The organism is Amycolatopsis sp. TNS106 (assembly GCF_019330265.1).
Classification (GTDB): Bacteria; Actinomycetota; Actinomycetes; order Mycobacteriales; family Pseudonocardiaceae; genus Amycolatopsis; species Amycolatopsis lurida.
Genome location: NZ_CP024972.1, coordinates 6111345 through 6167197, shown reverse-complemented (window position 1 = coordinate 6167197; position 55853 = coordinate 6111345). Strand labels below are relative to the sequence as shown.

The 55853-nt window shown below is 69.0% G+C and carries 55 protein-coding genes (2 of these 55 cut by a window edge); 38 read left to right on the top strand and 17 right to left on the bottom strand.

Features of this window, described 5'->3' with window-relative positions; genetic code table 11:
- Positions 1–394, top strand: the 3' end of a protein-coding gene (locus CVV72_RS28150; protein ID WP_219146591.1) for a DUF3558 family protein. Its footprint begins 599 nt before the window's first position; only the last 394 of its 993 coding nucleotides appear in the window; the start codon falls outside the window, past its left edge; it ends in the stop codon at positions 392–394.
- Here the strand turns inward: CVV72_RS28150 and lhgO are convergent.
- Complete coding sequence (gene lhgO, locus CVV72_RS28145) at positions 391–1638, bottom strand: L-2-hydroxyglutarate oxidase (protein ID WP_370641821.1); 1248 nt, start codon at positions 1636–1638, stop codon at positions 391–393. The genes CVV72_RS28150 and lhgO overlap by 4 nt on opposite strands.
- Before the next feature lie 14 nt (positions 1639–1652).
- Here lhgO and CVV72_RS28140 point away from each other — a divergent pair, with 14 nt between their 5' ends.
- Both CVV72_RS28140 and CVV72_RS28135 read left to right on the top strand, forming a co-directional pair.
- On the top strand, positions 1653–2249 hold the full coding sequence (locus CVV72_RS28140; protein WP_219146587.1) for a TetR/AcrR family transcriptional regulator: 597 nt from the start codon (positions 1653–1655) through the stop codon (positions 2247–2249).
- Entirely contained in the window at positions 2246–2734 is a 489-nt protein-coding gene (locus CVV72_RS28135) for a nuclear transport factor 2 family protein (RefSeq protein ID WP_219146584.1), read from the top strand. The genes CVV72_RS28140 and CVV72_RS28135 overlap by 4 nt, the downstream gene beginning before the upstream one ends.
- A 62-nt stretch (positions 2735–2796) precedes the next feature.
- Here the strand turns inward: CVV72_RS28135 and CVV72_RS28130 are convergent, their stop codons facing one another.
- Both CVV72_RS28130 and CVV72_RS28125 read right to left on the bottom strand, forming a co-directional pair.
- Complete coding sequence (locus CVV72_RS28130) at positions 2797–4338, bottom strand: MFS transporter (protein WP_219146582.1); 1542 nt, start codon at positions 4336–4338, stop codon at positions 2797–2799.
- On the bottom strand, positions 4335–5426 hold the full coding sequence (locus CVV72_RS28125; protein ID WP_219146580.1) for a C45 family peptidase: 1092 nt from the start codon (positions 5424–5426) through the stop codon (positions 4335–4337). Before CVV72_RS28125 ends, CVV72_RS28130 begins: the two co-directional genes overlap by 4 nt.
- Positions 5427–5558: 132 nt before the next feature.
- Here CVV72_RS28125 and CVV72_RS28120 point away from each other — a divergent pair, with 132 nt between their 5' ends.
- Together CVV72_RS28120 and CVV72_RS28115 are read left to right on the top strand one after the other, a co-directional pair.
- Positions 5559–5777 (top strand): hypothetical protein, encoded by a 219-nt coding sequence (locus CVV72_RS28120; RefSeq protein ID WP_219146578.1) that lies wholly within the window; start codon positions 5559–5561, stop codon positions 5775–5777.
- On the top strand, positions 5774–6442 hold the full coding sequence (locus tag CVV72_RS28115; RefSeq protein ID WP_219146576.1) for a hypothetical protein: 669 nt from the start codon (positions 5774–5776) through the stop codon (positions 6440–6442). Before CVV72_RS28120 ends, CVV72_RS28115 begins: the two co-directional genes overlap by 4 nt.
- Here the strand turns inward: CVV72_RS28115 and CVV72_RS28110 are convergent.
- Complete coding sequence (locus tag CVV72_RS28110; protein ID WP_219146574.1) at positions 6439–9600, bottom strand: BTAD domain-containing putative transcriptional regulator; 3162 nt, start codon at positions 9598–9600, stop codon at positions 6439–6441. The genes CVV72_RS28115 and CVV72_RS28110 overlap by 4 nt on opposite strands.
- Positions 9601–9704: 104 nt before the next feature.
- Between CVV72_RS28110 and CVV72_RS28105 the strand changes: the two genes are divergently transcribed.
- The 8 genes from CVV72_RS28105 (at position 9705) to CVV72_RS28070 (ending at position 15865) form a co-directional block, all read left to right on the top strand.
- Positions 9705–10835, top strand: a complete 1131-nt coding sequence (locus CVV72_RS28105) for a DegT/DnrJ/EryC1/StrS aminotransferase family protein (RefSeq protein ID WP_219146572.1) — start codon at positions 9705–9707, stop codon at positions 10833–10835.
- A 7-nt stretch (positions 10836–10842) separates the two neighbouring features.
- Positions 10843–11772: an NAD-dependent epimerase/dehydratase family protein gene (locus tag CVV72_RS28100; RefSeq protein ID WP_219146570.1), complete on the top strand. Its 930-nt coding sequence runs from the start codon at positions 10843–10845 to the stop codon at positions 11770–11772.
- Positions 11773–11836: 64 nt separating this feature from the next.
- Positions 11837–13033: a glycosyltransferase family 4 protein gene (locus CVV72_RS28095; protein ID WP_219146568.1), complete on the top strand. Its 1197-nt coding sequence runs from the start codon at positions 11837–11839 to the stop codon at positions 13031–13033.
- Positions 13020–13646, top strand: a complete 627-nt coding sequence (locus CVV72_RS28090) for a DapH/DapD/GlmU-related protein (RefSeq protein WP_034309733.1) — start codon at positions 13020–13022, stop codon at positions 13644–13646. Before CVV72_RS28095 ends, CVV72_RS28090 begins: the two co-directional genes overlap by 14 nt.
- 114 nt (positions 13647–13760) lie before the next feature.
- Positions 13761–13898 carry a hypothetical protein gene (locus tag CVV72_RS28085; protein ID WP_255632289.1) on the top strand — a complete coding sequence of 46 codons (138 nt, stop codon included), beginning with the start codon at positions 13761–13763 and terminating at the stop codon, positions 13896–13898.
- Between the two features lie 81 nt (positions 13899–13979).
- Positions 13980–14555, top strand: coding sequence for a copper resistance CopC family protein (locus CVV72_RS28080; RefSeq protein ID WP_219146565.1), 576 nt, complete (start codon positions 13980–13982; stop codon positions 14553–14555).
- A 54-nt stretch (positions 14556–14609) separates the two neighbouring features.
- A complete protein-coding gene (locus tag CVV72_RS28075) occupies positions 14610–15119 on the top strand; it encodes a SigE family RNA polymerase sigma factor (protein WP_034309740.1) in 510 nt (169 codons plus the stop codon).
- Complete coding sequence (locus tag CVV72_RS28070; protein WP_219146563.1) at positions 15116–15865, top strand: hypothetical protein; 750 nt, start codon at positions 15116–15118, stop codon at positions 15863–15865. Before CVV72_RS28075 ends, CVV72_RS28070 begins: the two co-directional genes overlap by 4 nt.
- On the opposite strand, the gene CVV72_RS28065 is transcribed toward CVV72_RS28070, so the two are convergent.
- Both CVV72_RS28065 and CVV72_RS28060 read right to left on the bottom strand, forming a co-directional pair.
- Positions 15866–16825, bottom strand: a complete 960-nt coding sequence (locus CVV72_RS28065) for a Gfo/Idh/MocA family protein (protein WP_219146562.1) — start codon at positions 16823–16825, stop codon at positions 15866–15868.
- The gene (locus tag CVV72_RS28060) at positions 16822–17928 is read right to left on the bottom strand and encodes a DegT/DnrJ/EryC1/StrS aminotransferase family protein (RefSeq protein WP_219146560.1); all 1107 of its coding nucleotides are present in this window, start codon (positions 17926–17928) and stop codon (positions 16822–16824) included. The genes CVV72_RS28065 and CVV72_RS28060 overlap by 4 nt, the downstream gene beginning before the upstream one ends.
- 157 nt (positions 17929–18085) lie before the next feature.
- Here CVV72_RS28060 and CVV72_RS28055 point away from each other — a divergent pair, with 157 nt between their 5' ends.
- The 7 genes from CVV72_RS28055 (at position 18086) to CVV72_RS28025 (ending at position 24574) form a co-directional block, all read left to right on the top strand.
- Positions 18086–18817, top strand: coding sequence for a UDP-N-acetylglucosamine acyltransferase (locus CVV72_RS28055; RefSeq protein ID WP_219146558.1), 732 nt, complete (start codon positions 18086–18088; stop codon positions 18815–18817).
- A 10-nt stretch (positions 18818–18827) separates the two neighbouring features.
- On the top strand, positions 18828–19067 hold the full coding sequence (locus CVV72_RS28050) for an acyl carrier protein (RefSeq protein WP_034309750.1): 240 nt from the start codon (positions 18828–18830) through the stop codon (positions 19065–19067).
- Entirely contained in the window at positions 19067–19792 is a 726-nt protein-coding gene (locus CVV72_RS28045; RefSeq protein WP_219146556.1) for an SDR family NAD(P)-dependent oxidoreductase, read from the top strand. Before CVV72_RS28050 ends, CVV72_RS28045 begins: the two co-directional genes overlap by 1 nt.
- Before the next feature lie 70 nt (positions 19793–19862).
- Positions 19863–21272: an AMP-binding protein gene (locus tag CVV72_RS28040; protein WP_219146554.1), complete on the top strand. Its 1410-nt coding sequence runs from the start codon at positions 19863–19865 to the stop codon at positions 21270–21272.
- Complete coding sequence (locus tag CVV72_RS28035; protein WP_219146552.1) at positions 21269–22321, top strand: acyl-protein synthetase; 1053 nt, start codon at positions 21269–21271, stop codon at positions 22319–22321. Before CVV72_RS28040 ends, CVV72_RS28035 begins: the two co-directional genes overlap by 4 nt.
- Positions 22318–23568 (top strand): acyl-CoA reductase, encoded by a 1251-nt coding sequence (locus tag CVV72_RS28030; RefSeq protein ID WP_219146550.1) that lies wholly within the window; start codon positions 22318–22320, stop codon positions 23566–23568. The genes CVV72_RS28035 and CVV72_RS28030 overlap by 4 nt, the downstream gene beginning before the upstream one ends.
- A 34-nt stretch (positions 23569–23602) precedes the next feature.
- Entirely contained in the window at positions 23603–24574 is a 972-nt protein-coding gene (locus CVV72_RS28025; protein ID WP_219146548.1) for a lysylphosphatidylglycerol synthase transmembrane domain-containing protein, read from the top strand.
- 61 nt (positions 24575–24635) lie between these two features.
- On the opposite strand, the gene CVV72_RS28020 is transcribed toward CVV72_RS28025, so the two are convergent.
- Positions 24636–26579 (bottom strand): DUF6541 family protein, encoded by a 1944-nt coding sequence (locus CVV72_RS28020; protein WP_219146546.1) that lies wholly within the window; start codon positions 26577–26579, stop codon positions 24636–24638.
- A gap of 260 nt (positions 26580–26839) precedes the next feature.
- On the opposite strand from CVV72_RS28020, the gene CVV72_RS28015 reads away from it, so the two are divergent.
- Genes CVV72_RS28015 through CVV72_RS28005 form a run of 3 tightly spaced genes read left to right on the top strand, consistent with a single transcriptional unit; the run spans position 26840 to position 30680 of the window.
- Entirely contained in the window at positions 26840–28459 is a 1620-nt protein-coding gene (locus CVV72_RS28015; RefSeq protein WP_219146544.1) for a hypothetical protein, read from the top strand.
- Complete coding sequence (locus CVV72_RS28010; RefSeq protein WP_219146542.1) at positions 28456–29892, top strand: hypothetical protein; 1437 nt, start codon at positions 28456–28458, stop codon at positions 29890–29892. Before CVV72_RS28015 ends, CVV72_RS28010 begins: the two co-directional genes overlap by 4 nt.
- A gap of 53 nt (positions 29893–29945) precedes the next feature.
- Entirely contained in the window at positions 29946–30680 is a 735-nt protein-coding gene (locus CVV72_RS28005; protein WP_126732442.1) for a 1-acyl-sn-glycerol-3-phosphate acyltransferase, read from the top strand.
- Positions 30681–30771: 91 nt separating this feature from the next.
- On the opposite strand, the gene CVV72_RS28000 is transcribed toward CVV72_RS28005, so the two are convergent.
- Entirely contained in the window at positions 30772–31572 is an 801-nt protein-coding gene (locus CVV72_RS28000) for an HAD family hydrolase (protein ID WP_219154176.1), read from the bottom strand.
- An 82-nt stretch (positions 31573–31654) separates the two neighbouring features.
- Here CVV72_RS28000 and CVV72_RS27995 point away from each other — a divergent pair, with 82 nt between their 5' ends.
- On the top strand, positions 31655–32548 hold the full coding sequence (locus CVV72_RS27995) for an LLM class flavin-dependent oxidoreductase (protein ID WP_219146540.1): 894 nt from the start codon (positions 31655–31657) through the stop codon (positions 32546–32548).
- A 314-nt stretch (positions 32549–32862) separates the two neighbouring features.
- On the opposite strand, the gene CVV72_RS27990 is transcribed toward CVV72_RS27995, so the two are convergent.
- Positions 32863–34872, bottom strand: a complete 2010-nt coding sequence (locus tag CVV72_RS27990; protein WP_219146538.1) for a DUF6541 family protein — start codon at positions 34870–34872, stop codon at positions 32863–32865.
- A gap of 161 nt (positions 34873–35033) precedes the next feature.
- On the opposite strand from CVV72_RS27990, the gene glf reads away from it, so the two are divergent.
- The 5 genes from glf to CVV72_RS27965 all read left to right on the top strand — a co-directional run bounded on the left by glf (position 35034) and on the right by CVV72_RS27965 (position 39710).
- Positions 35034–36260: a UDP-galactopyranose mutase gene (gene glf, locus CVV72_RS27985; protein ID WP_219146536.1), complete on the top strand. Its 1227-nt coding sequence runs from the start codon at positions 35034–35036 to the stop codon at positions 36258–36260.
- The gene (locus CVV72_RS27980) at positions 36253–36768 is read left to right on the top strand and encodes a phosphatase PAP2 family protein (protein WP_219146533.1); all 516 of its coding nucleotides are present in this window, start codon (positions 36253–36255) and stop codon (positions 36766–36768) included. Before glf ends, CVV72_RS27980 begins: the two co-directional genes overlap by 8 nt.
- A complete protein-coding gene (locus CVV72_RS27975; RefSeq protein ID WP_219146531.1) occupies positions 36765–37724 on the top strand; it encodes a decaprenyl-phosphate phosphoribosyltransferase in 960 nt (319 codons plus the stop codon). The genes CVV72_RS27980 and CVV72_RS27975 overlap by 4 nt, the downstream gene beginning before the upstream one ends.
- 106 nt (positions 37725–37830) lie before the next feature.
- Positions 37831–38166 carry a hypothetical protein gene (locus CVV72_RS27970; protein WP_219146529.1) on the top strand — a complete coding sequence of 112 codons (336 nt, stop codon included), beginning with the start codon at positions 37831–37833 and terminating at the stop codon, positions 38164–38166.
- 38 nt (positions 38167–38204) lie between these two features.
- Positions 38205–39710, top strand: a complete 1506-nt coding sequence (locus tag CVV72_RS27965; protein WP_219146527.1) for a glycosyltransferase family 87 protein — start codon at positions 38205–38207, stop codon at positions 39708–39710.
- 226 nt (positions 39711–39936) lie between these two features.
- Here the strand turns inward: CVV72_RS27965 and CVV72_RS27960 are convergent, their stop codons facing one another.
- Together CVV72_RS27960 and CVV72_RS27955 are read right to left on the bottom strand one after the other, a co-directional pair.
- Positions 39937–40692, bottom strand: a complete 756-nt coding sequence (locus CVV72_RS27960; RefSeq protein ID WP_219146525.1) for a decaprenylphospho-beta-D-erythro-pentofuranosid-2-ulose 2-reductase — start codon at positions 40690–40692, stop codon at positions 39937–39939.
- Entirely contained in the window at positions 40689–42059 is a 1371-nt protein-coding gene (locus CVV72_RS27955; RefSeq protein ID WP_304511282.1) for an FAD-binding oxidoreductase, read from the bottom strand. The genes CVV72_RS27960 and CVV72_RS27955 overlap by 4 nt, the downstream gene beginning before the upstream one ends.
- A gap of 101 nt (positions 42060–42160) precedes the next feature.
- Between CVV72_RS27955 and CVV72_RS27950 the strand changes: the two genes are divergently transcribed.
- Both CVV72_RS27950 and CVV72_RS27945 read left to right on the top strand, forming a co-directional pair.
- Positions 42161–42643: a GtrA family protein gene (locus CVV72_RS27950; protein WP_219146523.1), complete on the top strand. Its 483-nt coding sequence runs from the start codon at positions 42161–42163 to the stop codon at positions 42641–42643.
- A 6-nt stretch (positions 42644–42649) separates the two neighbouring features.
- A complete protein-coding gene (locus CVV72_RS27945) occupies positions 42650–44575 on the top strand; it encodes a glycosyltransferase (protein ID WP_034309785.1) in 1926 nt (641 codons plus the stop codon).
- An 89-nt stretch (positions 44576–44664) separates the two neighbouring features.
- Here the strand turns inward: CVV72_RS27945 and CVV72_RS27940 are convergent, their stop codons facing one another.
- Positions 44665–44907, bottom strand: a complete 243-nt coding sequence (locus tag CVV72_RS27940; RefSeq protein ID WP_219146521.1) for a hypothetical protein — start codon at positions 44905–44907, stop codon at positions 44665–44667.
- 114 nt (positions 44908–45021) lie between these two features.
- Here CVV72_RS27940 and CVV72_RS27935 point away from each other — a divergent pair, with 114 nt between their 5' ends.
- From CVV72_RS27935 to CVV72_RS27920, 4 genes are all read left to right on the top strand, one after another.
- Positions 45022–45786: an ESX secretion-associated protein EspG gene (locus tag CVV72_RS27935; RefSeq protein WP_034309790.1), complete on the top strand. Its 765-nt coding sequence runs from the start codon at positions 45022–45024 to the stop codon at positions 45784–45786.
- A gap of 145 nt (positions 45787–45931) precedes the next feature.
- A complete protein-coding gene (locus tag CVV72_RS27930) occupies positions 45932–46408 on the top strand; it encodes a hypothetical protein (protein WP_255632288.1) in 477 nt (158 codons plus the stop codon).
- A 6-nt stretch (positions 46409–46414) separates the two neighbouring features.
- The gene (locus CVV72_RS27925; RefSeq protein ID WP_219146518.1) at positions 46415–46963 is read left to right on the top strand and encodes a DUF3558 family protein; all 549 of its coding nucleotides are present in this window, start codon (positions 46415–46417) and stop codon (positions 46961–46963) included.
- 12 nt (positions 46964–46975) lie between these two features.
- On the top strand, positions 46976–48442 hold the full coding sequence (locus tag CVV72_RS27920; RefSeq protein WP_219146516.1) for a hypothetical protein: 1467 nt from the start codon (positions 46976–46978) through the stop codon (positions 48440–48442).
- 54 nt (positions 48443–48496) lie between these two features.
- Here the strand turns inward: CVV72_RS27920 and CVV72_RS27915 are convergent, their stop codons facing one another.
- Genes CVV72_RS27915 through CVV72_RS27905 form a run of 3 tightly spaced genes read right to left on the bottom strand, consistent with a single transcriptional unit; the run spans position 48497 to position 51183 of the window.
- On the bottom strand, positions 48497–49405 hold the full coding sequence (locus CVV72_RS27915; protein WP_219146514.1) for a glycosyltransferase: 909 nt from the start codon (positions 49403–49405) through the stop codon (positions 48497–48499).
- Entirely contained in the window at positions 49402–50226 is an 825-nt protein-coding gene (locus CVV72_RS27910; protein ID WP_219146512.1) for an ABC transporter ATP-binding protein, read from the bottom strand. The genes CVV72_RS27915 and CVV72_RS27910 overlap by 4 nt, the downstream gene beginning before the upstream one ends.
- 3 nt (positions 50227–50229) lie before the next feature.
- Positions 50230–51183, bottom strand: a complete 954-nt coding sequence (locus tag CVV72_RS27905; RefSeq protein ID WP_219146510.1) for an ABC transporter permease — start codon at positions 51181–51183, stop codon at positions 50230–50232.
- Between the two features lie 105 nt (positions 51184–51288).
- On the opposite strand from CVV72_RS27905, the gene CVV72_RS27900 reads away from it, so the two are divergent.
- Positions 51289–52530, top strand: coding sequence for a polysaccharide pyruvyl transferase family protein (locus CVV72_RS27900; RefSeq protein WP_219146508.1), 1242 nt, complete (start codon positions 51289–51291; stop codon positions 52528–52530).
- Positions 52531–52583: 53 nt separating this feature from the next.
- Positions 52584–53744 carry an epoxide hydrolase family protein gene (locus CVV72_RS27895; RefSeq protein ID WP_219146506.1) on the top strand — a complete coding sequence of 387 codons (1161 nt, stop codon included), beginning with the start codon at positions 52584–52586 and terminating at the stop codon, positions 53742–53744.
- Between the two features lie 69 nt (positions 53745–53813).
- Here CVV72_RS27895 and CVV72_RS27890 read toward each other — a convergent pair whose 3' ends face one another.
- Positions 53814–54419, bottom strand: a complete 606-nt coding sequence (locus tag CVV72_RS27890) for a bacterial proteasome activator family protein (protein ID WP_034309807.1) — start codon at positions 54417–54419, stop codon at positions 53814–53816.
- Between the two features lie 134 nt (positions 54420–54553).
- Between CVV72_RS27890 and CVV72_RS27885 the strand changes: the two genes are divergently transcribed.
- Positions 54554–55753 carry a cysteine desulfurase-like protein gene (locus CVV72_RS27885; protein ID WP_125679092.1) on the top strand — a complete coding sequence of 400 codons (1200 nt, stop codon included), beginning with the start codon at positions 54554–54556 and terminating at the stop codon, positions 55751–55753.
- A 51-nt stretch (positions 55754–55804) separates the two neighbouring features.
- On the opposite strand, the gene CVV72_RS27880 is transcribed toward CVV72_RS27885, so the two are convergent.
- Positions 55805–55853: the final stretch of an NAD(P)H-quinone oxidoreductase gene (locus CVV72_RS27880; protein WP_219146504.1), read on the bottom strand. It continues 929 nt past the right edge of the window; the window shows 49 of its 978 coding nt (coding positions 930–978); the start codon falls outside the window, past its right edge — the gene reads right to left on this strand; its stop codon occupies positions 55805–55807.

The window sequence follows — 55853 nt, the reverse complement described above, 5'->3', positions numbered from 1 at the left end:
TCCGTGCTCGCTGCTCAAGCCGGAGCAGGTGACGCCGTTCAACCTCCAGGCCGCGCGGCCGATGAACGGTTCGTCGAGGGACCCGAAGAACGGCTGCCAGTGGGACGACAACGACGGCGACAAGGGCAAGAAGGCCCTCGACCTGTGGATCTACACGGCGACGAAACTCGAGGACGTCCCCGGTCTCGACGGCACGCCGGTCGAGCAGATGGTGGCGGGCAAGAAGTGGTTCGTCTATTCGAGCCCGGACAGCCCGATCTGCGTCGCGATGCTCCCGGTCACGGAGACCTCCTCGGTCAAGGTCGACACCGGTGACCTCAGCGACAACGCCAAGGCCTGCGAAATCCCGCAGGCCGTGATGCCGCTGGTGACCGGGAACATGCCCGCCTTCTAGGCCAGTTCGTCGGCGATGTGCTTCGCGATCTCCAGCGCGCTGGTCGCCGCCGGTGAGGGCGCGTTGAGGACGTGCACCTGGTCGCGTGCGGTCTCGATCAGGAAGTCGTCGACGAGCGCGCCGTCCGGGCGCAGCGCCTGCGCGCGGACGCCGGAGCCGTGCCGCACGATGTCGTCCTCGGTGACGGCGGGGACGAGCCGAGCGAGGCTTGCGGCGAAGCGGCGGCGCGAGAACGACCGGCGGACCTCGTCGAGCCCGGTCGGGTACGCGTACTTGCGCGCGAGCCGCCAGACGCCGGGGAAGCGGGCGACCTCGGCGAGATCCTTCGCCGAGATGTCGCGCCAGGTGTAGCCCTCGCGGCGAAGCGCGAGCACGGCGTTGGGGCCGGCGTGCACACTGCCGTCGAGCATGCGGGTCAGGTGCACGCCGAGGAACGGCAGCGACGCGTCCGGGACCGGGTAGATCAGGCCGCGCACCAGATGGCGGCGTTCCGGTTTCAGCTCGTAGTACTCGCCGCGGAACGGCACGATCCGCGCGCTCGGGGTCAGCCCGGCGAGCCGCGCGACGCGGTCGGCGTGCAGGCCCGCGCAGTTGACGAGGGCGTCCGCGTGGATCACGTCGTCACCGGTCGCCACCTCGACGCCGCCGGTGCGGCCCTGGCGGATCCCCAGTGCGGGCGTGCCGAGCCGCAAATCGGCGTCGGATTCGTCGAGCAGCCGCACCAGTGCGGTGCAGACGGCGGGGAAGTCGATGATGCCGGTGGACTCCACGCGCAGCGCGGCGACGCACGAGACCTCGGGCTCGTACTCGCGGGCCTCGCTCGGGGTGATCAGCTTCGCCGGGACGCCGTTCGCCTCGGCGCGTTCGGCGAGCACCTTCAGCGCCGGAAGCTCCGCTTCGGAGGTGGCGACGACGAGTTTGCCGCAGACCTCCACCGGCACCCCGTACTGCCGGGCGAAGTCCACGATGGACCGGTTGCCCGCGCTCGCCATCCTGGCCTTGAACGACCCGGGTTTGTAGTAGAGCCCCGCGTGGACGACGTTCGAGTTGTGCCCGGTCTGGTGGGCCGCCCAGTGGTCCTCCTTCTCGAGCACCGTGACGTCCAGACCACGTTTGGTCAGCTCCCAGGCGGTGGCGAGACCGACGATCCCGCCTCCGATGACTACGACTGTGCGCACGATCGACCAGGTTACCCGGAGTGCTACCTGACAGCTGTCAGGTTCGGTGGTACCGTACCTAACCAATGTCAGGTAAGCGCTTGAGCAGGGAAGAACGCCGGGAGCGGATCCTCGCCGCGGCGGCGCGGGTGTTCGCCGCGTCCGGCTACGACGCGGCCGGGATGCGCGAGGTCGCGACGGCCGCCGGTATCAGCACACCCGTGCTCTACGACCACTTCCCGTCCAAGGCCGCGCTGTACGCCGGGCTCCTGGAGTCCGAAGTGGACAGCCTGCTGGCAGGCTGGGCGGAGCTGCCGCCGTCGGACACCGCCGAGGGATTGCTGCGTGGCCGGGTGGCGGCGATCTTCGCCTGGATGGAGACGAACGAACGCGGCTGGCGGATGATCTTCGCCGAGACGCCGTCCGACGAGGCGGTCGCCGAGGTGCACCGGCGCGGGCAGGACAGGGCCACGGGGCAGCTGACCGAGGTGTTCGCCCGTGTCCCCGGTCTGGCGCTGACCGCGGACCTGCCGCGCGACCGCGCGAACGAGGCGCTCGCCGAAGCGGCGAAGAGCGCACTGAACGCCATCGCCACCTGGTGGTGGAGCAACCGCGACATCCCGCGGGAGCAGGTCGTCGCGCTCACAGCGGACCTGTTGTGGCGTGGGCTGGGGAACCTGATCCAGGAGGACATATGAGCATCGAAACCGCCGAGCGGTACCGCCGCGCTCTCGAAACCCGAGACGTCGAACTCGCGCTGAGCGCCTTCGCGCCGGACGCTGTCGTGCGGTCACCGTTGACGAGCCGCGTCCGGTTCACCGGGCACGCGGAACTCCGGCCGTTGCTGGAGGTCGCGTACTCGCATCTGCGCGACGTCCGGTTCCACACCGACACCGGCGACGAGGCGACGCGGGTCGTCGTCTACACCGCGCGTATCGGCGGCGAGGAGATCGAAGAGGCGGCGGTACTGAAACTCGGCGAAGACGGGCTCATCGCCGAAGTGACGCTGTTCGTCCGGCCCCTGCCGGGGCTCGTCGCGCTCATGGACGCCTTCGGCCCGGACATCGCGCGCCGCAACGGCCGCACGTTCGCGGCCCGGCTGCTCGCGGTGGCCGCGAAACCCTTGCTGGCCATGGTCCGGTCCGGCGACAAACGCGCCGTGCCGTTGGCCGGCCCGCGCTGACGATCGCGCGTGAAGGCCCCCTTCCCTCGGGTCAGCCGAGGCAAGGGGGCCTTCACGCGCGATCAGGACACAGCCACCGGGGCGGGCACCGGAGCAGGTTCCGCGTCGGGGTCTTCGAGGACCTTCGGCACCCCTCGCAAGGTGAACAGCACGCTGACCGCCAGCAACGCCATCAATCCCGCCGAGCACACCATCGTCACCTGTAACCCGTCGACGAACGCCGACTTCGCACTGGCCAGAACCAGCGCGCCTTGTTCCGGTGGGAGTTGCGCCGCGACCTGGACGGCGCCGCCCAGGGTGTCCGAAATCGCTTCGGGTGGCACACCCGGCGGGACGACGAGTTCGTTCCGGTACAGCGCACCGAGCGCACTGCCGAGGACGGCGATCCCGAGCGCCCCACCGAGCTCGGTCGCCGTCTCGGAGATCGCCGACGCCGCGCCCGCCCTGGCCTTCGGCACGACGCCGAGCACCGTGTCCGTCGCGACGGTGAGGATCAGCGCCAGGCCGACCCCGAAGACGATCATCGCGGCGAGCAGGTCCGTGTAGACGATCGTCACGGCGACGCCCGAGTACAACGCGAAGCCGACCGCCGACAGGGCACAGCCGAGCGCGATCGTGGCGGCGCGGCCGAAGGCCTTGATCCCCAGTGGGGCGAGCACACCGCCGAGGATCGCGCCGCCCATCCCGGGCAGCCCGGCGAGCCCGGCCTTCAGCGGCGACCAGCCCGCCACCAGCTGCAGGTACTGCGCGAACATCAGCGACACCGCGAGCTGCGCGAACATCGCCAGGATCGTGGTGCCGACGGTCGCCGAGAACGCCCGCTGGGCGAACAGCTTCAGGTCCATCAGCGGTTCGGCCAGCCGCGGCTGCCGCAGGACGAACGCCAGCAGGCAGCCGAGGCCGAGCACGGCGGCGACCCCGACGTCCCAGTGTCCCCAGCCCTTGTACGCGACTTCCTTGATCGTGTAGACGATCCCGACCATGCCGACGAGGGAGAGCAGCACGCTGGGCACGTCGATGCGATGGGCCACCGGGTTCTTCGATTCGGGCAGGATCAGCGCGCCCGCGATCACCATGACCACCACCACCGGCACGTTGACCAGGAACACCGATCCCCACCAGAAGTGGTCGAGCAGGACCCCGCCGACGAGCGGTCCCATGCCGAAACCGAGGATCGTCAGCCCGCTCGAAATCCCGATCACGGCCGCGCGTTCCTTGCCGGTGAACACGTTCCGCAGGATCGACAGCGTCGACGGCATCAGTGTCGCGGCGGCGATCCCGAGCAACGCGCGGGCGGCGATCAGGAGTTCCGCCGTCGGCGCGTACGCCGTGATCACCGAAGCGACACCGAACAGCGACGCCCCGATCAGCAGCAGCTTCTTCCGCCCGACCCGGTCGCCGATGTTCCCCATCGTGATCAGCAGCCCGGCGAGCGCGAAACCGTACGCGTCGGCGATCCACAGCAGTTCCGTCGTCGATGGGTGCATCTGCTCCGAAAGCGACGGCAGCACCAGGTGCAGCACGGTCAGGTCGATCGCGATCAGCAGCTGCGCCAGCACGCAGACCGCGACGGTGCCGATCTTGCGGCCCTTGCCGATGGTCACCGTGAAACGCCGAACGTGAGTTCCGGCGTGTGCCGCGCGGTACCGTTCTCGCCGTCACCCAGGTAGAACCGCGTGCTCAGCGTCCGGGACGACGGGTCGAGGACGCTGCGCCACAACGTCCGCCACGGCGCGCCGGGCTCGACGGCGAAGGACACCGCGTCGAGCGCGTCGCGCGGCCCGGCGTCCGCTTCCTTGGTGACGGTGCGAAGCCGCTCGTAGGTGCGCATGGTCTCCGGGGTGTCCTCGGGCAGCGCGTCGAGATCGGGATGACGGTGCAGCAGGTGGTTCGTGACGCACAACGGCCCGTCGGCCACCTCGACGAAGTACTCGACGTCGTGCGCTCCGCGTTCGTACACGAAGCCGCGGCCGGAGGCGTCGGCGACGATGTAGTGGCAGGGCGCGCCGTGCGCGTACTGCTTGGCGAGCATCAGCGCTTCCTTGGCCTCGTCGACGGTTTCGCAGGTGTCCAGCAGATACCGGCACACCTGCAGTACCGACAGGCCCGCCTGCGGACCGTGCTCCAGCGGCATGGCCGTCTCGACCTCGGCCATCAGCAGCGCGACGACGAGTCCCGCTTCGTTGACCCCCTCCGTTCCACCGTCCATTGTGGACATCGTGAGGGCCGTCGAGGCGATGCCGTCGTCGGGGATCGTCGTCAGGACGTAGGGCCGTGACGCCATCGGCACGGTCCCGTCGTCGACCGGCTCCTCACCGGCCAGCGCCGCACCCAGCTGAGTCCAGCTCATGGTGAAGAAGTCGTAGTTGCGGCCGAGTTCGGTCCCCGTCCAGAGCGCCGAACAACCCGATCCAGGGGGCAAGGCACTCGCGTCGTCGAAGGAGACCGCCGCGTCGGCGGCGAACCCGTGCGCCTCGGCGAACCCGGCCGTGCGCGCCGCGTACTGGGGCCAGTTCCGGGCGAACCAGCTACGCCGCGCCTTGGCCACGATCGGATCGAGCGACGGCGGCGACCAGGCCGAGCGCGCCTTCACCTCGGCGCCGAGGGCATGGCCGATTTCGGCCTGGGAGCCGCGCAGCGTCAGATGCCGCACGGCGAGGAAGTCTTCGGGAGAACCGGCTACGTAGGTCATGCCCCGGAGGGTGTCCGCCGCCGCTGACCGTTCACGCACCAAGGGCTGACGAACGTGCCGGTGGCTGTCATCGGAATGTCATGTGCCCCGGGCGAAAGTGGTCCCACCAGGCAACGACAAGCGAGGGAAACCATGCTCAGCAACAAGGTGTACATCATCGGCGGGGCCGTCCTCAGCGTCCTCTTCGTCGCGCTCGCGATGGTCGAGTTCTCCACCGGCTACCCCGACGACGGCCTGCAGGACCTGCTCTACGCCGCCGTGAGCGCCGGCGCCGGCGTGCTGCTGTACGTCCTCGACCGCCGTCAGCGTGAGCGCCGCGCGGCGGCCGAAGCGCAGCGTGACGCCCGATGAGGAACATCGACGGCGGCTTCCTCGCCGCGCCGGACCAGGCCGCCCTCCAACGCCGCGAGCAGGACGTGCGCAAAGGCAAGCTCGCGCTGATGCTGACCGTCGCCGGCGGGTTCGTCGCGCTGGTCGCCGGCTACAACGTCTTCGCGGACTTCTCACCGGTTTCGCTGGTGGTGACGATGCTCGGGCTGGCCGCCGCGGTCGGCGGCGGGGTACTCACCAGATACCTGGTGCGCGCCGTGCGGTTCCGCGTGCACAAGCCGAACGCGGGCCTGGTCGGCGGAGCGAAACTGACCGGGCTCCTGGTGGCCTTCTTCGGGATCGCCGCCCTGCTCGGTTCGATCGAGGCGCCCGGTGCGCTGCGTATCGTCCTGATCGCCGGCGGCGTCGGCACCATCGCCTACGTGAAGTCGCTGCACGACCAGCAGTGGGTGCTCTTCGAACTGGACGCGGTGGGCGTCCGGATCGAGCGGACGGTCGTGCCGTGGCGTGACGTCACCCGGCTCACCCTCGACCCGGTCGGTCCCGGGATGACCCGCCTGGGCGCGGTCCCGATCAACGCCGCACCGCTGTACGTCGCGGTCCAGGACACCGAACTCGACCAGCGGTTCCTCGCCGAGGCCGTCGGCCGCTTCGCGCCGCAGGGCACGCAGCTGACCCACGCCTAGGGCAGCTGAGCGGTGTCCCGCAGGCCGAGTCCGCGACGGTAGGCCCGGTCGAAGTCGTCACCGAGCCGTTCCCGCACGGTCGTCCTGAGCAGGGCGGCGTCCAGATCGACGGCGAACGGGGTGCCCCGGATGGTCACCGCCGCGCCGATCAGGACCGCCGCCCGCTCGGCGTCGCCCCGGATCAGCGCGACCCCGGCGAGACCCTCGACGGCGCAGGCCATGGTGATGCTGTCGTGCCAGCGGTCCGCCGACACCAGCGCCAGCCGGTGCAGTTCCTCGGCCCCGTCGACGTCCCCCTCGGCGGCAAGGACCCAGCCGAGGGAGATCTTCGCGCCGGCCCGCACCCCTTCGGCCGCGAACGAACCACCGGGACACTCCGCGAGAGCGCGTTCGCTCAGCGCGCGGGCCGCCGCCAGATCGCCCTCGTGCCGGGCGAGGAGCGACAGCCCCACGTACCCGGCCGCCCGGCTTTCGGGCATCCCGGCGCGGCGCGCGATCTCGATGGCGAGTTCGAAATCCGCACGCGCGCCCGCCGCGTCGCCGTGGAGCAGTTTGCTGCCGCCGCGTCGGCACAGCAGGTCGGCGTTGTCGTCGGACGCGCCGAGTTCCCGCATCAGCCGCAAGGCCTCGTTCATCGTTTCGAGCGCTTCGGCCTGCCGGTTCGTCCAGATCAGGATCTGCGACAGATGGTCGAGGGCCATGGAAAGGCCCCAGCGTTCCCCGAGCGAGCGGAACGCCTGCGCCCCCTCGCGCAGAAATTCCTCCGCCGTGCCGAGGTCGCCCTGCATCAGCGCGCGGAGGCCGTAACCGGTCGGCGCGAGGGCGAGGCTCCAGGCGTCGCTGTTCGCCAGCAGCACCCGGCTGCGTTCGATCAGCGCGTCGTCGTCACCTGGCGGTCCGGTCACGACACCCATCAACAGCAGTAGCGCCGGGTTCCGGGGCGCCTTGACGAGGCTCAGCATGAGGCCGTCCACGAGCGGCAGGTGCCGGTCGAGCGCCTCGTGGCCCCGCAGCCCCGCGGCGGCGGTGAGCACGCAGAGCTGGTACTCCTCTTCGAGCCCGTCCGGCGCCCGCTCCCCGAGCCGTTTGACCACTTCCAAGCACAGCGTCGAGCCCTCGAAGCGGCGGCCGCGCATCCACCAGTACGTCACCAGCGAAGCCGAAAGCCTCAGCGCGATCCGCACGTCGGAGTCGGCGGCCCAGCGCAACGCGGCCAGGAGATCGTCGTAGGCGGCATCGAGCCGATCGAGCCAGACCAGTTGCTCGCCGGTGCGCAGCAGCGGATCCGCTTTTTCGGCCAGTGCGAGGAAATGCTCGGCGTGCGCGCGCCGCAAGTGTTCGGTTTCGCCCGCTTCGGCGAGTTTTCCGGCGAAGAACGCGCGGATGGTTTCGAGCATCCGATACCGGTTCCCGGTGCGCTCGACGAGCGATCTGTCCACAAGGGACGGAAGCAGCTCCGCGATGTCCGGCACGGCGCAGACCGCTTCGGCGTCGGCCAGGGTCGTGCCGCCCGCGAAGACGGTCAGCCGCCTGGCGAGCAGGCGTTCGTCCTCGTCGAGCAGATCCCAGCTCCACTCGACGACGGCGCGCAGGGTGCGGTGACGGCTCTCGGCGACCCGGCTGCCCCGCGAAAGCAGGCCGAACCGGTCGTCGCCCTCGAGGTGCGCTTTCCCACCGAGAGGCCATGAACCCAGCCGGGCGGCGATCTCGCCGACCGGCAGGGTCCGCACCCGCGCGGCGGCGAGTTCGATGGCCAGCGGCAGCCCGTCGAGCGCGGCGCAGACCCGCTGGACGTCGCCCGCGGTGTCTTCGTCGACCGTGAAACCCGGATCGCCCGCTCGCGCGCGGTCGGCGAACAGGCGGACGGCGGCGAATTCCAGCGACCGCGCGGGCGGCGTGCCCGGCGGCGGCACGGCGAGCCGCGGCACAGGGGAGACCACCTCCCCGGTGATACCCAGCGGTTCGCGGCTGGTGGCGAGCACCCGCAGCGCGGGCGCCGCGCCGAGCAGCCGGGCGGCCAGTTTCGCGGCGCCCTCGACCAGGTGCTCGCAATTGTCGAGCACCAGCAGGACCGCGCGGTCGGCCAGCGCGTCGATCAGCCGCTCCAGCGGCGCGTTCTCCACCGGGGCGGTGACCGTTCCGAGCGGGACCGTTCGCAGGCCGAGCGCGGTCAGCACGGCGTGGGCGACATCCGCGTCCTCGGTGTACGGAGCGAGCTCGACGAAGACCGCGGGGAGGTCCACGGCGGCCGCCGTCTCGATGGCCAGCCGAGTCTTGCCTGCCCCGCCCGGTCCGGTCAGCGTCACCAGCCGCGAACTCTCCAGCCTGCCGAGCAGGTGCCGGAGATCGCCTTCACGGCCGATGAAGCTGGTGAGCTGCGCGGGCAACGCCGTGGTCTCGATGGGCGCTGTCTTGACCGGCGGCGTCTCACCGCGGAGCACGGCCAGATGCGCGGCGGCGAGATCGGGGCCGGGGTCGGCGCCGAGTTCGTCGGCCAGTACCCGGCGGGCTTCCTCGAACGCGGTGAGCGCGTCGGCCTGCCGTCCCGCGGCGTGCAACGCGCGAATCAGCAGCGCGCGGAGCCGTTCCCGCAAGGGCTGCTCGTCGACGACCTCGCGAAGCTGGGCGAGGACTCCTTCGTGTCTTCCCAGCTTCAACTCGGCCTCGGCGCGGTCTTCGATCGCCGACGTCTTCAGCTCGTTCAGCCTGGCGACCTGTGGATCCCGGAACGGCGCGTCGGTGATGTCCGCGAAGGCCGGGCCACGCCAGAGCGCGAGAGCGTCGCGAAGCAGTTCCGCCGCCTTCGCGGCATCTCCCGCCGTGAGAGCGCGTCGTCCCTCGGTGGCGAGCCGCTCGAACCGGTGCACGTCGACGTCGTCGGGATCCACGACGAGCCGATAGCCCGCCGGGCTGAACTCGACGGGCGCGAGTTCCTTCAGCGCGCCGCGTAGCCGCGAGACCTGGGATTGCAGCGCGTTCGCCACGCCTTCGGGTGGCTGCTCGCCATAGAGGCCGTCGATGAGCCGCTCCGCCGGGACGATCCGGCCCGCCTCCAGCGCGAGCAACGCGAGCAACGTCCGCACCCTGGGCCCGCCGATCGGGACGGCGGCGCCGTCGTCGCGGCGCACCTCCGTCGCCCCCAGCACGCCGAATCGCATGGGCTAAAGAGTAGGGCGTCGCTGACCTGGGCGGATCCAGCCCGCCCGAACTACGCCGATCGGCGTCTATACACTTCGCCGGGTCCCCACGCAATGGGAGAGGTATGTCTGAGCAGGAACCCGTGGTCCTCGGTCAGCCGACCGTCGGCGACGAAGAACTCGCCGCCGTGGCGGAGGTCTTCCGATCCGGCTGGCTGGCCGGTGCCGGCCCCTCGTGCCGTCGTTTCGAGGAACGCTTCGCGAAGACCGTCGGCACCGCGCACGCCTTGACCACCAGCAACTGTGGCTCGGCACTCTTCCTCGGGTTGCGTGTGCTCGGCGTGAAGCCGGGCGACGAGGTCATCGTCGGCGACTACACGTTCCCCGCCACCGGCCACGCCGTGCTCCAGGCCGGCGCGACCCCGGTGTTCGCGGACGTCCGACCCGACGTCTGGAGCGCCGACCCGGCGTCGATCGAAGCCCTGATCACCCCGCGCACGGTCGGCATCCTCGCCGTCGACGTCGCCGGGCAGCCCGGTGACTTCGACGAGTACCGCGCCATCGCCGACAAGCACGGCCTGTGGCTGTTCGAGGACGCCGCCTGCGCCGCGGGCGCGACGTACAAGAGCCGCCCGGCGGGCAGCCTCGCCGACCTGGCCGCGTTCTCCTTCCACGGCCGCAAGGGCATCACCGCGGGCGAGGGTGGCGCGCTGGTCTCGGACCGCGAAGACCTCATCGCGCACGCGCGCAAGCTGCACACCTACGGCATCGAGCCCGCCATCACCCGCGAGGGTTCCGGCGCGCTCCCGATCCCGGAGTTCCACGAGCTGGGTTACAACTTCCGGCTCTCGGACGTGCAGGCCGCGATCATGAACGTGCAGCTGGACCGGCTCCCGGACCTGCTCTCGGCCCGCCGTTCGGTGGCCAAGCGCTACCACGAGGCGTTCGAGAACCTGCCCGGTCTCGACGTACCGGTGGAACTGCCGGACCGCGAGCACCCGTGGCAGGCCTACATCCTCACCGTGGCCCCGGAGATCGACCGCGACGCGCTCGCGCTGCGGATCCGCGAACAGGGCGTGCAGTGCAACTTCGGCACCTACGCCTCGCACCTCCAGCCCATCTACGGCAAGAAGCAGACCTTGCCGGTATCGGCGGACCTCTTCGCCCGTCATCTCGCCGTCCCGATGCACGCCAACCTCACCGATGCCCAGGTCGACCGGGTCATCGGGACCGTCAGCGCCGCACTGCCGAGCTAGGAGAGAAATGCCCGACAAGAAGGTCTTCTTCACCGGGGGCGGCGGTTTCATCGCCGCGCACGTCATCCCGATGCTGATCGAGGGCGGTTACACCGTCCGCGTCTTCGACAACATGACCCGCGGCGACCGCGCCCGGATCAACGAGTTCGTCGCCACGGGCAAGGTCGAGCTGGTCGAGAAGGACGTCCGCTACGGCGGCGCCGTGCGCGAGGCCATGCGCGGCTGCACGCACGTCATCCACTTCGCCACCGTGTCGATCAACAAGTCGGTCGCGGACCCGCACGAGTCCATCGACATCAACATGGTCGGCAACCACAACGTCTTCGCCGCCGCGGCGGACGAGGGTGTCGAGCGGGTGGTGTTCGCCTCGACCGCGTCCGTCTACGGCGACCCGAAGCGGCTGCCGATGCACGAGGACGACGAGCTCAAGCCGCTCACGCCCTACTGCATCTCGAAGCGCGCGGGCGAGGACATGCTCGGCTTCTACGAGCGCACCAAGGGCCTGTCCTGGAACGCGTTGCGGTTCTTCAACGTGTACGGCCCCGGCCAGAAGATCGAGGCCTACTACACGTCGGTGATCAACCACTTCATCCAGCGCCTGCGCGCCGGCCAGCCGCCGGTCATCGACGGCCGCGGTGACCAGTCGATGGACTTCGTGCACGTCACGGACCTGGCTCGCGCCGTCGTCGCGGCGCTCGAGTCGGAGCAGGCGAACCTGCCGATCAACATCGGCACCGGGATCGACACCTCCATCGCGACGCTGGCGCGGATCCTCATCGACGCCGTCGGCGTCGACGTCGAGCCGCAGTTCAACGAGCGAGAGGTGCTGGTCTCGCGCCGCGCCGCGGACATCACCCGTGCCCGTGAGGTCCTCGGCTGGGAGCCGAAGATCACCGTGGAAGAGGGCATGCGCGAACTGGTGAAGGCTTCGGAGTGAGTTCCGTCGAGGCATTCTTTTCCGCGGAGACGGCATGGTGATGGCGCCGGGGGAGAGCCGCCCCATGCGTATCGCCGTGGTGAACAACTTCTTCCCGCCGAGGGTGGGCGGAAGCGCGCACATGGCGGCGTCCCTGGCCGAGCAGTACGCGGCGCGCGGGCACGAGGTGCTCGCGATCACCGCCGCCTACGCCGACGCCCCGGCCGACGAGACGAAGGACGGCTATCGCGTCGTCCGCCTGCCCGCGGTGAAGATGCCGCAACTGGGCCTGTCGATCGACTTCGACATGAGTTTCGCCTCGCTGAGGCCGGGGAACTGGCGGCGGCTGTGGAAGCTGCTGGACGAGTTCAAGCCGGACGCCGTCCACCTGCACGGGCAGTTCTTCGATCTGTCGTGGCTGGCCGGGCTGTACGCGCGGCGGCACAGGCTGCCGATGCTGCTGACCATCCACACGCTGCTGATCAGCGACAACAAGCTGTACGGCGGCGTGTTCCGGTTCCTGGACAGCGTGCTGGTGAACCCGATCCTGCGCTATCTCAAGCCGCGGTACGTCATCCTCGACAAACTCGGGGTCGACTACTGCGTCGAGCGCTACGGCACGAGCGACGCGAACTCGGACTACTTCCCGATCGCCGTCGACACCGGGAACTTCGAGAAGCCGCTGACTCTCGATGTGCGGGCGGAGCACGGGCTCGGTGACGGTCCGGTGATCGTCTCGCTCGGACACGTGATCCCCCTGCGCAACCGGCTCCCGCTCGTCGAGGCGCTGCCGTCCATTTTGGACAAACATCCCGGGGTGAAGGTGCTCGTCGTCGGGCGCGTCTACCACGACGTCTTCCTGAAGCGGGCGGAAGAACTCGGCGTCGCGGACGCCGTCATCGTCACCGGCGCCGTGCCGAAGGCCGACGTCCCCGCGTACTTCGCCGCCGCCGACATCGTCACGCACGACCTCAACGGCGGCTGCGGTACCGCGTCGCTGGAGGCGATGCTCTCGGGCACCGCGACCATCGCGTCGGTCAGCGAGGACAACTACCCGGGCATCGAACTGCGCAACGGGGAGAACATCCTGCTGGTGCGGCCGGACGACAGCGAGGCGGTGGCGAACACCGTCATCGACCTGCTCGACGACCCGGAGAAGCGGGCTTTGGTGGCACAGCGGGAAAGCGCGATGGTGCGGGCCAACTTCGGCCTCGACGTCGTCGCCGAGGAACACCTGCGTACCTTCGAGAAACTGGTGACCGAGGCCGATGTTCTTCGATGACGAGCGCAGCAACCGGCTGCGCCCGCAGATCCTGACCGAACTCGTCTCGCAGTACATGAACGACGCCGAGCGCGCTCGGTTCTACGGACTGCCGGAGTCGACCCGTGTTCGCGAACGGGTCAAGATCATCAGCCCGGAGAACCTGAAGATCGGCGAACACTGCTGGATCGGGGAAGGCGCCGCGCTCGACGCGAGCGGCGGGCTGGAGATCGGCGAGCACACCAGCATCGGGCTGAACACGCTGATCTTCACGCATTCCAGCTGGCTCGCGAACATGACGCTGCAGAACCACTCCGGCAGCGACCTGATCGAGCGCAAACCGGTGAAGATCGGCAAAGGCTGCTTCATCGGCGGCCTCGTGGTGATCATGGCGGGCGTCACGATCGGCGATTTCGCCACCGTGCAGCCGAATTCCGTGGTCGCCAAGGATGTCCCGCCGCGCACCCTGGTCGCGGGCAACCCGGCGCGCGTGTTCCAGAAGTACGACGACGAGTACATCCAGTCCGAAGTGGAGCGTGTCCGCGCCGAGAACGCGCGGCGGCGGGCGCTGGCCGAGGAACGCGGGGACACCCCCGGCTCCTGGGGTGCCCCGGCGGGCGACTTCACGGAGTGACCCGGGGCGGGTCGGCGAGCGTGTCGCGAAAGCCACTTTCGCGACGTCTGATGTCCCGAAAGTGGCTTTCGCGACACGGCTCCGCGAGTCCGCAAGCGCACGGTCGTCGATCACATGACCACCTACCGTTTGATCGACGGCGAGTACGAGAACTTCGGCGAGCACACCGGCAAGGTGAGCCTCGACTTCGACGGAACCCCGCTCACCCTCGACCTCGACGCGCTGACCACCCGGCACGCGCAGCGCCCCTGACCACTCACGAGCGGAACCACCGCACCGTGGCATCCGACTACTAGGCTCGGGCGGGGAGTTCCCCGCTGAGAAGGGTGTCAGATGAGGTTCAAGCGGTTCGGCGCGTCGTTGCTGGTCGCCGGGTTGGCCCTGGTGGGCGCCGCGGCCCCGGCGATGGCCCATTCGGAGTTGAAGAGCAGTGACCCGGCCAGGGGCGCTTCGCTGGCGACACCGCCGACGCAGATCAAGCTGACCTTCTCGGGGCCGGTCACCCTCGCCGACGACAACCCGATCCAGATCACCGGACCGGAGAACGCGTCGTGGACGGTCGGCCGGGCCGAGGTCGCCGGCACGGTCGTCACGGCGCCGGTCCAGGCCGTCGGGCCGGCGGGCGAGTACACCCTCCGGTACAAGGTGGCCTTCGACGATTCGCATGCCGCGAGCGGCTCGGTGAAGTTCACCCTCAGCGCCCCGGCGGCCGCACCGAGCCCGTCGAGCCCGTCGAGCCAGACCCCCGCCGGCAGCCAGGCCCCGCCGAGCAGTGCCTCCCCGGCGCCGCAGGTGAGCGAGACCACTCCGGAAAGCCTGGTGCCGACCTGGGTGTGGATTGTCCTCGCGGTCGCCGTGGCCGTGGCCGGGCTCGTCGTCGCGCTCCGGTTCACTCGCCGGAAGGACTGAGCGGTCGAGGCAACCTTTCCCGTGGTCAACCGTCGAACGGAGATGAGGACCAGGGTGGCTCGCGGCGATGACGAGTTCGTCGAGTTCGTGCGGAACTCGGCGAACCGTCTTCAGCATGCCGCCTACCTGCTCACCAGCGACCGTCACCAGGCCGAGGACGCCACCCAGACGGCGCTCGCGAAAACGTACGCGGCCTGGTCGCGCGTACGCCGTAAGGACGCGTACGCGTACGCGCGGCAGGTCCTCGTCAACCATGTGATCGACGGCTGGCGGCGCCCGATCCGCGAGAACGCCACGGAGGACATCCCCGAGCAGCCGAGCGGCCTGGACGTCGCCGGTGCCGTCGTCCAGCGGAAATGGCTGCTTGACGCGTTGCGTACGCTCACAGACCGGGAAAGGGCCGTCGTGGTGCTCAGGCACTTCTTCGATTTGAAGGAATCCGACGTGGCCGGCGAACTGGGTGTCTCGATCGGCACCGTGAAGAGCACCAATTCCCGCGCCCTGAGCAAGCTGCGGATCACCGCGGAGGACGGAACGGAACTGATCGGGGGGCTGGGACGATGACCGACCTCGAGACGCTGCGTTCGGCATTGCGGGAACCGCCTGCCGAGGGCTTCGCCGAACCCGACCTCGGCGCGATCATGACCAAGGGCAGGCGGATCCGCCGTCGCCGCCGTCTCGCGACCGGCGCGGGCGGGGTCGCCGCCACTCTGGTCACGGTGCTGGTCATCGTCGGCGCGGTCGCGCTCAAGGGCTCCTCCTCCGAACAGCAGCCGCTTCCGCCCGCCGCGAGCGCGCCCACGCCGCCGTCGGCGTCCGCCCCCGCGCCGGCCCCGGCCCCGGCGACCACCGAGGCACCGCCGGAGCAGCCTTTCGGTGAGGCGATTCCGCTCGGGATCAAGGGTGAAGGCGGCCGTGAGCTGGTGATCCACGCCTTCGCGATCGACGAGCCGCAGATGCCGGACGTCAGGTTCGGCCTGCAGGTCGCGTACCGGAACGGGGCCGGCGACTACGACGCGCTCCTGGCCGCCAACGAGTTCAAGGGATCCGACCGGTCGTTCGGTTTCCACGCCGTGGACGGTGGCGATCTGATCCGGGGCACGTTCGTGCCGGTGTTCGGCTACTTCTCGGGTCCGGCGGTGCGGATCACCAGTACCGTGCGCGGGAAACCGGTCGAGGCCAAGATCGTCCCGTGGAGCGAGGACCCGTCGGTCGTCATCTTCTGGTTCGAACCGGGCCAGGTGGAGTCGCCGTACGTGCTCACCCCTCTCGTCGCGTACGACGCGCGAGGCCAGCGCCTCACCAAATGATCAGGCCGCGGCCTGTGTCAGCACCTGGTCGACGACGGCATGCGACGGGAGGATCAGGTCCCGCTCGGTGTCGGCGTCGACCTTGCCTTCGAGCAGATCGGCGAACCGGTCCAGCTGCGTCGCGAGCGGCTCGCGCGCGGTGACCAGTTCCGGGATCTCGATGACGGTCTGCTGGCGGTAGCCGAGACCGTCTTCGGTGACCGAGTCGTGCGAGACGTGGCGGTAGATGGTGACGTCGCGGCGAAGCAGGTCGATCTCGATCATGCGGTCCAGTTCGGACACCCAGAGCGAGCGGACCTTGCGCTGGCCGAGGCGGGAGGCGGAAACCGTGGCGAGCCCGGACTCGAACGACAGCACCGTCTCGATCGTGTCCTCGGCGCCTTCGACCGAGCTGGGGTGGAAGTAGCCCGCGCCGGAGGCGACCCGCTGCGGGGTCGCGCCGCCGAAGAACTGGATCGCCAGGTCGACGTCGTGCACCAGCAGGTCCCACGCCACACCGGTCTTGATGCGCGGCGCGTACGGGCCGTGGCGACGGGCCATCAGGTGGATCGGCTCGTTGACCAGCGCCAGCGCGGTCATCACGGCCGGGTTGTAGCGCTCCAGGAGCCCGCACATCAGCGGGATGTCCTTCTTCGCCGACAGCGATACGATCTCCTGGGAGAACTCGAAGCTGTTGCACACCGGCTTCTCGACCAGCATCGGCTTGCCCTGGCCCAGGATCTCCTGTGCCAGCTCGTAATGCGCCTCGGTGGCCGAAGCGAGCACGACGGCGTCCACATCGGACAGAGAGCCGATTTCGGGCGCCCACTGGGTTTCGTAGCGGTCGGCGACCTTGCGCCCCGCCTCTTCACGCGGATCGATCACCCGGACGAGGTCCACGCGCTCGTTCGCGGCCAGCACCCGGGCGTGCAGCGAGCCCATGTTCCCGGTGCCGATGAGTGCGATCCTGTGGGCGGTCATGCGCCGAGTGCCTCGCGGACGGTTTCGATGATGGTGTCCAGATCGGACTCGGAAAGGTACGGGTGCACCGGCAGCGAAAGCGCCTGCGTGACGATGGACGACGCCACCGGGAAGTCCTCGGCACGCGCGTCGGGGATCTGCGGGTGGTTTCGGTAGCACTCGTAGTCGAAGACGATCTTCGGGTAGTAGATCCCGTTGCCGATGCCCTTTTCGGTGAGGGCGGCGGCGAGTTCGTCCCGGGAGAGGAAGGCGTGCGGGCCGACCAGCACCGTGTATTGGTGCCATACGTGTTCGCGGCCCGGCAGGACCCGCGGGACGTCGAGGCCCGGGGTGCCGGCGAGACCCTCGGTGAGGCGTTTCGCGTTGGCCTGGCGGGCCGCGGTGAGCTGGTCCAGCTTCTCCAGCTGAGGGATGCCGACGGCGGCGTGCAGGTCGGTCATCCGGTAGTTGTGCCCGGCGACCTCGTACTCGTAGCGGGAACGCATGCCCTGGTTGCGCAGCACACGCAGGCTGTCGGCCAGCTCGTCGTCGTCCGTGGTGATCATGCCGCCCTCGGCGGTGGTCACGTTCTTGGTGGCGTACAAGGAAAAGCAGCCGATGCCGAAGGAACCGGCCTGCTTGCCCTGGAACGACGCGCCGACGGCCTGCGCGGAGTCCTCGATGACCTGGAGCCCGTGCTCGGCGGCCAGCGGCGCGAGCTTGCCCATGTCCGCGGTCTGCCCGTAGAGGTGCACGGGCATGAGGACCTTGGTGCGGTCGGTGATCGCCGCGGCCACGGCGTCCGGGTCGAGCGCGAAGTCGTCGCGCCGGATGTCGGCGAAGCGGACGGTCGCGCCGGCTTCCAGGATCGCGTTCAGGGTCGCCACGAAGGTGAACGGCGAGGTGATGACCTCGTCGCCCGGCCGCAGGTCGAGCGCCTGGATGGCGGCGACCAGCGCGGTGGTGCCGTTGTTGACGGCGATCGCGTGTTTGGTGCCGGAAACGTTCGCGAACGCGTCCTCGAAGCGCTTGACCATCGGTCCCTGTGCGATGACACCGGATCGGAGCACCTCGACGACGAGGTCCTCCGCGTCACGGACGTCGACCACGGTAATGGGGATCATCTGCAAGTCTCTCTCGACGGGGCGTTCAGGTGCGTCCGGTACGGTGAGCTGCCGTTTCTGCGCCCGGCCGCCCGCGCTGGCGCGCGCCACACGTTACCGGGACCGCCGAAGCGCCCAGTACCCCAGGCTGCCTCCAGCCACGACGAACGGAACTCACGTGGTGAACCGCATCCACCCGACAGCAGTCATCGGCGAGGGTGTCGAGCTCGGTGAAGACAACGTCATCGGACCGTTCACGGTCATCGTGGGCCCCACGCGTATCGGGGACGGCAACTGGATCGGCCCGCACGTGACCATCGGGACCCCGGGCGAGGACCGCGGCCGCGAGCACCCCGCCGCCTGGGAGACCCCGCCGAACGGTGATCCCGATCACGACGGCCACGGAGTCGTCATCGGCGGCCGGAACCGGATCCGGGAGTACGTCAGCATCCACCAGGGCACCTGGCGCACCACCTCCATCGGCGACGGCGGCTACTTCCTCCGCGGCTCTCACATCGCCCACGACTGCATCGTCGAGGACGCCGTCACGGTCGCTTCGAACGTCATCACCGGCGGCCACTGCCACATCTGGTCCGGGGCGAACCTGGGCATGGGCGCGATCCTGCACCAGCGGGTCGTGGTCGGCCCCGGCGCGATGGTCGGGATGAGCTCCGCGGTCCGCAAGGAGGTGGGCGCGTTCACCATCGCCGTCGGCAACCCCGCGCGGGTGACCGGCGTCAACACCGTGGGACTGTCCCGACGTGGCCTGGACGAGGACACCATCGAGGCGATGGGGCCGTGGCTGAAGGGTAAGGCCGGTCTCCCTGAGGACGGGCTGGCCGATCGGCTGCCCGGCGACCTCTCTACCTTGGTGAAGGCGTGGGACGCCCGTCCACGCGAAGAGCACTAGGAGTACGGACATGGCGGAAGTCGCCGGCAAGCTGCGTGAGGTCTTCGTCGAGGCGCTGGACCTCGATGGCGATGTCGATGTCGAAAACCTGAAGTACCGCGACATCGAGGCCTGGGACTCGGTCGGTCACATGGCGCTGGTCGCGGCCATCGAGGACGAGTTCGACGTGGAGTTCGACACCGACCAGGTGATCGACATGTCCAGCTTCAAGGTCGCCGTCGACATGGTGACCGACCTCCAGTCCAAGTGATGCTGGAAGGCAGGATCGCCCTGGTCACCGGGGGCACCCGGGGTATCGGGCTGGCCACCGCGCGGGCGCTCGCCGAGGCCGGTGCCACCGTCGTCCTGACCGGTCGTGGCGAGGCGAAAGCCAAGGAAGCGGCCGCCGCGGCGGGGGCCGCGAGCGGGCTCGCCCTGGACGTCACCGACGCCAAGGCCGTGTCGACGCTGGTCCGCGGCGTGGCCAAGGAGCACGGCAAGCTCGACATCGTGGTCGCCAACGCCGGGATCATGGAGGACGCGCTCCTCGGCATGATCCGCGAGGAACTGGTCGACACCACGCTGAGCACGAACGTCGCCGGCACGCTGCACACCGTCCAGGCCGCGGCCAGGGCGATGATGCGCAAGAAAACCGGCGCCATCGTGGTGCTGGCATCGATCGTCGGCGAACACGGCAGCGCCGGTCAGACGGTGTACGCGGCGTCGAAGGCGGCGGTGGCGAACATCGCCCGTTCGGCCGCGAAGGAACTCGGCCGGTCCGGGATCCGGGTCAACGCGGTGGCGCCCGGCGTCATCGACACCGACCTGACCTCGGGCCTGACCGAGGAGGCCAAGGCCGAGAACATCGGCAAGACACCGCTCGGGCGGCTCGGGACCCCCGAAGACGTGGCGAACGCGATCCGGTTCCTCGTCAGTGACGACGCTTCCTTCATCACCGGGCAGGTGCTGGGCATCGACGGAGGCTTGGTCCTGTGATGAGGGCGCGACGTGCGGCCGCCCTGCCGGACCGATCGCGGTCGGAAATCGGTCGGAGGATTGAACGGTAATGACCCTTCTGGGTGTGGGTGCGCGACTGATCGACGTCACGAGCGGCAGGACGCTCGCAGGCGAGGAACTCGACACCGAGGTCACCCGCGTGGGTGCCGCGTTGTCGTCGCTGCCGCCGGGCGCGTTGTTCGCGCGGATGTCGGTGGACCTCGAAAGCGTCCTGAACTATCTCGGTGCGTTCGAGGCGGGCCGCGCGATCGCGCTGATCGACCCCGCGCTGGACGCCGACGTGCTGGCGGGGCTCATCGAGCGCTTCCGCCCGGCGGCCGTGCTGTCGGCACCGGACGCGCCCGCGCCCGAGGGTTATGGCGTCTCCGACCGGCACTGGGTCCGGGAGTCCGCCGAAGGAGTCGAGCCGCATCCTCGGCTGGCGGTCCTGCTGCCCACCAGCGGTTCCACCGGCAACCCGAAGCTGGTCCGGCTCTCGCGCGGCGCGATGCTCGCCAACGCCGACGCGATCGCCGAGGTGCTCGGCATCGACCGCGACGAGGTCGCGCCGACCAGCCTCCCGCTGCACTACAGCTACGGCCTGTCCGTGCTGAACTCGCATCTCGTCCGCGGCGCGACCGTGGTCATCGAGCCCTCCGGCGTGCTCGGGCGCGGGTTCTGGGACGCGGTCAACGAGCACAAGGTCACTTCGCTCGCGGGCGTGCCGTATCACTACGAGATGTTGCGGCGCCTCAAGTTCGACCCGGCGAAGTACCCGACCTTGCGTACGCTCACCCAGGCGGGCGGCAAGCTGCGCGACGACCTCGTCGCCCGGTTCAACGACAGGATCCGCGAGGTCGGCGGGCGGATGTTCGTGATGTACGGGCAGACCGAGGCCGCGCCGCGGATGACCACCGTTCCGGCGGAACGGCTCGCGGAGAAGCTCGGCTCGGCCGGGCCCGCGCTGCCCGGCGGCTCGTTCGCGATCCGGCGCGAGGACGGTTCCGAGACCACGCATCCGAAGATCGTCGGCGAGGTCGTCTACCGCGGGCCCAACGTGATGATGGGGTACGCGGAGGACGAGGCCGGGCTGGCCGCCGGCGACGAATACGGTGGCGTGCTGGCCACCGGCGACCTCGGATACCTCGACGAAGACGGCTTCCTCTACATCACCGGACGGCTCAAGCGGATCGGCAAGATCTTCGGCAACCGGGTCAGCCTGGATGATCTCGAGCAAGCCGTGCGTTCCGCCTCGGTGGGGATCGACGTCGTGGCGGCCGTCCCGGCCGGGGACAAGGTCGTCCTGTTCGCGGAGCTGCCGGAAGGCGACGGCGCCAAGGAGATCTGCAAGGACGCCGCGAAGGCGCTGTCCGAGCGGCTCCACCTGCACACCAGCGGGTTCGACGTCCGTCCCCTCGACACCGTGCCGCTGCTCGCCAGCGGCAAGATCGACTACCGGTCGCTGGAGGCCCAGGTATGAGCGTCTTCACGTTGTCCCAGGCCGAGCGCGAGAAGTCGTTGCTTCCGCAGCTGGCCGCCCTCACCGCGCACCACCGCGAGAACTCAGAAGGCTACGAGCGCATCCTCTCGTCGCTCGGCATCGCACGGGACGCGGAGTTCGCGTCCATCGCGGATCTGCCGTGGCTGCCGGTGCGGATGTTCAAGACGCACGACCTGCGCAGCATCCCCGAGTCCGAGATCTTCAAAACGCTGACCTCCTCGGGCACCACCGGCGCGGGCGCGTCCCGGATCTACCTGGACAAGGACGCCGCCGGTGCCCAGACCAAGCAGCTCGGCGCCACGTTGCAGGAGGTCCTCGGCAACGAGCGGCTGCCGATGCTGATGGTCGACACGATCGGCATCATCAAGAACCGCCGCTCGTTCTCCGCGCGCGGCGCGGGCGTGCTGGGCATGGCCAACTTCGGCCGCAAGCACACCTACGTGCTCGACGAGAACGACCAGCCGGACGTCGAAGCGGTCAAGACGTTCCTGGCGACGTACGGCGACAAGCCCTTCCTGATCTTCGGCTTCACCTTCATGGTGTGGCAGTACCTGTACGAAGTCGCGCGCGAGCACGAGCTGGACCTGTCCAACGGGATCCTGATCCACTCCGGCGGCTGGAAGAAGCTGATCGACCGCGCGGTGGACAACACCGAATTCCGCCGCCGGTTCAAAGAGGACACCGGACTCACCCGCATCCACAACTACTACGGGATGATCGAGCAGATCGGCACCGTGTTCCTCGAAGGCCCGTCGGGGAACTCGTTGTACTGCCCCGATTTCGCCGACGTCGTGATCCGGGACCCGGAAACCTGGGAAGAGCAGCCGGTCGGCGAGCCCGGCGTTATCGAGGTCGTCAGCACCCTGCCGCGCTCGTATCCGGGGCATGTCCTGCTCACCGAAGACCTCGGTGTCTACCACGGAATCGACGACGGCGACTGGCCGGGCAAGCACTTCTCGGTCATGGGCAGGCTGCCCAAGGCCGAGGCCCGCGGCTGCTCGGACACCTTCCAGGGAGCGGCGGCATGAGCCTGAACCAGCGTTTTCCGCTCGCGGACGCGATCGAGGTCGACAAGCTCGTCGAAGAGCTGCGTGCCGAGCCGGTCGGCGGACGGCTGCGCGTGGGCGACCCGCGCGTCGTCGAGTTCCTGACGAAGTTCGCGCGCAAGCTGCTCGCCCCCGCGACGGCGCGCCGGTTCCCGGAACTGGCTTCGCTCGGTTTCTTCCTGCGCAAGGGAGAAATCGCCAAGGCGCTGAAGTCACTGTCCACTTCGGAGACTCCCGGCGACGCGCTGCGCTTCCCGCGCGGGCTCGTCTTCCACGTGCCGCCTGCCAACGTCGACACGATCTTCGTGTACTCGTGGGCACTTTCGGCGCTGGCAGGCAACCACAACGTCGTCCGCGTGTCGTCACGTTCGGCCGGCGCGGCGGAAACGGTGCTGGAGGCGCTGAACGCCGCACTGTCCGAAGTGGACGCCGATACCGCCGCCACGATAACCGCGACGCAGCGCATGGTCACCTACGACCGCAGCGACGCGATCAGCGGCGCGTTGTCGGCCGCCGCGGATCTGCGGGTCATCTGGGGCGGCGACGCCTCGGTCGCCGCGCTGCGCAAGTACCCGCTCGCCCCGCACGCGCGTGACCTGACCTTCCCGGACCGGTCGTCGTTCGCGGTCGCGTCGGTGCGCGGCTGGCGGAACGCCTCCGAGGCCGAACGCCGCGGCGCGGCCGAGGGGTTCTACAACGACTCGTACTGGTTCGACCAGGCCGCCTGCTCGTCGCCGCGCGCGGTGTTCTGGGTCGGCGACGAAGACGGCGCCCGGGAAGCCGGGCAGGAGTTCCGGAAGCTGCTCGCCGAGGTGCTCGCGACGAAACAGCACGTCACCGAGCCCGCCATGGCCGTGCAGAAGCGGGTTTCCGCGTACGGCGCGGCCGTCGACGGGCTCGTCGACGGCATCGAGTTCCAGGGCAACGGCATCGCGACACTGGAACTGGCCGACCCCGCCGCCCTGCCGCGAGAGTGGCTCGGCGCGGGCACTTTCGGCAACGCGCGCGTCGACACGCTTTCCGACCTCGTCCCGATCGTGCTCCGCAAAGATCAGACCATCGGTCAATTCGGCTTCACCAAAGAAGAATTGACGGAATTCGTGACGGAATTGGCGGGCCGCGGCGTCGACCGGGTCGTTCCGTTCGGCTCGGCCCTGACGTTCTCCGCGATTTGGGACGGCTACGATCTGTTGACCGAGTTCAGCCGCTTGGTGACCGTGCAGGTCTGACCTGCGGGTACGAGGTAGCAGCAAAGGAGGTTCAGTGACGACGGTCGAAACGCCCGAAGAGGAGTCTTCGGTTGCGGTAAAACAACCGAAATCCACCAAGGCGAAGATCCTCGACGTCGTCCGCTGGGTCGCCATCCTGCTGGTCGTCGGTTTCGCGGCGAAGACCTTGGTCACCAATTGGGGTGAATTCTGGCGGACCTTGTCCGAGGTCGCGTGGGAATCCTCCACGTTGAGCCTGCTCGCGCTCATCGCCGCGATCATGGTGTCGACCTACGGCTGGCAGGTCATGGTCGACGACCTCGGCAAGCCGATCGGCTATGCCCGCGGCGCGCAGATCTGCCTCGTCGGCTCGCTCGGCAAGTACGTGCCGGGTTCGGTATGGGCGTACCTGCTGCAAATGGAGCTGGGGCGCAAGGCCGGGCTCGCCAGGGCGCGGATCTTCACCGGCTCCCTCATCCAGCTCGGCGTCGGCGTGGTGTCCGCGCTGGTCGTGTCGCTGCTCGCGGCCCCAGCGGTGTTCAGCAACAGCCCGCGGGCGCTGTGGCTGTTCGTGCTGATCCCGGTCGGCCTGGCGATGCTGCACCCGCGTGTGCTCACCTGGGGCACGTCGCTGGTGCTGAGGATCCTGCGCCGTCCGCCGCTGGACCACCGGCTGAGCTGGTCGGTCGTCGGGAAGGTCTTCGGCTCCTCGACCGCCGCCTGGGCGCTCCAGGGCGTGCACCTGTGGCTGCTGGCCAACTCCGTCGGCACGCCCGGGTTCAGCGGCTTCGTGCTGTGCGTCGGCGCGATGGCCGTCGCGATGACCGTCGGGACGTTCGCGTTCATCCTGCCCAGCGGGGTCGGCGTCCGCGAGGTCGCGCAGGTCGCCGTGCTGACCGCGTCGGGCCTCACCGTCGTCCAGGCGACGGCGTTCGCCATCGCCTCCCGGGTGATGTTCACCGTCGCGGACCTGATCACCGCCGGCGGCGCCGCCCTCTCGGCCCGCCTCGTGACCTCCCGCAATTAGTCACCTACTTGCGGTCTGTCAACTCGCGTTGGTCGCCCGGGTGACGGCCGCAAGTAGGTGACTAATTGCGGGGGTTCAGCCGGTAGATGACGGCGTCGGCGTTGCGATAGACCTCGGTCACGAAGTTCAGCCCGTCCAGATCGCGCAGCCCGGCCTGGCGCGGGGCGCCCGTCGGGTAGCCGTACTGCCCGAGGATCACCCACCGCACGTTCAGCCGCGCCACCGCCGCCCGCACCTGCGCGTTCGACGGGTACTCGCGGAAATGCCACTCCAGCAGCCGCGCGTCCGAAGGCGACAGCGTCTCGTCGAAATGCCCGGACGTCGTCCGGACGCCGGAGAGCGCGTAGGTCCACACCGTCCCGTCCAGCCGGTCGTTCAGCGCGCGCTCGCCGGGTTTCGCGAACTCGGCGAGCTTCTCCATCGCGACGACCTCGTCCGGGCTCACCGGCAGCTTGTGCGGATCGGCATCGGGTGTGTTCGCGTAGCCGGGCGCGATCTTGGCCGCGTTGGACGGCGCGTAGAAACCGTTGCTCAAGAAGGCGAACGCGCCGAACACCACCACCGCGACGGCGAACGCGGGCAGTTTCCGGTGCGCCACGTTGTCCCGCAGCCACGCCTGCGACTCGGCGAGGCCGTGCGCCGCGATGATCGACAGCGGGACCGCCGCCATCGACATGAACCGGTACGGGTCGTTCCACCAAGGCCGCGACAGCGCCAGCACGAGCGAGTGCTCCGACGACGTCACCGCGATGTAGGCGAGCCCGCTGAACAACGCGGACACGCCGATCCAGCGCAACGCGCCCGCGCGCGAGAAGAAGATGAAGCCCAGCAGCAACGCGACCGACAGCCAGATCTGGGGATGGGGCCCGTAGTGCTGGAAGCCCAGCAGCGCGCCGAGCGCCGTCGTCGCCCGCCATTCGACCGGCCAGCTGCGGTAGGGCACGTCGCCGTTCGCGAGCCCGATCGCGCCGAAGAGCTGGAGCCACGCCACGAAGATCGCGATGACACCGACGATCGCCAGCGCGCGCAGGTCCCGGCCGATCCGCCGCCACCGTTCGCCGGGCGCGATCCAGCGTTGCAGCAGCAGCGGGCCGGCGAACAGGATCGCGCCGAACAACGCCGAGGAGTGCACGCACAGCAGCCCGACGGCGGTCGCAAGCAGCACGAAGCCGGTGTCAGGCGCTGGCCGGTCTAGGTAGCGCTTCACCGCGACGGCGGCCAGCGGGGTCATCGCGAGGCCGAGCAGGAACGGAAGCAAAGGTCCCCTGCTCATCGATTCGTACAGGCCCATCACCGGCGCGATGGAGACGAGCGCGGCCGCGCCCGCGAACACCGCGCGCCCCCGGAACACGCGCACCATCGTGACCAGCGACAACGCCAGCAGCGCGGGCAGCAGGGCGGTGTTCACGTCCAGTGTCAGCGGGATGGTCGCCGGGCTGAGCAGGTACAGCACGGACGCGAGTAGGTGGTACGCGTTGGGGTAGAACACCGGCGCCGCGTCGCCGTACCAGTTGACCTCGCCCGTGCCGAACAGGCTGCCGTCCCCGGTTTCGGCGATCTGCCGGATCCCGTTGGCGTGATAGACGGCGTCGAAGCCCTGCGGGATGGCGTCCAGCCTGCCCATCCCGCGCACCACCGCGTACATCCCGACGGCGGCCGCGAGCAGCAGGCACGCCCCCACCGCGAGATGCCCGGACCGCCCCCACAGCGGTTCCTCGGGCGCGGGCGGCCATCGGCGCAGAGTGAGCCGCCGCAGGCCGTACGCGACTCCGGCGAACAAGGCCGTCGCCACCGCGTAAGTCACCGGGGTGAACGGGAGCCCGAGCGCGGCCGCCCACGGTCCCGCGAGGCCACCGATGGCGTAACTCAGCAACGGTGTCATTCCCGCCAGCACCCAGCCGCGCAGGCCGGCGGCGAATCCGGTGAGCAGACCGGGAAGGCCGAGGACGAGCAGCGCGACGCACAGGGTGACGACGTCGGCCGACAGGGAGGTCTGGGTGGGCACGGGCTACCTCGGGTGGGGAATCCGCACAGAACCCCCGAGGTGCGGAACGGAATGGGAAGCCAGATTAACCACCGGGGACCGTTACCCGAAGGAGTCACATCCTGACGGGCAAAACCGCCGACGGTTGCCTACTTTGTGCACACTCGCTGGCCCATTCGTGTCGATTGACTGCGCCGAAAGAAACAGACCGGCGCGGTGATCGATACTTGACCGTAGTCTTTCGTCAGGGGAGCGGCTCGGCCCGGGAGGGTGGGGATCAGGTGGTGATCGCGCTTGTCGTCGCCTGGCTCCTGGTCGCGGTCTTCGTCCTGGTGGCCTGGCCGAAAATCGGCGCGGACAAGACCTGGCGCGCCTTCGCGCTGATGCTCACCCTCGGTTTCTCGCTGGTGCACCAGCTGATGTTTTCGACCATCGCGGAGGACGCGTACATCACCTTCCGTTATGTCCAGAACATCGCCGACGGCAATGGCCCGGTGTTCAACCCCGGCGAGCGGATCGAGGGTTACGCGAATTTCCTCTGGATGATCTTGGTCGCGTTGCCGAAGGCCGCGTTCGGGGCCGACATCGAGACTTCCGCGGTCGTGCTCGGCGTTCTCGCCACGCTCGGCGCCGTCCTGCTCGCCCATGTGACGGTGAACCGGGTGGTCGCGCGGGCGGCAGGGGAGGCGCGCCCGGCCAGCGGCGTGGCCGCCGCGGTGCTGGTCGCGGGCGCCGGGGGCCTCGCCGCGTACGGCGGATCGGGCACCGAGACGCCGTTGTTCATGTTGCTCGTGTTCGGTGTCTTCGCCTCGCTCGCGGCCCGCCGGCCGGTGGTCGCCGGGGTGCTCGTCGCCTTCGCGATGATGACGCGCCCGGCGGGGCTCCTGCTCGCGGTCCTGGTCGGGATCTGGCTGGTCGTCGCGGCCTCGCGCGGCCGCTACACCTGGTGGTCGCCGGCGGGCTGGCTGCTCGGCGGGCTCGTCTTCGCGGCACCGTGGATCGCCTGGCGGGTGACCTACTACGACCATGTGCTGCCGCCGTCGGCCATCATCCCCTTCGACGTCGGCCTCCCCGCCAGGATCGACGGCGGGTGGCGGTATCTGTCGGGGTTCTCCCTGGTCCACCAGGGATTCCTGCTGCTCGGCCTGATCGCGGTGGTGGCCCTGCTGCTGCGCCGCACCGGCCGGACGCCGCACGAGGCCGAGGCCAGGTCGCTGACCTGGCTGATGCTGGCCACCGCCGTCGCGCTCACCGGTTTCGTGGTCTTCTTCGGCGGCGACGCCGGGCCCGCCTGGCGGCTGCTGGCGCCGATCCCGCCGCTGCTGTCGGTGGCGGCGGTGTCGGCGGTGCTGGTCTCCGGTGTGCTCGTTTCCACCGCGAAGCCGAGCCCGCGGCCGCGTCCGCCGGTCCAGCGGCTGATACCCGCCGCCGCGGTGGCGTTGTCCGGGCTCGCGGTGCTGGTGTCGGTGTTCAGCCCGGAGATGCTCGCCCGCGTGCGCGCCTGGCACGACCACGGCGCGCAGATGGAGGAGATCGGCCGCTGGCTCGACGGCTATCTGCCGTCCGGTTCGGTCGTGAGCACCTCCGCGCCCGGCGCGCTGTCGTATCACGCGGGGACGCAACTACAGATCGTCGGCGTCCGGGGCCAGACCGAGGAAGAAGGCGAGGTCGTCGTCTCCCGGCGGCATCCGACGATCGCCGTCATCACCGACAGCGGTTACTCGGCGAAGCAGACCTGCGTGATCGACCCGGCGTACGCGGCCAGGTATCGCGTCGCGACGTTCGCGCGCGAAGGAACCTCGTCATGGATCGCCGTGTTCCTGCGGGCGGATGTCGAGCGGTCGGTCACGGCGGCCCTCGGCCGCTCGCCGGATTTCCGCCACGTACCGTGCCCTTCGTGAGTGTCGTTTCCCCCAGCAGACCGGTAGCGCGCGAGACGACCTCGCCCCTGTTCGGCCTCGGTGTGTTCGCCGCCGCGCTCGCCGTCCTCCTGGTTCGTTTCCTCGTGCCGCGGCCGATCGCGATGTCCGACAACGGCGACGGTTTCCGCGTGCTGTGCGGCGCGGGCATCCCGTGGAAGGGCAAGCCGGAGGGATTCGTCCACCTCGCCTACACCGCCCCGGCAGGCGAATGCGACGCCACCTATCTCCTGACCCAGAGCTGGTTCGCACGGATCGCGCGGTCGATCGGCGGGCTGCTGGGCCTCGAATCGACGCTCAGCCTGGTCGTCCTCGGGATGATCACCAGTGTGCTGGCCGCCGCGGCGGTCGCGCTGATCGTCGTCGGATTGCCGTACCCGCGCCGCGTCCGTGGCTTCGCGGCCGTGGGGCTGCTGCTGGTCGTCGCGGACTCCGCCTTCTTCGGTTACTTCGCCTCGGTGCTCGGGGAGGGCGCCGCGTTCCTCGGTCTTCTGCTCGCCGTCGGCGGCTTGCTGGTCGCCGCACGGCCAGGCTGGTGGCGCTACGCGGGACTCGCCGTGCTGGTCTTCGGCGGCCTGATCGCGGTGAACGCCAAGGTCCAGACGCTGATGATCCTGCCGTTGCTCGCGCTCGCCGCGCTGCTCGTCCGTCCTGCGGGCGTCCGCGGCCTGAAGCGGTGGCTTCCCGCGGTGTTCGTCATCGGCGCGCTCGCCGGGGGGACGGCCTACGCACAGCAGACCGTCGAACCGGCGAAGCTGCCCGACGGCTCGCTCGCCGCCCGGCCGGGCGACGATTCGCGTGAGATCAACATGTTCAACACGATCTTCCTGACCATTGTGGACGGTCGGCACGACACCGGGGCCGACCTCGCCGCGCTGGGGCTGCCCGCCTCGTTCGGCCAGTACGCGGGCAACGGCTGGTGGCATCCGAAACCCGCGACGCAGGACCCCGAGTACCCGAAGTACCGCGAACAGATCAGCAGGCGCAACGTCGTCGAGTACTTCGCGACGCACCCCTGGCGCACCATCGAGATCCTGGACCGCGCGGCGGGCGATCTGCTCACCGCGCGGCCGCCCTACCTCGGCAGCTTCGACCGGTCGGCCGGTTTCGCCCCGGAGACCCAGGAATACCGCGTCCCGATCGTTTCGACCGTGACGAAACTGCTGGCGCCACTGGGTTTCTTCGCCCTGTTGCCGATATGGGCGCTGATCGCCTGGCGTGGCTGGAAGACCCGGCGCGCCGCGCTCGGTGTCGTGCTGGGCTTTCTGCTCGCCGTCGCCGCCGGGCAGTTCGCCCTGGCCGCATTGGGGGATGGCTTGGAGAACGTCAAGCACCAGGTGATCGCGCTGTACTGCACGGTGCTCGGCGTCGCACTGGCGCTGGTTACCTTCGCGCGGCAGGAACGCTCGGAGTGATGTGACCTACGCGACCGTAGGTTGGTTACCCTACGGTAGCGTAACCTGAACGAATGGCTGAGCTCGTTTACCCGCCCGTCATCATGGCGGCGAAGTTGATGTTCCGGGTGCTGGACAACCGCATCCGGGTGGAGGGGACCGAGCACATCCCGTCGACGGGCGGGGCGGTCATCGCCTGCAACCACGTGAGCTATCTCGACTTCATCTTCTGCGGGCTGGGCGCACAGCCCGCGAAACGCCTGGTCAGGTTCATGGCGAAGAAGGAGATCTTCAGCAACCGCATCGCCGGACCGCTCATGCGCGGCATGCACCACATCTCCGTCGACCGCGGCGCGGGTCTCGCGTCGTACCGCGAAGCCGTCGAGCGCCTGAAGGCCGGGGAGGTCGTCGGCGTGTTCCCCGAGGCCACGATCAGCCGGTCGTTCACCGTGAAGGACATCAAGTCCGGTGCGGTCCGGATGGCCGCCGAGGCGGGTGTCCCGGTCGTGCCGATGGCGCTCTGGGGCACGCAGCGGCTGTGGACCAAGGGCCGCCCGAAGGACCTCACGAAGCGCCACGTCCCGATTTCGATCCTCGTCGGCGAGCCGATGCACCCGAAGGCCGACGAGGATGCCGAAGTCCTCTCGAAGGACCTTCGCGTGCGGATGTCCGCGCTCGTGGACCGCGTCCAGGCCGGCTATCCGGAGAAGCCGTCCTCCGACGACGAGCGCTGGTGGCTGCCCGCGCACCTCGGCGGCACCGCGCCGACGCCGGAAGAGGCCGCGAAGCTCGACCGCGAAGGCCGCTAGCCCGGCTGGCTGCCCCGCTGCGCCGTGTCGCGAAAGCCACTTTCGCGACGCTGGATGTCTCGAAAGTGGCTTTCGCGACACGCGAGCCCCGCTAGAACCAGCGTTCGAGCACCTGCGCGACGCCGTCCTCGGAGTTCGGCGCGGTGACCTCGTCGGCGACGTCGAGGGCGTAGCGGTGCCCGTTGGCCATCGCCACGCCGTGCCCGGCCCAGCGGAGCATCTCGACGTCGTTCGGCATGTCCCCGAACGCGATCACCCGCTCGGCCGGGACACCCAGCCGAGCGGAGACTTCGGCCAGCCCGGTCGCCTTCGTGATGCCGTGCGCGGCGATCTCGATCAGGCCGGTGTTGGTCGAGTAGGTGATGTCGACCGAGCCGTCGAGCACCTCGCGTGCCGCCCGCGCCATCTCGTCGGAGTTCATTCCGCGCCTGCTGATCAGCAGTTTGATCGCCGGATGTCCGAGCACCTCGGCCCGCGGCGCCTCCGTGCCTTCGTGGTTGCCCCACGGATTGTGGTAGTCCGGCTCGATCACGAAGTTGCGCATCTCCGGGTCGAGCGCGGACTCGCCGACCCGCTCCGCGGCGAACCGGCAGCCGGGGAGCGCGTGATCAAGAGCACTCACCGTGTCGTGCAGCACCTGGGGTTCCAGCAGGCCGTGGACCGCCACGATCCGGTCCGTCCCGATCTCGTACAGCACCGCGCCGTTCGCGCAGACCGCGTATCCGGTCAGGCCGAGCGGGGTCGCGATCGGCGCGATCCAGCGCGGCGGACGGCCGCTGGCCAGCACGAACGGCACTCCGGCCGCGGCGACGCGCCGGACGACGCCGATCGTGCGTTCGGACAGGACCTCCAACGGGCCGAGCAGGGTGCCGTCGACATCGGAGGCGATCAAGAGAGGCTTTTCCACCGGCACATCATCCCCGAAGATCCGCCCATCGGGCGAAGTGTCGGCGGGCACCGCTACCTTGCCGGGTGTGCGCGTAGGCATCGTGATCCTTCCGGAAGATCGTTGGTGGGCGGCCGAGCCGAAATGGCGGGCCGCCGAGGAATACGGCTTCGACCACGCTTGGACGTACGACCACCTCGGCTGGCGGACTCTCGTCGACGGCCCGTGGTTCAGTGCGATGCCAACGTTGACGGCGGCCGCGATGGTGACGTCGCGGATCAGACTGGGCACCTTCGTCGCCTCACCGGTCGCGAGACACCCCGTGCCGTTCACCCGTGAGCTGACCACCCTCGACGACATCTCCGACGGCCGCTTCATCCTCGGCGTGGGCGCCGGGGTCACGAACACCAGCTACGACGCCGTCGTCCTCGACGGCCCCGAGCTGTCGGTCAAACAGCGCACGGACCGGTTCGCCGAATTCGTCGAAGCGCTCGACGGCCTGCTGATGACCGACGGCTTCGACTTCGAGGGCGAGTACTACCGGGCCAAGGGCGCGAGGAACCAGCCCGGCTGCGTGCAGCGGCCTCGGCTGCCGTTCCTGGTGGCCGCGAACGGCCCGCGCACGATGACGCTCGCCGCGCGGTTCGGCGCGGGCTGGGCCACGACCGGCGGCAAAGCGGACACCCAGGACGAGTGGTGGAAGGGCGTCGCGGAACTCGTGAAGACCTTCGACGAGCGCCTCGACGTCGTGGGCAGGGACAAGGCGAGCGTGCAGCGGTTCCTCAGTCTCGACTCGGCACCGGTCTTCTCGCTCTCCAGCGTGGACGCGTTCACCGACGCCGCCGGGCGGGCCGGGGAGCTCGGCTTCACCGACATCGTCACCCACTGGCCGCGGTCCGGCGATTACTACGTCGGCCGTGAGTCGACCCTCGAAGAAGTCGCGAGCGACGTACTCCCGGTACTCCAGGGAAGAAGCTCTTAGGCCGATCGGGTGACGTTGGCGGGCCGGGTAAACCGGTTTCGTCCCCTGTTCGTCTCACAGACAAGTACAGCGAGTGGGCGCGGCCGACGACGGCTGCCCCTCATGGGTCACCCCGGGGGTGAATGGGGGACTGAGGCTCGCGTGGTCGCGGCAGGGGCAGTCCGCGGCCACGCGAGCCTTGATCTTTCAGCCGTGATTCGCGTGTCCAGGCGCGTAACTCGCGTGCTTGAAGGCGTAACTCGCGAGTTACGCCTTCAAGCACGCGTCATACGGCTTCAAGCACGCGAGTTACGCCCCGGCGCACCGGCGGGTGGTCAGCGGGTCAGGGTGTAGATCGAGGCGCCCGCGTTGCCGAAGTCCTTCCGCAGGAAGCTCAGCCCGTCCAGATCCCGCAGCCCCGGCGCCGGCGGCTCGCCGATCTTGATCGGCGTGCTCCCGATCAGCACGTGCTTGATGTTCAGCCGCCGCACCGCGGCCCGTACCTCGGGGTCGGTGTCGTACTCCCGGAAGTGCAGCGCCAGGTACTTCGCGTCCGGCGGCGGCACGCCCGGGTCGTAGTGCCCGGCGACCGGGTGGATACCGGTGATGGCGTACAGCCAGGCCGTCCCGTCGAAGCGCTCGTTGAGCACCTTCTCGTCCGGTCCGACGTTCATCTTGGTCAGCTCGTTCATCGCGGCGAGCTCGTCGGCGCTGACCGGCGGCGTTACCTCGCCCTCGGGCCCGTTGTAGTACAGGAACGACACCGCGTGCGCGTTCGACTCGGTGTAGAAGCCCTTGGTCAGCACGGCCGACGCGGCCACGACGAACACGGCGGTCGCCAGGCCCAGCCGGGCGGGCAGCGCGGGGCGGCTCTTCACCCAGGAGCGCCCGCTCGCCCACTTCGCGAACCAGCGCTGCAGCTCCGCCATGCCGTGCCCGGCCAGCAGGCACAGCGGGATCGCGGCGAGCGCCATCAGGCGGTACCGGTCGTTCCACCACGGCCGCGACAGGGAGATCACCCACGGTTCGGCGCCGAACGAGGCGACCAGCACGAACAGCACCGAGAAACCGATCGCCGAAAGACCCACCCAGCGCATCCGGCCGAGCCGGAACAGGCCGAGCACGCCGATCACCAGCAGCACCGTCAGCCACACCTGCGGGGCGCTCAGCACCTGCCGGAACGTCACCAGCAGCCCGAGCGACTTCACGATCGGCAGGTCCGAACCCCACGCGTAATAAGGGTATGAACCCGAAGTGAATTTCAGGGCGCCGAGGATATGCGGCGCCGCGAGCAGTCCGCTGCCCATCATCACCGGCACCATCTTGACGACGTCGCCGCCGATCACCCGCCAGCCGCCACGGCCTTCCGGCACCCCGTCGAGCGGTTTGTGCCGCAGCGCGCGGTACCAGCGCTGCACCACCAGCGGGAACGCGAACAGCAGCGCACCGAACAGCGCCGACGAGTGCGCGGCCAGCAGGCCGACCGCGGTGAGCGCGAGCACGTAGCCGGTGTCGAGGCCGGGCCGCGCGAGGAAGCGGGCCAGCGCGACGACGGCCAGCGGCGTCAGCACGATCCCGAGCGCGAAGGGCAGCAGCCCGCTGGACACCGACTCGTACGCGCCGGTGGTGGCCGCCGCGGCGACCAGCGCCGTGCAGCCCGCGAACACCGCACGCCCGCCGAGCTGGCGGATCAGGGTGACCATCGACAGCGCGAAGATCCCGGCGACCGGCATGGTGATGGCGTTCAGCGTGACCGGGATCGTCGTACCCGAAATCGAGTACACCAGCGAGCCGACCAGGTGATACGCGTTCGGGTAGAACGAGCCGTCGGGGTACCAGTTGACGGTGCCCATGCCGGTCAGCGAGCCGTCGCCGGTCTCGGCGATGTAGCGGATGCCGTTCGCGTGGAACACGGTGTCCCACCGCTGGAACACCGCCGTCGTCCCGCCGCGGGCCGAGAGCACCACGAGGATCGAGATCCCGACCGCCAGCGCGACGCAGGCCGCGACGGCGTAGTGCGCGCGCGGGTGCCACTTCGTCGGCGGCTCCTCGGCGCCCGGCTTGAGCCGGCCGCGTGCCTGACCGAGCTTCCGCAGGCCGAAGCCGATCCCGGCGAGCACGACCGTGACGGCCGCCACGGTCAGCGGGTTGTACGACACGCCCGCGAGTGCCAGCCACGGTCCGGCCAGTCCGGTTACCGTGTAGGACAGCAGCGGGGCCAGGCCCGCCAGGGCCCAGCCACGCAGGCCCGCGGCCCGGCCGACGAGCCCGCCGGGGACCGCCAGGACGGCCAGGTAGGTGAGGGTCGCACCGAAGTAGGACCAGAAGGTGTCCGGAGTAGGCACTCGCTTTTTACTGCTTTCTGGCTCTTCCACTCGGGGTCCGGGGCGGAGCCCCGGCCGGGTCTGGGGCGGGCCCCAGACGGTGGAGCCTAAATGTGTCTGTCGAAGGTGAAAACCGGTGCTCGCTGCAGGGCGCGGAGTCGACGTGCGTACCCTCGACGCCCGTGAGCGCGCACACGAACCCCGACAAGATTACTGAAGCCGATTTCACCGGCTACGACCTCATCGTGGTCGGGTCCGGATTCTTCGGGCTGACCGTCGCCGAACGGGCCGCGGCCGAGCTCGGCAAGAAGGTCCTCGTGCTGGAACGGCGTCACCACATCGGTGGCAACGCCTACTCCGAGGCCGAGCCCGAGACCGGGATCGAGGTGCACCGTTACGGTGCGCACCTGTTCCACACCTCGAACAAGCGGGTGTGGGAGTACGTCAACCGCTTCACCGAGTTCACGAACTACCAGCACCGGGTGTTCGCCAAGGTCAAGGACCAGGTCTACTCCTTCCCGATGAACCTGGGCCTGATCAACCAGTTCTTCGGGAAGTCGCACACGCCCGACGAGGCCCGCGAGCTGATCGCCAAGCAGGCGTCGGAGTTCGAGACCGCGAACGCGCAGAACCTCGAAGAGAAGGCGATCTCGCTGGTCGGCCGCCCGCTGTACGAGGCGTTCATCCGCGGCTACACGGCCAAGCAGTGGGAGAACGACCCGAAGAACCTCGGCGCCGACATCATCACCCGGCTCCCGGTTCGCTACACCTTCGACAACCGGTACTTCAACGACACCTACGAGGGTCTGCCCGTCGACGGCTACACCGCGTGGCTCGAGAAGATGGCCGAGCACGAGAACATCGAGGTGCGGCTGAACGTCGACTACTTCGACGTCCGCGAGCACATCCCCGCCGGCACCCCGACCGTCTACACGGGTCCGCTGGACCGCTACTTCGACTACTCCGCGGGCCGCTTCACCTGGCGCACGGTGGACTTCGAGTCCGAGGTCGTCGAGACGGGTGACTTCCAGGGCACCTCGGTCGTCAACTACAACGACGAAGAAGTGCCCTACACCCGGATCATCGAGTTCCGGCACTTCCACCCGGAGCGCAAGCACTACCCGAACGACAAGTCGGTCGTCTTCCGCGAGTACTCCCGGTTCGCCGGCGAGGAAGACGAGCCGTACTACCCGATCAACACCCCGGAGAACCGCGAGAAGCTCGAGGCCTACCGCGAGCTGGCGAAGGCCGAGGCCAAGAACAAGAACGTGCTGTTCGGCGGCCGTCTCGGTACCTACAAGTACCTCGACATGCACATGGCCATCGGCTCGGCGCTGACCGCGTTCGACAACAAGATCGCGCCGCACCTGACCGATGGCGCGCCTCTGGACGGGTCTCTCGATGCTTGAGAAGGGCGCTCCCACCGGTGAGGTCGCTGTTCTCGCGAAGGCTCAGAGCGTCCTGAAGAGCGACGTCACGGTCAAGGCGGCTCGGGGTCTTTCGCACTTCGGCGAGCACAGCGCGGGATGGTTCGCGCTGGGGCTCGTCGGGGCGGCGGTCGACAAGAAGCGCCGCAAGGACTGGCTGGTCGCGGCGGCCGGTGTCGTCGGCGCGCACGCCGCGTCCATCGCGGTGAAACGCGTGGTCAGGCGGCCTCGCCCGGACCACCCGAGCGTCGAGATCCTGGTCTCCACGCCGAGCAAGCTGAGCTTCCCGTCCTCGCACGCGACGTCGACTACGGCGGCGGCGGTGCTCTACTCCGGATTGACCGGGCGTAACCTGGTCCCGGCCCTGGTACCGCCGATGCTGGCCTCCCGGCTCGTGCTCGGCGTCCACTACCCGACCGACGTTTTGGCCGGAGCGGCCCTAGGGGGCGTAGTCGGCGGCCTGATACGTAGGAAGCTGAAGCGACGATGAGTGAAACGACCGAGAAGGCCGATTCCAAACCTGACGACGTAGAACCCGTGGCCGAGGCCGCCGAACCGAAGAAGGTCGCCGGCGGTCTCGTCGGCGGCATCATCAAGACGGCACGCCCGCGCCAGTGGGTGAAGAACGTGCTGGTGTTCGCCGCACCGTTCTTCGCCTTTTCGAAGTCGACGGACCGGACCGGCCTGCTGATCGCCGCGCTGATCGCCTTCGCGGCGTTCTCGCTGGTGGCCTCCTCGGTCTATCTGATCAACGACGCGATCGACGTCGAGGCCGACCGGGCGCATCCGACCAAGCGGAACCGGCCCATCGCGGCCGGGATCGTGCCGGTACCGGTGGCGTTCGTCTCGGCGGCCGTGTTCTTCGCGGCGGGCCTCGGCATCTCGTTCCTCGCCAGCTGGCAGCTCGCGGTCGTGCTGGCGGTCTACGAGGCCGTCCAACTCGGCTACTGCTTCGGGCTCAAGCACCAGCCGGTGGTCGATCTGGCCATCGTCGGCTCGGGCTTCCTGATGCGGTCGATCGCCGGCGGTGTGGCCGCCGGTATCGCGCTTTCGCAGTGGTTCCTGCTGGTCACCGCGTTCGGCTCGCTGTTCATGGTGGCGGGCAAGCGCTACGCCGAGATCATGCTCTTCGAGCGCACGGGCGCGAAGATCCGGTCTTCGCTCAAGAAGTACTCGGCGAGCTACCTGCGGTTCGTCTGGGCGACGTCCGCGGCGATCCTGATCATGTCGTACTGCCTGTGGGCGTTCGAGATCCGCCAGGTCGAGCACAACTCGGTCTGGGCGGTCGTCTCGATGGTCCCGTTCGTGGTCGCCGTCCTGCGGTACGCCGTCGACGTCGACGGCGGCAACGCGGGCGAGCCGGAGGAGATCGCGCTCAAGGACCGCGTGCTCCAGGTGCTCGGCGCGAGCTGGGTCATCACGCTGTTCCTGTCGTTCTATCTCTGATCGACAGCTCGGACACAGCGCATCCACAGGATGCGCACGCATCCTCGGTGATGGGGGCGGGCACGCAGCCCGCCCCCAGTGTGTGTGAGCCTTGAGGAGCGAAATCATGAGCGACCCGCAGCGGCCGTCCGAAGACGAGGACAAGACGGTCGAGCAACCCTCGGTGGCGGACGAGACCCCGAAGACGCAGGCCCCGCCGGCGAAGGGCGGATTCCGCCGGTTCGCCGGGCACCGCGCGACGCAGCTGGTCGCGGTCGGCGCACTCGGGTTCATCGTCGGCGGCGGGATCATCGGCACCGCCGTCGGCCTCGCCTCCCGCGACGGTGATCGGCGGCCCGGGATCTCCCGCGAACACCGGGGTCCTGGCGGTCCTGGCCTGCACCGGGACTTCCGTGACGGCCACGGCGACCGCGGTGGGCGTGACGAGTCCCACGGCGGGTAGATAACGGAATCATCACGCCGCCGTGTACGGTGTTCGTGATGCGAAGCGCCTCCGCTGATCTGCCCCAGGCTCCCGGTGCGCTGCCGGGAGCCGCCGTCCTTACCCGCCCCTGGGTGCTCCCGGCCGGGGCGGCGGTCGCTTCGGCCCTGGTGTTCGTGCTGGTCAGCGGGCATTTGATCGACGACACGTACATCACGCTCTCGTACGCGAAGAACCTCGCCTTCCACGGCCACTGGGGCCTGATCGAAGAAGGCACCGCCAACACCGCGACGTCGCCGCTGAACGTCCTCGTGCTGGCGCTCGTCACGTTCATCGTGCGGGACCCCGTCTTCGCCGCGGGGATCGTCTTCGTCGCGAGCCAGGTGGCGCTCGTCCTCGGCCTGCGCCGGATCGGCGCCGCGACCGGTCTCCCCGGCTGGTTCGCCCCGCTGGCGCTGGGCATGCTGCTGGTGAATCCGCTGCTGCTGTCGTCGGTCGGGCTCGAAGTGGCCCTCGGCGCGACCGCCGTCGTCTGGTCGATGGTGTTCCTGCACGAACGCCGTCCCGCCGCCGCGGGCGCGATGATCGGCCTGATCGCGCTGATCCGGATCGACCTGCTGCTGATCGCGTTCGTCCTGTTTCTCGGGCGCCGCGAATTCTGGGCGGGCATCTGGCGGATGACGTTCGCCGCGCTCGCGGTGATGCTGCCGTGGTTCCTGTTCAGCTGGCTGGTGCTGGGTTCGGCGGTACCGGACACGCTGGTCATCAAGATCATGCAGCGCTCGTGGGGGCCGTTCAGTTTCACCAACGGCCCGTTGCTGTACCTGCGCAACTTCCCGGTGGCGGCGACTCTTTCCTTTCTGCCGCTCGTGATCGGCGCGCTCGCCGGTCTACTGTGGACATTCCACTTCCGGCGCGGCTCGGAGCGGGCGAAGCGGCTGTTGCCGTTCGCCACCCTCGCCATCGCCGGTGCGGCGCACTATCTGGCTTATTGCTGGCTGAACGTCCCGCCGTACCACTGGTATTACGCGCCCAGCATCATCGGCGCGACGGTCTTCCTCGCCGCCGGAGCCGGCGCTCTGCCCGGCCGGGCCCGGCTCGGCGCGGGGATCCTCGCGGGTGCGTTCGTCCTCGTGAGCGCCGCCGTCTACGCGGCTCCAGAACTGCCGCGCCGGTTCGCGCCCATCAGCAGCAACCACGCCGCGTCCGACGAGTACCGCGCGATCGGCGCGCAACTGGGCGAACTGACCAAGGGACGCAAGGTGGAGAGCGCGGGCGAGGTCGGCGCGCTCGCCTACTCCTGCGATTGCGACATCGTCGACCAGTTCTCCGACCGCGGCTCCGTCGACCCGGCGATCGTCGAGACGAAGAACCGCAGCAGCGATCTCGGCAAGGCCCTGCTGGAGGCGAACTTCCGGTTCTTCGACCACAGCGTCCCGCCCGCGACCCCGGATCTCGTGCTGGTCGCCAGCAGGAAGGCGCCACCGCCGAACGCGCTCGCGACCTGGACGATCAGCTCGCCTTGGATGGGCACGCAGAGCCTGTACCTGCTGCCTGCCCGCTGATCTCTCCGCGTGCCGTCCCTCCGGACACGTGTGTCGTCCATCCAGTCACGCGAGCCCACCGGATGGCCGGACGACGAACGTGATCAGCCGGACGACACGTGTGACCAGACGGACGACACGCGGCGAGGGGGTCAGAGCGGCCGGCGTCCGGTCGTATGCGGCCCACAGCAACCGTTCGCCCGGGTGCGTGCGACGCCGCCCCGAGCGGGTGGCCGAGATTCATCCCCTAGATCGGCAGCTTCCGGAAGATCGGCCGGGGCACGTGCCGGAGGGCCGACATGACCAGGCGGAACGGGGCGGGCGCCCACACCAGTTCCTTGCCCGCGCGCGAGGCGCCGACGGCGATCTCGGCGACCTGCTCGGCGGTCTGCGCCAGCGGGGCGTCCTTGAGGCCCTCGGTCATCTTGGTCTTCACGTGCCCGGGTCGGACGACGGTGATCTGCACGCCGAACTCGGACAGGGCCTCGCCGAGGCCCAGGTAGAAGCCGTCGAAACCGGCCTTCGTGGAGCCGTAGACGAAGTTCGACCGGCGGACCCGCTCACCGGCGACCGACGACAGCGCGATGACCTTGCCGTGCCCCTGCTTCTTGAGCTTGTTCGACAGCGCGACACCCACCGAAACCGCGGCCGTGTAGTTCACAGTCGCCGCCTCGACGGCCTTCGCGTGGTCCTGCCACAGCTCTTCCTGGTCGCCGAGCAGGCCGAACGCCACGACGGTGACGTCGATGTCGCCACCCTCGAATGCCCTGTCCAGCACGGCCGGGTGCGACTCCAGGTCCTTCGCGTCGAAGTCCACGGTGGAGACTTCGGCGCCCTTGTCCTTCAGACGCTGCGCGGCCCCGTCGAGCCGCGGCGACCGGCGTCCGGCCAGCACGACCCGGAGGGGCTTCTCGGCCAGGTACTTCTCCGCGATCGCGAGCGCGATGTCGGAGGTGCCGCCGAGCAGCAGCAGGGACTGGGGGTTGCCCACAGCGTCGATCACAGTTCCAACCTTCGGGACATGTCAGAGGCGAAAACGCCTTCGGGGTCAACGGACGCGCGGACCTTGCGCCACTCCTCGAGCCGCGGGTACATCCTCGCGAAGTTCTCCGCCGAGGTGCGCGAGTCCTTCGCCGTGTACAGACGGCCGCCGATCGCGAGCACGTCCTCGTCGAGCTCCTGGCAGAACCGGCTCAGCCCGTCCTTGATCGGGAAGTCGAGGCAGACCATCCAGCCGGGGTGCGGGAACGACAGCGGCGCCGCGTTGCCCTCGCCCATCTGCTTGAACACGTTGAGGAACGACACGTGCCCGGAGTCCGCGACCTTCTGGATGATCCGGCGCAGCGGCTCGTGCGCGTTCAGCGGCGTGCTGAACTGGTACTGCAGGAAACCCTTGGAGCCGTACGCGCGGTTCCACTCGCCGAACAGGTCGAGCGGGTGGTAGAACGCGGTCAGGCTCTGGATCTGGTCGCGCGCGTTCTTCGCGGTCTTGCGGTAGTACAGCTCGCCGATCGCCGAGAACGACAGCTTGTTCGCCAGCCCGTTGGGGAACACGTCCGGCAGGGTGGCCAGCGTGCCAGGGTTGAACTTGAGCGGATCGGTCCGCAGCTTGGGCGGCAGTTCGTCCAGCTTGGCGAGCGAGCCGCGTTGGAAGGCGGCGCGGCCGAGCTTCGCGCCCCTGGAGATCGAGTCGAACCAGCCGGACGAGTACGTGTAGTCGGCCTCGGAACCGTCGGTGACCAGCGCGAGGGTCTCGTCGAGGTTCGCCGTGCGCTGGATGTCGGCCTTGAAGTAGGCCGTCTCGGTCTTCGTCATCCGGATCTTGGCACGGACGATGATGCCCGTCAGGCCGATACCGGCCACGGTGGCCCAGAACAGCTCCGCGTCGGGGCCGTCCGGGGTGAGCGTGCGCACCTGCCCGTCGGCGGTGACGAGGTCCATCGACACCACGTGGTTGCCGAAGCTGCCCGCCGAGTGGTGGTTCTTGCCGTGGATGTCGTTGGCGATCGCGCCGCCGATGGTGACCTGGCGCGTACCCGGCAGCACCGGCACCCACAGGCCGTACGGCAGGCCCTCGCGCATCAGCTTGTCGAGGCTGACGCCCGCGTCGAGGTCGACGATGCCGGAATCCGGGTCGATCGAGTGGATGCGGTCCAGCGCGGTCATGTCGACGACCAGGCCGCCCGCGTTCTGCGCCGGGTCGCCGTAGGACCGGCCGAGACCGCGCGCGATGACCCCGCGTTCCCCGGCCTGGGTCACCGCGCGGGCGATGGTTTCCACATCGGGGGTGCTCAGGACGTCCGCGATGGTCGGCGACGTCCTCGCCCAGCCCATGAGCGACTGCCGCTGTGTCTTGGGTGCTCGGGTCACGCCGACCAGGGTAACCACGCCGAACAATGCCCGGAACGTGACCCTGAAGTGCTCGCTTCTACACTTTGCGCACCAGCCCCAGCAGTTTATGAGGTAGAGCAGTGGTGGCGACCGACCCGAAAGCCGGCGTGACGGCAGCAGTGCCGTCCTCTCCTGGGCTGCTCGGGCAGCTCATCCGCTTCGGCCTCATCGGCGGCTTCTGCGCCCTGGTCGATTTCGGCGTCTACCAGGGGCTTCGCGCCCTCGGAATGGACGCGACGCCGTGGGTGGACATCGCTCGCGCGCTCAGCTTCATCGTGGGCACCACGACCGCCTTCTTCCTGAACCGCAAGTTCACCTTCGCCGGTGGACGCCAGGAGGGCGCGCGTCAGATCGGTAGCTTCGTACTCCTGTACGCCGTGACGTTCCTCGTCGCAGTCGGCGTCAACCGCACGATGCTGCACGTCCTGCCGGAGTCGGCCTGGAAGGCCACTTTCGGTTGGGTCGTTTCGCAGGCAACCGCGACCATGATCAATTTCGTCATGCTCAAGTGGGTCGTCTTCCGTGAGCCCCGCGCCATCGCCACCAGCAAAGAGGAGAACTGAGGATTCATGCCCGGTAAAGCCGCCGTCACCGGAGAGGCCCCGAGCGCCATGGTGAGCACTGTCGACGACACCCGCTTCGCGGAACGCACCCCGCAGGGCCGTCTCACCGCGCAGCGCGGGCTCTACGCCGGCCCGGCCCCCATCGTCAGCAAAGACCTCTACGCCGAGCTCGAATGGGGCAGTGCCGTGCGCGAGCGTGCGGGCATCGCCATCGAGCCGGCGTCGAAGGTCTCCGGCAACACCTATTTCGGCCGCTTCCCCGCGAGCTACTGGCAGCGCTGGACCGACGTGACCGAGGTCCAGGTCGAGGCCGTCGTCACCGGTGACGGCCAGCTGTCCGTCGGCGCTTCGGACATCGAGGGCGACGCCCGCGTGGTCGCCGCCGAGATCGTCGCGGGCGCGAAGCAGCAGAAGGTGACGCTCACCGCGAAGCTCGACAAGTTCTACGACGGCGGCGCCCTCTGGCTCGACCTCGAAACCGAAGGCGGCCAGTCGCTGCGGGTCGAGAAGGTCCGCTGGACGGTCGAGGCGCCGGAGAAGATCCGCCCGACCGCGGTGACCATCTGCACGATGAACCGCGCCGACGACTGCCTGTCGAACCTGCAGGCGCTCGCCGCCGACGTCTCCTCGCTGGAGACGCTCGACGCGATCTACGTCGCCGACCAGGGCACCGACCTCGTCGAGTCGCGTGACGGCTTCGAGCAGGTCGCGAAGGACCTCGGCGACAAGCTGCACTACATCAAGCAGCCGAACCTCGGCGGCGCCGGCGGGTTCACCCGCGGCCTCTACGAGGTCGCCGGGCACACCGAGACCGAGCACGCGAACGTCCTGTTCATGGACGACGACGTGCTGCTGGAGCCGGATCTGGTGATCCGGATGACCGCGTTCTCCAACCGCACGGTCAACCCGGTCATCGTCGGCGGGCAGATGCTGAACCTCCTGCACCCGAACCAGCTGCACGTCGGCGCCGAATACGCCCGGCTGAACACGCTGGAGCCCGGCCAGCCCGTGCAGCACTCGCTCTCGACCGCCGACCTGCTCGGCGTCGACGAGGAGACCCTCAAGCCGAACCGCCAGGAACGCCGCCTCGACGCCGGGTACAACGGCTGGTGGTCGTGCCTGATCCCGTACGAGGTCGTCAAGGCCACGGGATACCCGCTGCCGTTCTTCTTCCAGTGGGACGACGCGGAGTACAGCTACCGCGCCCGGGGAGCAGGCTTCCCGACGGTCACCCTTCCGGGCGCCGGCGTCTGGCACGCCGACTTCCACTGGAAGGACTGGGACGAGTGGCACCGCTACTTCAACCTGCGTAACTCGATCATCACCGCCGCGCTGCACTCGCCGTTCAACCTGAACCTGCTCTCGCGCGTGCTCATCGCGCAGCTGGTCCGGTACCTGCTCGGCATGCAGTACGGCCTGTCCGCCACGCTGATCAAGGCCGTCGAGGACTTCCTCGAAGGGCCGGAGGTCCTGCGTGACGGTGGCGTCGCGGCGATGAAGGAGATCCGCCGGATCCGCGACGAGTACCCCGAGACCAAACGGCACAAGGCCACCGACGTCCCGGGTATCGCGTCGAACGACATCGGCATCATCAACAGCGCGCCGCGGCCCAGCATGCAGCGTCTGGTGCTGATCAAGCGGATCCTCGACCGGGTGCTCGGCCGCAGCCGTCACTCGCTCGGCGCGATCCCGATCGACGAGGCCCACTGGTGGCACGTCGCGACCTTCGACACCGCCGTCGTCACCGACGCTTCGCAGGAAGGCGTGCGGGTCCGCTCGTACGACCGCGCGAAGATGTTCGACCTGGCGCGCCGGGGCGCGAAGGTGATCCAGCGGCTTCGCAAGGAAGGCGCGGCGGTGCAGGAGCAGTACAAGCGCGCCATGCCCGAGCTGACCTCGCGGGACAACTGGAAGCGCCTCTACAAGCTGTAGGACCGCTCCGCCTGGCTTCGACGTCCCCAATGTCGCATCAGAGACACTCAGCGTCTCCGATGCGACATTGGGGACACTGCTGTCCGGGGCTAGTGCAGGCCGAACACCCTCGTCTTGCGGTTCAGGTCGTCGATGTAGGCGGCGGCGACATGGGAGAAGTTGATCGCCACCTCGGAGTCGTCCCTCGTCTGGATCGTCTGTACCGCTCCGGTGCGGACGAAATGCGAGAGATCCTTGGTCAGCCGTTCGGCTTCTTCCGCCGTGAGCGCGAAGAGCAGCGGCTCGCCGCCGGCGACGAGATGGAGGACGAGCGCGGGTTTCTGGTCTGCCATGAATCCATGGCACCAGCCTTGATCACGGCCGGGCAAGCGGGTTCGCTGCGGGCGTATCGGGTGTGTGGACTACGTTCATCCCGACGAACAAGACACCCGCGGGGGGAAATGGCGATGCCGCATTCGTTCTCGTTGTCGCTGGCGGCGGTGGACATCCTGCTCGAACACGGCCGGTTCGGTCCGGCGCCCGTCCCGTTCGAGGTCCCGCACATCGGCACGACGACCGACCAGCGCGCGATGGTTCGCGAGGCGGTCTTCCGCGACCTCGAAGGCCGCGGCATGATGCGCGGCGGCAGGCTCGACGCAGACGTCGAACTTGCGCTCGCCACGTTCGCCGCCCCGCAGCTCGCGGTCTGGACGGTCGCGCAGATGGACGGGGACAAGCAGCTGTTCGCGCGGGCGGCGACGAACGGGCAGTTCGCGGTCCTCGCGCGCCAGGACGAGAACCTGCTCGTGTTCGAGGAGACCAGGCCGACCGCGATCGTCGCGTCGATCGTCGACCTCCTGCCGCTCACCCCGGCGGGCCCCGGCCAGTCGGTCACCATCGCGAAGCCGGTGAGCGCGCCGAAACGCCCCCGGAACGACGACGCGTACGACCCCTTCGCCCAGGTCAGCGGTCCTCGGTCCCACGGGTCGAATCCCCAGCAGCGGCAGGTGGAGCGGATCTTCGAGAAGCCGATGAAGCGAGTGGGCCAGTTCAGCGTGTTCATCCGCGGCGGCCAGGTCTTCCCGCCGCTGGCGTGGTTCGACACCGAAGCGGGCCGGTTCATGATGACCTCGCGCCAGGCGACCGACGGGCAAAGCTGGCTGACCTACGCTCCCGCCGACAACGCGAGGATCGCGCAGCAGCTGTACGCCCAGCTCGAAGGCCAGTTCTGAACCGCCGGGAACCGGCGTGACGCCCGTTTCGTCACAGTTCCGGCGGGATCTCCGGTGATCGGAGAATCACCGTTGCGCTGAGTGCCCGGTTAGTAGACTTCCGGGCGGAACGCACGGGCGAGCAGACGATGCAGTGGGGCGGGCGATGGCTTTCGAAGCGGACGGCGGACAGGCGGCACCGGACTTCTCGATCGGCTCCGCCATGGGGGCGGCGGCCAAGTACGTGGAGGCGGGCGGCCTGAACCAGGCCGCGATCGCCAAGGTCAGCGCCGAAACCCAGAAGCTGGTGGCGGCCGCGAAGAGCGGCGGCTTCAAGATCACCGAGGAAGGCGTCAAGCCGCTGCGCGAGGCGCTCACGAACATGTCGGAAGAGCTCAGCGCGCTGAAGGTCAAGACCATGGCGCTGAACGACGCACCCCAGCTGGGTGGCCACCCGTACGCGAAGACGGTCGCCGCCCACGACCACAAGGGCGCCGCGCAGTCCGCCAATTCCGCGAACGCGATCATCGGGCAGTTCGAGCAGGTGGTCAAGGACGCCAACGAGGCGCTGGCCAGGGCCGCCGGACTGTACAAGGACGTCGAAGACCGCGCGGTCGACGCCACCAAGAAGATTCAGGCCTGAGGGACGATGAAGAAACTCTGCGTGCTGCCGCTCGCCGCGGCCGCCCTGGTACTGGCCGCGTGCTCCAGCGAAAAGCCGGGCAGCGCCAGTCCCGCGCCGTCGGCTCCTCCGGTGCAGTCGAGCGCTTCCAGCGCCGCCCCCACCACCGGCGGGGACACCGCGTCGATCGACCCGTGTTCGCTCGTCAGCGCGGCGGACTTGACGTCCTACGGCACGTTCAAGCCTCCGAAGTCCGAGGAGGCAGGCGGAGCCCGTCTCTGCACGCTGACCAAGGAAGCGGAGACTTCCTCGGAAACGCTCTCCGTGGGGGTCGGTGTCCGTGATGCACAGGGGCTCGACTCGGTGAGCGACTCCGGCAACGGCAAGACCACGGGGAACGTCAATGGGCGGAAGGCGGTACGCGCACCCAGGGCTCCGGGAGGATGCCTGATGGCGCTCGAACTGAACGCGTCGGCGAGGGTCGACGTCCTGATCGCCGCCGACGACACCGAGAAGGCGTGCGGGATCGCCGAGAAGGTCGCCGACATCGTCGAACCGAAGCTTCCGAAGGGCTAAGGGGGAACCAGGATGAACACGAAGACACCGAACCTGAGCGAGAAGCAGGTCTCCGACCTTTCTCCCGCGGCACGTGACGCGTACTTCCAGCAGAAGGCCGAAGAGGGTGTCGACCCCAGCGACGGCTGGCTGTTCGGCGCGGTCAATCGATTCATCGCCTCCGGGAAGGCCCACCAGCAGTCGCAGGAGGTCGGCGACAAGAACGTCGACCAGCTGACCAAGAACAAGGACGTCCAGTACGTCGAGGGCCTGGAGCCGTCGAACGCGGACTACCAGGGCTACGACCACGAGAAGCTCGAACAGTTCGTCAACACGGACCTGAACGTCGAGCAGGTCACCCAGGTCTCCACGGCGTACCACGACCTGTCCAAAGCCTTCGACACCTTCGCGAAGACCATGGACAAGGCGGTCACCTCGTCGCAGGGCACCTGGGAAGGCGACGCGGCGGGCAACGCGCAGGGGTACTTCAAGAGCCTCAGCAAATGGTCCGAGGCGAACTCCCAGAACGCGAAACTCGCGTCCGAGACGATCTACGACCAGGGCACCGCGGCTTCCACCGTGAAGAACACGATGCCCAAACCGATCCCCTTCAACTGGAAGGAAGAGGTCGGGGGGTGGATGACGTCGAACCCGTTCAACCTCGGCGAGAACATCGACAAGTCCATCCAGAAGCAGAAGGACAGCCAGGAAGCGCACACCCAAGCGGCCTCCGCCATGCACAGCTACGACAAGGCGCTGTACGACGCCGCGTCGAAGCAGCCGGCGTTCGCCGAGCCGCCGAAGTTCGGCGAAGGCGGTGGCGAGGGGACAGGCAAGCCCGGCATCTACAAACTCCCGCCCGGATCGAAAATGCCCTGGGACGAACAGCCTGGTGGCGGCAACACCTACATCCCGCCCGGCAGCCGCGGCGGGGGTAGCGGCGGTGGTGGAGGTGGCGGTGGCGGCTACGGCACGCCCACCCTCCGCGGCCCCGGCAGCAGCACGGGATCCGGCAGCATCCCGTCGGGGACGACGCCGTCCGGCTTCCAGAACACGCCGGCGCCGATCAGCACCCCCGGCCCCAACAACAACACCGCGATGCCGATGGGCCCCATGCCGATGGCGCCGCCCATGATGGGCGGCGGCATGGGCGATTCGGACTACAACAGCCGCACCGGCCGTGGCGGCGGCGGAAGCGGGTTCGGTCCCGGCAGCGGTGCCGGGGGCTCCACGCCCGGATCGGGCTCCGCGTCCGGCGCGGCCCGTCCCGGCGGTATCGGTGCCGCCGAAGCGGCGGCAGGCCGCGGTATGGGCGGTCTCGGCGGTGGCGCCGCCGGTCGCGGCGGGCCGGGTATGGGCGGCGGTATGGGTGGCCGCGGTCAGCAGGCGGACGGGGACGAGGACACCGAGCACCAGCGTCCGACGTACCTCGTCGAGGGTGACCCGGACGAGGTCTTCGGGACCGACATGCGCACCGCTCCGCCGGTGATCGGCGAGTAAGACGAACGAAAAGGGGCCCCTCGCGTTGAGCGAGGGGCCCCTTTTCGCTGTGTCTCAGTAGCGGTAGAACTTCTCCTTGCGGCCCTGCCGCACGAGCTTGAGCCACTGCAGGAAAGCCTTCGGGTCCCGCTTCACACCGATGAAGTACAGACCGAATCGCACCACTTCGAGCGCGCCGATCTTGCGCATACCCGGCTGGGACAGCAGGTAACCGCGGTTGCGGTAGGTGTAGTAGCGCTTGACCTCGTTCTCCGGGTCCTGCGCGTGGAACCGGCCGCCCAGCATCGGCTTGAACTCGTCCGAGCCGTCCGGGTGCAGGTACGCGGTCTTGAGCGAGGTGCCGAACGGCAGTCCGGACCGCACCAGGCGCCGGTGCAGTTCGACCTCGTCACCACGGAAGAACAGCCGCAGATCAGGCACGCCGACGACGTCCAAAGTGGACGCGCGGAACAACGCGCCGTTCATCAGCGAGGCGATCCCCGGCAGGAAGTCGTCGCCCAGCTCCGACGACGAACGCTTCCAGGTCAGTCCGCGTCGCAACGGGAAAGCGAGCTTGTCCGGCGCGTCGATATTGGACACCACCGGGGAGATCTCGGCCAGACCACGTTTCTCGGCCTCCTCCAAGAGGATCGCGAGGACGTTCTCGTCGGCGGGGCGGCCGTCGTCGTCGGCCAGCCAGATCCAGTCCGCACCCAGCGAGAGCGCGTGCAGCATGCCGAGCGCGAACCCGCCCGCGCCGCCGAGATTCCGGTGCGAGGGCAGGTACGTGACCGGCAGCGGGTGGTTCTCGACGATGTCCCGCGCCGACTTGTCCGGCCCGTTGTCGACCACGACGAGATGGTCGACCGGGCGCGTCTGCGCGGCGATCACCTTGAGCGAGTCCGCGAGCAGTTCCCGCCGGTGGCGCGTGACGACGACGCCGACGACGGCGCCTTCGGGCAACTGCCGGGTCTCGCTGGTCATCCCTGGCCGCCGTTCGTCGTCGCCACCGGGTCGGGCTCGAGGCCGAACCGCTCCAGCGTTTCCTGGCTCATGTTCTCGAACGGGTCGCGCCCCTTGTAGCCGGTCAGCACGTCGCGCAGCGAACCGCGCTGCTTGACGTGTCCCTCGTCCATCCAGATGGCGGAGTCGCAGAGTTCGAAGAGGAACTCGTCCGAGTGGCTGGCGAACACCAGGATGCCCGAACGCTTCACCAGCGCCTTCAACCGATCCTTGGCCTTGTTGAGGAACGCCGCGTCGACCGCGCCGATGCCCTCGTCGAGGATCAGGATCTCCGGGTCGATCGAGGTGACGACGCCCAGCGCCAGGCGCACCCGCATACCGGTCGAGTAGGTCCGCAGCGGCATTTGCAGGTAGTCGCCGAGTTCGGTGAACTCCGCGATGTCGTCGACGCGGGCTTCCATCTGCTTCGCGGTCATCCCGAGGAACAGGCCGCGGATGATGATGTTCTCCAGCCCGGAGATCTCCGGGTCCATGCCGATGCCGAGGTCGAAGACCGGCGCGATCTTGCCGGAGATCTTCGCCGAACCGCGGGTGGGCTCGTAGATGCCGGACAGCAGCCGCAGCAGCGTCGACTTCCCGGCGCCGTTGTGGCCGACGAGGCCGACCCGGTCGCCTTCCCGCAGCTGGAGCGTCACGTCGTGCAGTGCTTCGATGATCGGCACCTTGGTCTCGGTGCCGATCTTGCCGCCGACCTTGCCCAGCACCTTCTTCTTCATGGAGCGGGTCTTCGCGTCGAAGATGGGGAAGTCGACGTAGGCGTTGTGCACATCAATGCTGACCATCTGTCACACCCAATAAGAGACGCGGGAACGGTAATTGCGCATCGCGACCAGCGCGAGGACCCAGCCGACGACGGTGAACCCGGCCACCACGTACCAGCTGTTGATGCTGACTTCCTGCCCGATCAGTGGCGCGCGCACGATCTGGATGAAGTGGAACAGCGGATTGCCGTGGACGAACGGCAGGGCCCACGAGGTGGCGGCCCGCGCACCGCCCGCCAGCAACTGGTCGATCGGCCACACGATCGGCGTCATGTAGAAGAGCAGCTGGATGAGCGAGCTGATCACCTGCGGGATGTCGCGGTAGCGGGTCGAGATGATGCCCAGCAGCAGGGTGACCCAGCCGGCGTTCAGGGCGAGCATGAAGAAGCCGGGAATCGCGGTGAGCGAGTACCAGCCGAGGCCGGGGTGGCAGATGCCGGAGAAACCCGGATTGCAGTTGCCGGTGTTCAGCGAATAATCGTGGTTGAGCGAGGTGAAGAAGATCGCGATGACGATCACGTAGACGATCAGGTTGTGCATCAGCATCAGAGTCTGGCGCCAGACCGTGCGAAGCACGTAGACCGACAGCGGCGCCGGTAGCTGCTTGATCAGCCCCTCGTTGGAGATGAAGGTCTCCATGCCCTCGGTCAGGCAGCCGCTGATGAAGCCCCAGATGATGAAGCCCGTGCTGAGGTAGGGCAGGAAGGTATCGATCGGCATGCCGAACAGCTGTGAGTACAGGAGCCCGAGGCCCAGCGCGATGACACCCTGGCTGATCGTGATCCAGAACGGGCCGATCACCGAGCGGCGATAGCGCTGCTTGATGTCCTGCCAGCCGAGGTGTCCCCACAGCTCTTTGGCGGCGAAACCGGTCTTGATATCGGCGAACGCGCGCGAAAAGGTCTTGCTGTCCGAAATCGGCGGAACCGAGGTCGGCGCAGCACCGTCGGCGGCGTGAACCGTGCTGGTGGCATGCACGGGAACGAGGGTACCGATGGGGCGGATGGTGCCTGGGCCGCCCCGTCCCGAGCAGGTTTCCCGCTCCCGCTCCGGTAACGGTGTGTGCGGCGTTACGATGCACGAATGCCGGTCCCCGACAGAACGGCTTCGGTTTCGAAGCCTGCCCGGCGCGCACTGTATTACCTGGTCGCGCCGGTCGGTCACCCCAACTATGGTGACGAACTCATTGCCGCGAGTTGGCTCCGGCATCTGGCCGAAGTGGCCCCCGACGCGGATGTATGGGTGGACACCCATTCACCCGGTCCCGCCGCCGTGCTCCTCGACGGTCTGCATCCCCGAGCGAAGTTCACGGACACTTTGTGGCGTCTGTGCTGGGAGGCCTCGTCCGAGGACCCGTGGCAGGCCGCGGCATGGGTCCGGGAAGCCATCCACAACCCCGGGATGATGCCCAGGCTGCATCACGGGATCGAACTGCTCGCGACGGTCGACGTGATCCACGTCGTCGGGGGCGGCTACATCAACAAACTGTGGCCCAAGCAGATCGGCCTCCTGGCCGGCGCGGCCGCCGCCGTGGAGCGCTCGGGTGGCCGGGCGGCCATGACGGGGCAGGGGCTGTTGCCCGCTTGTGACGACGTCGCGCCGTTGTTGCGTGCGCTGGCCGACCGGTTCGAGATCGTGGAAGTCCGTGACGACGCTTCGGCCGAGTTGCTGGACGTGCCGGTGGGCCTTGACGACGCGTTCATCGGCGTCGGACCGCATCTCTACGAGGAGACCGAGGACCTTCCCGAGGTCATGCTCTGCCTTCAGTCCGACCTGGTGGAGGTCGGGGTCGGCAAGCTGGCGGGCGCGGTGCTGTCGATGCTGCGCTCCTGGAAGATCCCGCCCGAAAAGATCGGCGTGGTCGAAGGGGTTCCACGCGTCGACAGGGAGGTGTTCGCGCTCCTCGAGCGGGAATTGCCCGGCGCCCGGTTCTACCCGTTTTCGCACATCTGGACGCACGGACTCCCGGTTTCGCCCCGGCAGACCTGGATCTCCACCAGGTTCCACCTGCACATGCTGGCGGCCGCGGGAGGCGCTTCGGGGGTCGCGGTCTCGATCCACCCCGACTATTACGCGACGAAGCATCGTTCCTTGGCGGCGCTCGGTTCGAACTGGACCCTGCTGGAGGACTTGAGCGAGGTCCCGGATCGGCCGAAGGCGGGTGGATACGCACCCGATGTCTTGGCCGGTTTCAAGAAGGCGAAGCGTGACCTGGCGAAAACCATCTACGCGCCCGTGGTCCGCCCCGAACCGGAGCCGGACGGCCCCGCGGAAGCTCAAGTGACTCCGCTTCGGAGGCGGTGGGCCCGGCTCATTCGCAGTTGATCGATCGGAATCGAGGACCAGAGCTGTCCTCGATCCTCACTACCGTCGGCCCCATGACCGATGAGATCACGCCGTTCACGATCGCCGTCCCCCAGCGAGACCTCGACGACCTCGCCGCCCGCCTGGTGAACACGCGCTGGCCGGACGAGATCGACGGCGTCGGCTGGGGGCTCGGGACGCCGCTCGGCTACCTCCAGGAGCTCGCCGAGTACTGGCGGCTCCGCTACGACTGGCGCGCTCACGAGGAGCGCCTCAACGGGTTCCCGGGTTTCCTGACGAACATCGACGGCGCGAACGTCCACTTCCTGCACGCGCGGTCTCCGGAGCCGGACGCGATCCCGCTGGTGCTCACGCACGGCTGGCCGGGGTCCATTGTGGAATTCCTCGACGTCGTCGGCCCGCTTTCCGACCCGCGTGCGTACGGCGGCGACCCGGGGGACGCGTTCCACGTCGTCGTGCCGTCGCTGCCGGGGTTCGGCTTCTCGGGACCGACCACCGACGCGGACTGGGGCACCGGCCGGATCGCCGACGCCTGGACGGTCCTGATGTCGCGCCTGGGGTACGAGCGGTTCGGGCTGCACGGCGGCGACTGGGGCGCGATCGTGTCGCGCGACGTGGGGGTCCGCTGCCCCGAGCGGGTGATCGGCGCGCACCTGACGATGCTGCCGCACGCGGTGCCGGAATCCGAGGCCGATCTCGAGGGGCTCACCGGTGACGAGCTGGCTCGCGGAGAGGCGGCGCTGGCGCGCGGGCGAGAGTTCCAGACCGGCGAGCTGGGCTACGCGATGATCCAGGCGACCAAACCGCAAACGCTTGCCTACGGGCTCACCGACTCACCGGCCGGGCAGCTCGGCTGGCTGGTGGAGAAGTTCAAGTCCTATTCGGACTCGCGGGACGTGCCGGAGGACGCGATCGATCGCGACGACCTGCTCACCAGCGTGATGCTCTACTGGCTCACCGGTACGGCGAACTCGTCTTCGCGGATCTACGCCGCGCTGGGTCCGGCTTGGGGCGAGGGGCCCGCGAAGTCCACAGTGCCCACCGGGGTGGCGGTGTTCCCGAAGGACACCGGCCTGCCGATCCGGCACCTCGCCGAGCGCACCGACGACATCGTGCACTGGTCCACTCCGGACCGCGGGGGTCACTTCCCCGGACTGGAAGTGCCGGATCTGCTCATCGGCGACCTGCGGACGTTCTTCCGGCCGCTGCGCTGACCCTCCGGCTGCTATGAACGGGCCGTTCCTTGCGAAATTTTGCAAGGAACGGCCCGTTCATAGCGCGTGTCAGAGGTACTGGCCCGGCCCGTGCGACTCGCCGCCGGCCCCGTGCCCGCCCAAAGCGGCACCGCCCGCGGAAGGGCCTGCCGGGAGCCCGCGCCGCATCTGCTCCAGCTGCACCCGCGCGGCCATCTGCTGCGCGAACAGCGCGGTCTGGATACCGCTGAACAGCCCTTCCAGCCAGCCGACCAGCTGCGCCTGCGCGATCCGCAGCTCGGCGTCGGAGGGCGTCGAGTTCTCGGTGAACGGCCGCACCAGCCGCTCCAGCTCGTCCTGCAGCTCCGGCGCCAGCGCCTGCTCCAGTTCGCGGATGGAGGTCTGGTGGATCTCGCGCACACGGTTGCGGCTGGCGTCGTCCAGCGGCGCGGCGCGGACCTCTTCCAGCAGCTGCTTGATCATCGTGCCGATGCGCATCACCTTGGCGGGTTCTTCGACGAGGTCGCCGAGCGACTCTTCCTGAGCGGACTCGTCGTCGGAGCCGGGGGAGGCGATACGTGCGGTGCCGACCGGGGTGCCGTCGGGACCGACGACCACCACGTGGTGTGGGGAGTCTCCGCCGCCGTCACCGGGGGTGGTCGATTCGCGGGAAACTGGGTCGGTCATGTGCTCCATCCTGGCCTACGTCGGGCGCCGAGCGCAGTGTGGTTTTCGCCGCCGTCTCCGAGCGTAGCGGGAATCGTCGCACCCCGTGTTCGGGCAGCCAACCCCGGGTAAAGCGCCAAACCGCACGTCCGTACGGTGTCCCCATGGCGTTCGACGTCGCTCGTATCCGTGGGTTGTTTCCCGCGCTGGGTGACGGCTGGATTCACTTCGACGGCGCCGCCGGAATGCTCGTACCTGAACAGGTCGCTTCGGCCGTATCCACGGCCATGCGCGCTCCGGTGTCCGGACCGGGTGGAGCGTTTCCGGCCTCCCAGCGTGCGGAAAGCATTGTCACGGCCGCTCGCCGGGCGGTCGCCGACCTCGTCGGCGCCGATCCGGCCGGGGTCGTGCTCGGCCCCAACGCGCCCGATCTCATCCGCCGTCTCGTCGACGCGATGGCCGACCGCTGGACGATCGGCGACGAGGTCGTCGTCTCCCGGCTCGACGAGGAAGCCAACCTCGCGCCGTGGCGCCGCGCGGCGAAACGCGTCGGCGCGGTCGTGCGCTGGGGCGAGATCGACATCGAAACCTGCGAGCTGCCCGCCTGGCAGTACGAGAACCTCGTTTCCGCGCGCACCAAGGCCGTCGCGGTAACGCTGGCGTCCGGTTCGGTCGGCACCCGGCCCGACGTCCCGACGGTGATCGAGTTCGCCAAACGGGTCGGCGCGCTGGTGGTGGTCGACGCGACATACGCGGCGCCGTTCGTCCCTCTGGACCTCAACGCGCTCGGCGCCGACGTGATGGTGGTTTCGGCACAGGCCTGGGGCGGGCCGTCGGTGGGGGCGCTGGTCTTCCGCGATCCCGAGCTGCTCGAACGCCTGCCGTCGGTGTCGCTCGATCCGGCCGCGCGTGGTCCGGCCAGGATGGAGCTGGGGCCGCACGCGTACCCGTTGCTGGCCGGTCTGGTCGCGTCGATCGACTATCTGGCCGGTCTGGACGACGCCGCGATGGGCTCGCGGCGCGAGAAGCTGGTGACGTCGCTGGGGTCGGCGAAGTCGTACCACGCGGGGCTTCTGGCGCAGTTGTCCACGGAGCTGCGTTCGCTGCGGCACGTCATGGTCATCGGGGACGCCATGCGCCGGATCCCCGCGCTCGCGTTCGCCGTCGCGGGCAAGAAAGCGCCCGAGGTCGCCGAATACCTGGCCTCCCAGGGGCTCTGCGCCTTCGCCGACGACGGCACGAGCGGTGTCTTCGGGTCGCTCGGCGCCGCCGAAGTCGGCGGCGCCGTCCGCATCGGACTCGCGCACTACTCGAACGTCTTCGAGGTCAACCAGCTCGTCCGGGTGCTGGAAGAGATCCGCTAACCCGGACCCCGCCCCGCCGCCACCCTCAACGGACAGGCTGCGCCTGACTCGTCAGGATTTAGCCGCCAGCAGGACCTTGCCGAAAACCGTGCCTTCTTCG

What these genes read in the sequence shown, in the direction of transcription:
- CVV72_RS28035 (WP_219146552.1), top strand. Translation starts at nt 21,269, where the DNA reads ATGAGCGTCTTCACGTTGTCCCAGGCCGAGCGCGAGAAGTCGTTGCTT.
- CVV72_RS27975 (WP_219146531.1), top strand. Translation starts at nt 36,765, where the DNA reads ATGAGTGAAACGACCGAGAAGGCCGATTCCAAACCTGACGACGTAGAA.
- CVV72_RS28030 (WP_219146550.1), top strand. Translation starts at nt 22,318, where the DNA reads ATGAGCCTGAACCAGCGTTTTCCGCTCGCGGACGCGATCGAGGTCGAC.
- CVV72_RS27930 (WP_255632288.1), top strand. Translation starts at nt 45,932, where the DNA reads ATGGCTTTCGAAGCGGACGGCGGACAGGCGGCACCGGACTTCTCGATC.
- CVV72_RS27980 (WP_219146533.1), top strand. Translation starts at nt 36,253, where the DNA reads ATGCTTGAGAAGGGCGCTCCCACCGGTGAGGTCGCTGTTCTCGCGAAG.
- CVV72_RS28110 (WP_219146574.1), bottom strand. Translation starts at nt 9,600, where the DNA reads ATGCGATTCGGCGTGCTGGGGGCGACGGAGGTGCGCCGCGACGACGGC.
- CVV72_RS28105 (WP_219146572.1), top strand. Translation starts at nt 9,705, where the DNA reads ATGTCTGAGCAGGAACCCGTGGTCCTCGGTCAGCCGACCGTCGGCGAC.
- CVV72_RS28120 (WP_219146578.1), top strand. Translation starts at nt 5,559, where the DNA reads ATGCTCAGCAACAAGGTGTACATCATCGGCGGGGCCGTCCTCAGCGTC.
- CVV72_RS27915 (WP_219146514.1), bottom strand. Translation starts at nt 49,405, where the DNA reads ATGACCAGCGAGACCCGGCAGTTGCCCGAAGGCGCCGTCGTCGGCGTC.
- CVV72_RS28080 (WP_219146565.1), top strand. Translation starts at nt 13,980, where the DNA reads ATGAGGTTCAAGCGGTTCGGCGCGTCGTTGCTGGTCGCCGGGTTGGCC.
- CVV72_RS27920 (WP_219146516.1), top strand. Translation starts at nt 46,976, where the DNA reads ATGAACACGAAGACACCGAACCTGAGCGAGAAGCAGGTCTCCGACCTT.
- CVV72_RS27945 (WP_034309785.1), top strand. Translation starts at nt 42,650, where the DNA reads ATGCCCGGTAAAGCCGCCGTCACCGGAGAGGCCCCGAGCGCCATGGTG.
- CVV72_RS27910 (WP_219146512.1), bottom strand. Translation starts at nt 50,226, where the DNA reads ATGGTCAGCATTGATGTGCACAACGCCTACGTCGACTTCCCCATCTTC.
- CVV72_RS28005 (WP_126732442.1), top strand. Translation starts at nt 29,946, where the DNA reads ATGGCTGAGCTCGTTTACCCGCCCGTCATCATGGCGGCGAAGTTGATG.
- CVV72_RS28060 (WP_219146560.1), bottom strand. Translation starts at nt 17,928, where the DNA reads ATGATCCCCATTACCGTGGTCGACGTCCGTGACGCGGAGGACCTCGTC.
- CVV72_RS28085 (WP_255632289.1), top strand. Translation starts at nt 13,761, where the DNA reads ATGACCACCTACCGTTTGATCGACGGCGAGTACGAGAACTTCGGCGAG.
- CVV72_RS27965 (WP_219146527.1), top strand. Translation starts at nt 38,205, where the DNA reads ATGCGAAGCGCCTCCGCTGATCTGCCCCAGGCTCCCGGTGCGCTGCCG.
- CVV72_RS27890 (WP_034309807.1), bottom strand. Translation starts at nt 54,419, where the DNA reads ATGGAGCACATGACCGACCCAGTTTCCCGCGAATCGACCACCCCCGGT.
- CVV72_RS27970 (WP_219146529.1), top strand. Translation starts at nt 37,831, where the DNA reads ATGAGCGACCCGCAGCGGCCGTCCGAAGACGAGGACAAGACGGTCGAG.
- CVV72_RS28095 (WP_219146568.1), top strand. Translation starts at nt 11,837, where the DNA reads ATGCGTATCGCCGTGGTGAACAACTTCTTCCCGCCGAGGGTGGGCGGA.
- CVV72_RS28100 (WP_219146570.1), top strand. Translation starts at nt 10,843, where the DNA reads ATGCCCGACAAGAAGGTCTTCTTCACCGGGGGCGGCGGTTTCATCGCC.
- CVV72_RS28070 (WP_219146563.1), top strand. Translation starts at nt 15,116, where the DNA reads ATGACCGACCTCGAGACGCTGCGTTCGGCATTGCGGGAACCGCCTGCC.
- CVV72_RS28125 (WP_219146580.1), bottom strand. Translation starts at nt 5,426, where the DNA reads ATGACCTACGTAGCCGGTTCTCCCGAAGACTTCCTCGCCGTGCGGCAT.
- CVV72_RS28040 (WP_219146554.1), top strand. Translation starts at nt 19,863, where the DNA reads ATGACCCTTCTGGGTGTGGGTGCGCGACTGATCGACGTCACGAGCGGC.
- CVV72_RS28115 (WP_219146576.1), top strand. Translation starts at nt 5,774, where the DNA reads ATGAGGAACATCGACGGCGGCTTCCTCGCCGCGCCGGACCAGGCCGCC.
- CVV72_RS28045 (WP_219146556.1), top strand. Translation starts at nt 19,067, where the DNA reads ATGCTGGAAGGCAGGATCGCCCTGGTCACCGGGGGCACCCGGGGTATC.
- CVV72_RS27885 (WP_125679092.1), top strand. Translation starts at nt 54,554, where the DNA reads ATGGCGTTCGACGTCGCTCGTATCCGTGGGTTGTTTCCCGCGCTGGGT.
- CVV72_RS27935 (WP_034309790.1), top strand. Translation starts at nt 45,022, where the DNA reads ATGCCGCATTCGTTCTCGTTGTCGCTGGCGGCGGTGGACATCCTGCTC.
- CVV72_RS28050 (WP_034309750.1), top strand. Translation starts at nt 18,828, where the DNA reads ATGGCGGAAGTCGCCGGCAAGCTGCGTGAGGTCTTCGTCGAGGCGCTG.
- CVV72_RS27900 (WP_219146508.1), top strand. Translation starts at nt 51,289, where the DNA reads ATGCCGGTCCCCGACAGAACGGCTTCGGTTTCGAAGCCTGCCCGGCGC.
- CVV72_RS28090 (WP_034309733.1), top strand. Translation starts at nt 13,020, where the DNA reads ATGTTCTTCGATGACGAGCGCAGCAACCGGCTGCGCCCGCAGATCCTG.
- CVV72_RS28065 (WP_219146562.1), bottom strand. Translation starts at nt 16,825, where the DNA reads ATGACCGCCCACAGGATCGCACTCATCGGCACCGGGAACATGGGCTCG.
- CVV72_RS28135 (WP_219146584.1), top strand. Translation starts at nt 2,246, where the DNA reads ATGAGCATCGAAACCGCCGAGCGGTACCGCCGCGCTCTCGAAACCCGA.
- CVV72_RS27925 (WP_219146518.1), top strand. Translation starts at nt 46,415, where the DNA reads ATGAAGAAACTCTGCGTGCTGCCGCTCGCCGCGGCCGCCCTGGTACTG.
- CVV72_RS27895 (WP_219146506.1), top strand. Translation starts at nt 52,584, where the DNA reads ATGACCGATGAGATCACGCCGTTCACGATCGCCGTCCCCCAGCGAGAC.
- CVV72_RS27940 (WP_219146521.1), bottom strand. Translation starts at nt 44,907, where the DNA reads ATGGCAGACCAGAAACCCGCGCTCGTCCTCCATCTCGTCGCCGGCGGC.